This window comes from Pseudomonas sp. PB106 (assembly GCF_009764645.1).
Lineage (GTDB): Bacteria > Pseudomonadota > Gammaproteobacteria > Pseudomonadales > Pseudomonadaceae > Aquipseudomonas.
Window position 1 is genome coordinate 1 of the sequence record NZ_RWIM01000064.1, and the last position, 57,671, is coordinate 57,671.

The 57,671-nt window shown below is 59.3% G+C and carries 52 protein-coding genes (1 of these 52 running past the window's edge); 27 read left to right on the forward strand and 25 right to left on the reverse strand.

The window, feature by feature from the left end; translation table 11 throughout:
• From tssI to EJA71_RS08345, 4 genes are all read left to right on the forward strand, one after another.
• Positions 1-1,760: type VI secretion system tip protein VgrG (gene tssI / locus EJA71_RS08330; RefSeq protein ID WP_158955846.1), on the forward strand; the 1,760-nt coding region annotated here is incomplete at its 5' end.
• The gene (locus EJA71_RS08335) at positions 1,761-2,633 is read left to right on the forward strand and encodes a DUF4123 domain-containing protein (RefSeq protein ID WP_158955849.1); all 873 of its coding nucleotides are present in this window, start codon (positions 1,761-1,763) and stop codon (positions 2,631-2,633) included. It begins immediately after the preceding gene.
• The gene (locus EJA71_RS08340) at positions 2,630-6,049 is read left to right on the forward strand and encodes a toxin VasX (RefSeq protein ID WP_158955851.1); all 3,420 of its coding nucleotides are present in this window, start codon (positions 2,630-2,632) and stop codon (positions 6,047-6,049) included. The genes EJA71_RS08335 and EJA71_RS08340 overlap by 4 nt, the downstream gene beginning before the upstream one ends.
• Positions 6,042-7,232, forward strand: coding sequence for a DUF6708 domain-containing protein (locus tag EJA71_RS08345; protein ID WP_256671557.1), 1,191 nt, complete (start codon positions 6,042-6,044; stop codon positions 7,230-7,232). The genes EJA71_RS08340 and EJA71_RS08345 overlap by 8 nt, the downstream gene beginning before the upstream one ends.
• A gap of 39 nt (positions 7,233-7,271) precedes the next feature.
• On the opposite strand, the gene EJA71_RS08350 is transcribed toward EJA71_RS08345, so the two are convergent.
• Positions 7,272-7,994 carry a tellurite resistance TerB family protein gene (locus EJA71_RS08350; protein ID WP_158955864.1) on the reverse strand — a complete coding sequence of 241 codons (723 nt, stop codon included), beginning with the start codon at positions 7,992-7,994 and terminating at the stop codon, positions 7,272-7,274.
• Positions 7,995-8,171: 177 nt separating this feature from the next.
• On the opposite strand from EJA71_RS08350, the gene EJA71_RS08355 reads away from it, so the two are divergent.
• The 8 genes from EJA71_RS08355 (at position 8,172) to EJA71_RS08390 (ending at position 18,201) form a co-directional block, all read left to right on the forward strand.
• Positions 8,172-9,086, forward strand: a complete 915-nt coding sequence (locus EJA71_RS08355) for a LysR family transcriptional regulator (protein WP_007949637.1) — start codon at positions 8,172-8,174, stop codon at positions 9,084-9,086.
• 131 nt (positions 9,087-9,217) lie between these two features.
• Complete coding sequence (locus EJA71_RS08360; protein ID WP_158955941.1) at positions 9,218-10,675, forward strand: gamma-aminobutyraldehyde dehydrogenase; 1,458 nt, start codon at positions 9,218-9,220, stop codon at positions 10,673-10,675.
• An 83-nt stretch (positions 10,676-10,758) separates the two neighbouring features.
• A complete protein-coding gene (gene ydcS, locus EJA71_RS08365; protein ID WP_158829609.1) occupies positions 10,759-11,910 on the forward strand; it encodes a putative ABC transporter substrate-binding protein YdcS in 1,152 nt (383 codons plus the stop codon).
• 223 nt (positions 11,911-12,133) lie between these two features.
• A complete protein-coding gene (locus EJA71_RS08370) occupies positions 12,134-13,171 on the forward strand; it encodes an ABC transporter ATP-binding protein (protein ID WP_158955866.1) in 1,038 nt (345 codons plus the stop codon).
• Positions 13,172-13,187: 16 nt separating this feature from the next.
• The gene (locus EJA71_RS08375; RefSeq protein WP_371925650.1) at positions 13,188-14,108 is read left to right on the forward strand and encodes an ABC transporter permease; all 921 of its coding nucleotides are present in this window, start codon (positions 13,188-13,190) and stop codon (positions 14,106-14,108) included.
• Entirely contained in the window at positions 14,098-14,907 is an 810-nt protein-coding gene (locus EJA71_RS08380; RefSeq protein WP_158955870.1) for an ABC transporter permease, read from the forward strand. The genes EJA71_RS08375 and EJA71_RS08380 overlap by 11 nt, the downstream gene beginning before the upstream one ends.
• Positions 14,908-15,066: 159 nt before the next feature.
• Positions 15,067-16,491, forward strand: coding sequence for a gamma-aminobutyraldehyde dehydrogenase (locus EJA71_RS08385; RefSeq protein WP_110721207.1), 1,425 nt, complete (start codon positions 15,067-15,069; stop codon positions 16,489-16,491).
• 225 nt (positions 16,492-16,716) lie between these two features.
• Complete coding sequence (locus EJA71_RS08390; protein WP_158955872.1) at positions 16,717-18,201, forward strand: APC family permease; 1,485 nt, start codon at positions 16,717-16,719, stop codon at positions 18,199-18,201.
• Here the strand turns inward: EJA71_RS08390 and EJA71_RS08395 are convergent.
• On the reverse strand, positions 18,198-18,362 hold the full coding sequence (locus EJA71_RS08395) for a hypothetical protein (RefSeq protein WP_158242603.1): 165 nt from the start codon (positions 18,360-18,362) through the stop codon (positions 18,198-18,200). The two genes, EJA71_RS08390 and EJA71_RS08395, sit on opposite strands and share 4 nt — an antisense overlap.
• Positions 18,363-18,798: 436 nt before the next feature.
• Between EJA71_RS08395 and EJA71_RS08400 the strand changes: the two genes are divergently transcribed.
• Positions 18,799-19,299, forward strand: coding sequence for a Bro-N domain-containing protein (locus tag EJA71_RS08400; protein ID WP_158955874.1), 501 nt, complete (start codon positions 18,799-18,801; stop codon positions 19,297-19,299).
• 55 nt (positions 19,300-19,354) lie between these two features.
• Here EJA71_RS08400 and EJA71_RS08405 read toward each other — a convergent pair whose 3' ends face one another.
• Positions 19,355-19,540: a hypothetical protein gene (locus tag EJA71_RS08405; RefSeq protein ID WP_053117475.1), complete on the reverse strand. Its 186-nt coding sequence runs from the start codon at positions 19,538-19,540 to the stop codon at positions 19,355-19,357.
• A 403-nt stretch (positions 19,541-19,943) separates the two neighbouring features.
• On the opposite strand from EJA71_RS08405, the gene EJA71_RS08410 reads away from it, so the two are divergent.
• The gene (locus EJA71_RS08410) at positions 19,944-21,572 is read left to right on the forward strand and encodes a glucan biosynthesis protein D (protein ID WP_158955876.1); all 1,629 of its coding nucleotides are present in this window, start codon (positions 19,944-19,946) and stop codon (positions 21,570-21,572) included.
• Between the two features lie 201 nt (positions 21,573-21,773).
• On the opposite strand, the gene EJA71_RS08415 is transcribed toward EJA71_RS08410, so the two are convergent.
• The 3 genes from EJA71_RS08415 to EJA71_RS08425 all read right to left on the reverse strand — a co-directional run bounded on the left by EJA71_RS08415 (position 21,774) and on the right by EJA71_RS08425 (position 25,454).
• Positions 21,774-22,880 carry an NADH:flavin oxidoreductase/NADH oxidase gene (locus EJA71_RS08415; RefSeq protein WP_158955878.1) on the reverse strand — a complete coding sequence of 369 codons (1,107 nt, stop codon included), beginning with the start codon at positions 22,878-22,880 and terminating at the stop codon, positions 21,774-21,776.
• A 266-nt stretch (positions 22,881-23,146) separates the two neighbouring features.
• Complete coding sequence (gene recJ, locus EJA71_RS08420; RefSeq protein ID WP_158955879.1) at positions 23,147-24,856, reverse strand: single-stranded-DNA-specific exonuclease RecJ; 1,710 nt, start codon at positions 24,854-24,856, stop codon at positions 23,147-23,149.
• 55 nt (positions 24,857-24,911) lie between these two features.
• Entirely contained in the window at positions 24,912-25,454 is a 543-nt protein-coding gene (locus EJA71_RS08425) for a YaeQ family protein (RefSeq protein WP_007908961.1), read from the reverse strand.
• 146 nt (positions 25,455-25,600) lie between these two features.
• On the opposite strand from EJA71_RS08425, the gene EJA71_RS08430 reads away from it, so the two are divergent.
• Complete coding sequence (locus tag EJA71_RS08430) at positions 25,601-26,800, forward strand: CaiB/BaiF CoA-transferase family protein (protein ID WP_158955881.1); 1,200 nt, start codon at positions 25,601-25,603, stop codon at positions 26,798-26,800.
• Positions 26,757-27,707 (forward strand): TIGR02285 family protein, encoded by a 951-nt coding sequence (locus tag EJA71_RS08435; RefSeq protein WP_178113671.1) that lies wholly within the window; start codon positions 26,757-26,759, stop codon positions 27,705-27,707. The genes EJA71_RS08430 and EJA71_RS08435 overlap by 44 nt, the downstream gene beginning before the upstream one ends.
• Positions 27,708-27,884: 177 nt before the next feature.
• Here EJA71_RS08435 and EJA71_RS08440 read toward each other — a convergent pair whose 3' ends face one another.
• The 7 genes from EJA71_RS08440 to xerD form a co-directional block, all read right to left on the reverse strand.
• On the reverse strand, positions 27,885-28,166 hold the full coding sequence (locus EJA71_RS08440; RefSeq protein WP_158955883.1) for a DUF3509 domain-containing protein: 282 nt from the start codon (positions 28,164-28,166) through the stop codon (positions 27,885-27,887).
• A 163-nt stretch (positions 28,167-28,329) separates the two neighbouring features.
• Positions 28,330-28,737, reverse strand: coding sequence for a response regulator (locus tag EJA71_RS08445; protein ID WP_158955885.1), 408 nt, complete (start codon positions 28,735-28,737; stop codon positions 28,330-28,332).
• Between the two features lie 116 nt (positions 28,738-28,853).
• Positions 28,854-30,227, reverse strand: coding sequence for a transporter substrate-binding domain-containing protein (locus EJA71_RS08450; RefSeq protein WP_158955887.1), 1,374 nt, complete (start codon positions 30,225-30,227; stop codon positions 28,854-28,856).
• A 119-nt stretch (positions 30,228-30,346) separates the two neighbouring features.
• The gene (gene thrC / locus EJA71_RS08455) at positions 30,347-31,756 is read right to left on the reverse strand and encodes a threonine synthase (protein ID WP_158955889.1); all 1,410 of its coding nucleotides are present in this window, start codon (positions 31,754-31,756) and stop codon (positions 30,347-30,349) included.
• Between the two features lie 109 nt (positions 31,757-31,865).
• Positions 31,866-33,170 (reverse strand): homoserine dehydrogenase, encoded by a 1,305-nt coding sequence (locus EJA71_RS08460; protein WP_158955891.1) that lies wholly within the window; start codon positions 33,168-33,170, stop codon positions 31,866-31,868.
• Positions 33,171-33,301: 131 nt separating this feature from the next.
• On the reverse strand, positions 33,302-34,033 hold the full coding sequence (gene dsbC / locus EJA71_RS08465; protein ID WP_158955893.1) for a bifunctional protein-disulfide isomerase/oxidoreductase DsbC: 732 nt from the start codon (positions 34,031-34,033) through the stop codon (positions 33,302-33,304).
• A 243-nt stretch (positions 34,034-34,276) separates the two neighbouring features.
• Positions 34,277-35,173, reverse strand: coding sequence for a site-specific tyrosine recombinase XerD (gene xerD, locus EJA71_RS08470; RefSeq protein WP_158955895.1), 897 nt, complete (start codon positions 35,171-35,173; stop codon positions 34,277-34,279).
• Positions 35,174-35,281: 108 nt separating this feature from the next.
• On the opposite strand from xerD, the gene EJA71_RS08475 reads away from it, so the two are divergent.
• Complete coding sequence (locus EJA71_RS08475) at positions 35,282-37,090, forward strand: sodium:proton antiporter (RefSeq protein WP_158955897.1); 1,809 nt, start codon at positions 35,282-35,284, stop codon at positions 37,088-37,090.
• 93 nt (positions 37,091-37,183) lie between these two features.
• On the opposite strand, the gene EJA71_RS08480 is transcribed toward EJA71_RS08475, so the two are convergent.
• The 6 genes from EJA71_RS08480 to ffh all read right to left on the reverse strand — a co-directional run bounded on the left by EJA71_RS08480 (position 37,184) and on the right by ffh (position 41,318).
• Positions 37,184-37,597, reverse strand: coding sequence for an acyl-CoA thioesterase (locus tag EJA71_RS08480; RefSeq protein WP_158955899.1), 414 nt, complete (start codon positions 37,595-37,597; stop codon positions 37,184-37,186).
• A gap of 150 nt (positions 37,598-37,747) precedes the next feature.
• On the reverse strand, positions 37,748-38,098 hold the full coding sequence (rplS, locus tag EJA71_RS08485) for a 50S ribosomal protein L19 (protein ID WP_003175895.1): 351 nt from the start codon (positions 38,096-38,098) through the stop codon (positions 37,748-37,750).
• 45 nt (positions 38,099-38,143) lie between these two features.
• Positions 38,144-38,896, reverse strand: a complete 753-nt coding sequence (gene trmD / locus EJA71_RS08490; protein WP_158955901.1) for a tRNA (guanosine(37)-N1)-methyltransferase TrmD — start codon at positions 38,894-38,896, stop codon at positions 38,144-38,146.
• A gap of 2 nt (positions 38,897-38,898) precedes the next feature.
• On the reverse strand, positions 38,899-39,435 hold the full coding sequence (gene rimM / locus EJA71_RS08495; RefSeq protein ID WP_158955903.1) for a ribosome maturation factor RimM: 537 nt from the start codon (positions 39,433-39,435) through the stop codon (positions 38,899-38,901).
• A 5-nt stretch (positions 39,436-39,440) separates the two neighbouring features.
• Complete coding sequence (gene rpsP, locus EJA71_RS08500; protein ID WP_003185073.1) at positions 39,441-39,692, reverse strand: 30S ribosomal protein S16; 252 nt, start codon at positions 39,690-39,692, stop codon at positions 39,441-39,443.
• Positions 39,693-39,941: 249 nt separating this feature from the next.
• Positions 39,942-41,318: a signal recognition particle protein gene (ffh, locus tag EJA71_RS08505; protein ID WP_008081630.1), complete on the reverse strand. Its 1,377-nt coding sequence runs from the start codon at positions 41,316-41,318 to the stop codon at positions 39,942-39,944.
• Between the two features lie 210 nt (positions 41,319-41,528).
• Here ffh and EJA71_RS08510 point away from each other — a divergent pair, with 210 nt between their 5' ends.
• The 3 genes from EJA71_RS08510 (at position 41,529) to EJA71_RS08520 (ending at position 45,128) form a co-directional block, all read left to right on the forward strand.
• Entirely contained in the window at positions 41,529-42,341 is an 813-nt protein-coding gene (locus tag EJA71_RS08510) for an inner membrane protein YpjD (RefSeq protein ID WP_038357737.1), read from the forward strand.
• 12 nt (positions 42,342-42,353) lie between these two features.
• Positions 42,354-43,595 (forward strand): transporter associated domain-containing protein, encoded by a 1,242-nt coding sequence (locus EJA71_RS08515; RefSeq protein ID WP_158955905.1) that lies wholly within the window; start codon positions 42,354-42,356, stop codon positions 43,593-43,595.
• Positions 43,596-43,811: 216 nt separating this feature from the next.
• A complete protein-coding gene (locus EJA71_RS08520) occupies positions 43,812-45,128 on the forward strand; it encodes an MFS transporter (protein WP_158955907.1) in 1,317 nt (438 codons plus the stop codon).
• Between the two features lie 113 nt (positions 45,129-45,241).
• On the opposite strand, the gene purT is transcribed toward EJA71_RS08520, so the two are convergent.
• The 5 genes from purT to EJA71_RS08545 all read right to left on the reverse strand — a co-directional run bounded on the left by purT (position 45,242) and on the right by EJA71_RS08545 (position 48,509).
• Positions 45,242-46,423, reverse strand: coding sequence for a formate-dependent phosphoribosylglycinamide formyltransferase (gene purT / locus EJA71_RS08525; RefSeq protein WP_158955909.1), 1,182 nt, complete (start codon positions 46,421-46,423; stop codon positions 45,242-45,244).
• Between the two features lie 100 nt (positions 46,424-46,523).
• Positions 46,524-46,991: a VUT family protein gene (locus tag EJA71_RS08530; protein WP_158955911.1), complete on the reverse strand. Its 468-nt coding sequence runs from the start codon at positions 46,989-46,991 to the stop codon at positions 46,524-46,526.
• 136 nt (positions 46,992-47,127) lie between these two features.
• Positions 47,128-47,343, reverse strand: coding sequence for a DUF1289 domain-containing protein (locus EJA71_RS08535; protein ID WP_158955913.1), 216 nt, complete (start codon positions 47,341-47,343; stop codon positions 47,128-47,130).
• Complete coding sequence (locus EJA71_RS08540; protein ID WP_137219470.1) at positions 47,340-47,864, reverse strand: gamma carbonic anhydrase family protein; 525 nt, start codon at positions 47,862-47,864, stop codon at positions 47,340-47,342. Before EJA71_RS08540 ends, EJA71_RS08535 begins: the two co-directional genes overlap by 4 nt.
• A 45-nt stretch (positions 47,865-47,909) precedes the next feature.
• Positions 47,910-48,509, reverse strand: coding sequence for a CoA pyrophosphatase (locus tag EJA71_RS08545; protein WP_158955915.1), 600 nt, complete (start codon positions 48,507-48,509; stop codon positions 47,910-47,912).
• A 146-nt stretch (positions 48,510-48,655) separates the two neighbouring features.
• Here EJA71_RS08545 and EJA71_RS08550 point away from each other — a divergent pair, with 146 nt between their 5' ends.
• From EJA71_RS08550 to nagE, 7 genes are all read left to right on the forward strand, one after another.
• Complete coding sequence (locus tag EJA71_RS08550; RefSeq protein WP_158955917.1) at positions 48,656-49,210, forward strand: NUDIX hydrolase; 555 nt, start codon at positions 48,656-48,658, stop codon at positions 49,208-49,210.
• A 74-nt stretch (positions 49,211-49,284) separates the two neighbouring features.
• The gene (locus EJA71_RS08555) at positions 49,285-49,800 is read left to right on the forward strand and encodes a murein L,D-transpeptidase family protein (protein ID WP_158955919.1); all 516 of its coding nucleotides are present in this window, start codon (positions 49,285-49,287) and stop codon (positions 49,798-49,800) included.
• A 283-nt stretch (positions 49,801-50,083) separates the two neighbouring features.
• Positions 50,084-50,815 (forward strand): GntR family transcriptional regulator, encoded by a 732-nt coding sequence (locus EJA71_RS08560; RefSeq protein ID WP_158955921.1) that lies wholly within the window; start codon positions 50,084-50,086, stop codon positions 50,813-50,815.
• A 24-nt stretch (positions 50,816-50,839) separates the two neighbouring features.
• Positions 50,840-51,946: an N-acetylglucosamine-6-phosphate deacetylase gene (nagA, locus tag EJA71_RS08565; protein ID WP_158955923.1), complete on the forward strand. Its 1,107-nt coding sequence runs from the start codon at positions 50,840-50,842 to the stop codon at positions 51,944-51,946.
• Complete coding sequence (locus EJA71_RS08570; protein WP_158955925.1) at positions 51,927-52,949, forward strand: SIS domain-containing protein; 1,023 nt, start codon at positions 51,927-51,929, stop codon at positions 52,947-52,949. The genes nagA and EJA71_RS08570 overlap by 20 nt, the downstream gene beginning before the upstream one ends.
• 150 nt (positions 52,950-53,099) lie before the next feature.
• Positions 53,100-55,613 carry a phosphoenolpyruvate--protein phosphotransferase gene (gene ptsP / locus EJA71_RS08575; protein WP_158955927.1) on the forward strand — a complete coding sequence of 838 codons (2,514 nt, stop codon included), beginning with the start codon at positions 53,100-53,102 and terminating at the stop codon, positions 55,611-55,613.
• 23 nt (positions 55,614-55,636) lie between these two features.
• On the forward strand, positions 55,637-57,349 hold the full coding sequence (nagE, locus tag EJA71_RS08580; protein WP_158955929.1) for an N-acetylglucosamine-specific PTS transporter subunit IIBC: 1,713 nt from the start codon (positions 55,637-55,639) through the stop codon (positions 57,347-57,349).
• 250 nt (positions 57,350-57,599) lie between these two features.
• Here the strand turns inward: nagE and EJA71_RS08585 are convergent, their stop codons facing one another.
• Positions 57,600-57,671, reverse strand: the end of a protein-coding gene (locus EJA71_RS08585) for a DUF6124 family protein (RefSeq protein ID WP_158955931.1). It continues 291 nt past the right edge of the window; 72 of the gene's 363 nt are visible here — the last part of the coding sequence; its start codon lies beyond the right edge, outside the window; the stop codon is at positions 57,600-57,602.

The window sequence follows — 57,671 nt, forward strand, 5'->3', positions numbered from 1 at the left end:
TGTCCTACCTGGCGCACCGCGTCAATCAACGCATCTTCCAGAACCTCACCGTGCCGAAAATCATCGGCCAGGTCCTCGAAGAGCACGGCATCCAAAGCAACGCCTACGAATTCAAGACCGGTTCGATTTATCCCGAGCGCATCTACTGCGTGCAATACGATGAGTCGGACCTGCACTTCATCCAGCGCCTGTGCGAGGAAGAAGGTATTCACTATCACTTCCAGCACAGCGCCACCGCGCACAAACTGGTGTTCGGCGATGACCAGACGGTGTTCCCGAAACTGGCGCCAGTGGCCTACCAGCAAGACTCCGGCATGGTCGCCAGCGACCCGGTGATCAAGCGCTTCGACCTGCGCCTGGAAACCCGCACCAGCCGCACCACCCGCCGCGATTACGATTTCGAAAAACCACGCATCACCCTCGAAAGCGAAAACCGTGGCGACGCCCTGCCCGACCTCGAAGACTACGACTACCCGGGGCGTTTCATCGACCGCGAACGCGGCAAACACTTGGCCAAACGCGCCCTCGAACGTCATCGCAGCGACTTCCAGTTGGCTGAAGGCAAAAGCGATCAGCCGTTGCTGGTCAGCGGCCATTTCCTCGCCCTCACCGCGCACCCGAAAGCCAAGTGGAACGACCTCTGGTTGCTGACCGAAGTCCACCACGAAGGCAAGCAGCCGCAAGTCCTCGAAGAGTCGGTGACCAGCGACACCACCGCGCTGAAAGACGATTTCCACCAGGGCTACCGCAACCGTTTCCAGGCCACGCCGTGGGACGTGCCAAACCGCCCGCCCCTGCGCCATCCGAAACCGCGCATCCTCGGCAGCCAGAGCGCCGTGGTCACCGGCCCGAAAGGCGAAGAGATCCATTGCGACGAATACGGCCGCGTCAAAGTCCAGTTCCACTGGGACCGCGAAGGCCAGGCCGACGACAAAACCAGTTGCTGGTTGCGCGTCTCCAGCGCCTGGGCCGGCGCCCAATACGGCGGCATCGCCATCCCGCGCATCGGCATGGAAGTGCTGGTGACCTTCCTTGAGGGCGACCCCGATCAACCGCTGATCAGCGGCTGCCTGTACCACAAGGAAAACACCGTCCCGTATGCACTGCCGGCGAACAAGACCCGCAGCACCTTCAAAACCCTGAGCTCAATGGGCGGTGGCGGCTACAACGAACTGCGCATCGAAGACAAAAAAGGTCAGGAGCAGATCTACCTGCACGCCCAGCGCGACTGGGACGAAAACATCGAGCACGACCAGAAAATCCGCGTCGGCAACGAACGCCACGACACCGTCGAGCAGAACAGCTACAGCGAATTCAAAGCCGAAGAACACCACACCGTCTACGAAGACCGCAAAGTCGAAGCCCGCGCCAACGACCACCTCACCGTCGGCGTTAACCAGCACATCAAGATCGGCACCGGCCAGTTCATCGACGCGGGCCAGGAAATCCACCTCAGCAGCGGCATGAAAGTGGTGATGGAAGCCGGCGCAGAGCTGACCCTGATCGGCGGTGGCAGCTTTATCAAGATCGATGCCGGTGGCGTGACCATGAGCGGGCCGGTGATCAATATGAATTCCGGTGGCAGTCCGGGGAGCGGCACCGGCGCCGCGCCGTTGTTGCCGGGGGTGTTGAAACAGGCAGATGCGGATAAGGCCGGGCAGTTGCTGGTGCCGGCGCAGCGGCAGGCGTTGATGCAGAAGAAGCCGATTTGTGCGGTGTGCGAAGCCGCCAAACTGGCCGCGCAAACGGAGGCAAAGTAAATGATCGAGCTACCGCCACTCCCGAATGACCTGCCATGGGAAACCCCAGCCTATCTGCTGCTGGACGGCGTCAGCGTGCCCAATCTTGCGCGGCAATTATTTCAGTGGGACAACCAGGCCTACAGCCTGTACCAGTCCACTCGCTGGCAGGACCTGGCAGATATTTCGCCCTATTTGATCGCGCTGAAGGGCGCCGGCGATCCGCTCCTGGCGTACTTCACAGAGCGTGCATCCGAGGAGTGGGGGTACCTGCTTTTCAGCGACGTCGATGCGCATGCGTTATGGGGGCATTGGCGCCACTTGCTAAGCGTGGAACACCCGAGCGGCGTGGAAGTCATGCCGCGCATTGCGGATCCGGCGGTCATGCATCAGCTATTTGGGCTGGCTGAAAAAAACAGCAGCGCGCGCTGGTTCGGCCCGGTCAGCCATGTCTGCCTGCCCGACGGCGTTGAAATCAACTGGCAGCAACATGCCCGCCCTGAGCCCGCCATGGCTGAACCGGAAACCTATCGCTTGACGGATCAGGAACTCACCGCGTTGGGTGAAGTCGAGTTTCGTAACTTCGTCTCAGGTCTGAATGAACACTTGCATACTTACTTCGCGAACTTCATGGCGACATTTGCACCTGAAGTTCGACGCCCGTATGCGCAAGCACTCGCGGATGATGCCTATCAAAAGAGTTTTGCGTCCGAACAGGAAATCACCCTTTACGCGAACGTTTTCGGTTATCTCGCTGGTGAACCGGTCACTGATCATCCCGACATCGTTCAGCTACTGACGCAATCGTCACCTGAATCACCATTGAAACGCGTGACACGCGCTGCAGAACTGGCCGAACGCCGTGCTGCTGATCGACAAGGAAGCCAATCGTGACTGCTCAACAACCACCAAAACCCAGTGCCAATACTGCCGCGTTGGCCAAGCCGTCCAAGGACACTCGTGTGCCGATGGGCGTATGCCCGCTGATGAACAAGAAAGTGCAACTGCTGCCACTGCGCTACGGTCTGGTTCAGCACCTTGACCCGGCTTCCGAGCTGTCGATGCCGTATAAAACCAAGAGCCAGCCGCTGGGCATTCGCTTGCTGCGCGACGGTTATCTGTACATCGTCAATGGCACCACCGATTATCTGCACGAATACCGCATCGAGAAAGGCCAGATCACCAAACTGCTGTGGAACAGTCAGGAAGTGTCGGGCGACACCCGAACCAGTTCGGTCGGTGAGCCGCATCTGGTGTTCACGCGCCAACACACCTTGTACGCCAGCTACTCCGAGATTCAGTGGACGGCCTTCAAATGCTCGCAAGTGCTCAACTCCAAGGATGAACGCAAGCGCTTGATGCAGCAGCTCGAACTGGCAAGCGCCTGCCCGGAAAAGGGTGGCGAGCATTTGTTGAGCAAGCAGCAGGCGCAGAGTTGGCTGGCGGAGGTCAAGGAAGATCAGTCTCGATCCGATGCCAAACCAGAGGGTTCAAATCAGCAGGAAGGCGTGGCTTATCATTGGGAGGATCAGCCGCTCTTCAAGCAAACCACGATTGAAAGTCTGACCAGTAATGTGCAAGGCCCGTACAAGGATGATTACTTGTTTCTCGTACTGCGCGACGACATCGGCGTCATGCGTGATCTCGCCAATGCGCAGTTGAAAGTGGCGGACTGGATTGAGCAATGGAGCTCAGATGACCAGTGCCAGGCACAGTACCTCACCGGTTCCTATATCCAGTCCTTGTATGACGTCAACAGTTCGCGCCTTGAAGCGCTAAGTCAAACCGACCCAGCGATCAAGGCCTTGAAGGATGAAACCAACGAAGAACAACAATCGAAGATCTACGAGTTTCTGAAAGTACGTCGCGATCACAAGTATCCGGGCCCGTTTGGTACAGAAGAACACTGGCGAAGAGCGGCGAAAGTCAACGTCTACGCCCGTGCCTACGTGGATATGACGGACTCTCTTGGGCAAGAGCTTCATCGCAAGCATTACGACACGATCAACAAACTGAGCTTGCAGAGTTGGCAGACACTGCACGGTAAAGAACTTGGCCAGCGTGGCATTGACGACCTGATCAACAGGCCTGAAATGGAAGCTTTTGTCATAAAGCAGCAGATGCTGCTCAGTCACTGGCACACCCGCCTGCAGAATATCCGTGACGACCGCCTCACGATGTTTACCGGTGGCTACTTCCACGGCGCCGCCTGGTACTACGATTTCAAACTCGATGCGCAAATCAAGCATCGTCTGGAAACCGAATTCGTCTGTGTCGCCGCAATGTGTGCAGATCCTGCCGCAGTCGCAAAACTTGCGGCCTACATGGAAGCCAATCTGCTGACCGTCGTGCCCGGGCTCGACACCCTGACCCTGGCCGCACAAGTCGACGTAGCCAAAAAACTTGCGGACTTGAGCAGTTTCTCAATCAACGTGATTTCCGCCAAGGAGAACTTGGCCAACGTCAACGTGCTGACCAATCAGTTCCACAGCCTGATGACCAAGCGCCTGCCCAACTACGCCAAATTGAACACTCAGTTCATGGGCATGCAAAGCATGCTGGACGAAGCCTATAACCCGGCTCGGCAGATGAGAATTGCCGACCAGCTGGACAAAGCTCACGACGCCTTCGCGCGCGCGCAGACCATCGACCCCAACAGCTACATCCGCAAGATCGGCGCGCCGGCACGATTGCAGTTGTTGCGCGAATTCTCCCGCCAGGGACTGACGCTGCGAGGGGCATCCGCCGCTGAAATCAAAGCGTTCAACGTCGCCCGCGATCAGGCGCTGGAACTGCGCAGTCAGTTGAAGGAAAAATACAAGCTGCGCAATCGCGAACTGTCTCTGCAATCCAGCGGCTCGGGCAATCCGGACAGACTAGTGCACTACAACCAACAAATTACCCAGATCAAAAGCTCGCTTCTGCCATTGGAAGAAAGGCTCAGCGACGCCTTGACGGTAGGCGCCGACGGTCCGGCGAAAATCGGTACGGTGATCGACGGACTGGACCCGCAGTTGCGCGCGGAGATGGGCAGGACGGTACGAGACTTCCGCGCTACGGGGACTTTTAACAAGCCGCTCGCGGGGGCCATGAAGTCGAAGGGGGATGGGATTGCGTTTGCGTTGTTTGTGATTCAGGGGCAGAAATTCATAGAGGCGATGAGTTCTCTTGCAACAAAGACAACCACTACCGCATCTGAGAAATTTACGGCCTTTGAATCATTCATAGGGATGTCGTCTGCAGGTTTTGCGTCAGTCCAAGGATTATCCGTCACCATTTTCCAAGCGCATATCGAGCAAATGGAGAGTGCCGCAGGAAAATTGAACACGATGAGTCGCTTAGGCCGCTGGAGCGGCATCGCGGGATTGGGGGCGTTCGGATTTGGAATGGCAGCTGCAGCAATTGATCTCGGCAAACATTCTCTTCAGTGGGGTAAAGCTCTGGCACAAGGAGACTATAAGAGTTTGGGCGCCACAACGATGCAAATCGCAGGTGATGGAATATTGGTTGGTACAAATACCTGGGCGGCCAAGCATACGGGGACCATCGCCACAAACATTATGAAGGCACCGACCGAGTTGCGAGCTCTTGCATGGGCAGAGGCCAGCCCTCGCCTTTTAGCCATCGGAGCTCGCGCCAACCTGATAGGCTTGATCGCTACAGCCCTGCAACTGGTTGGAGAAGGTCTTTACAACTACTTCAATTTAGACGATCTGCAGAAATGGATGAAAAGCAGTGTATGGGGATCTGAGACCGAGAACCGAAGCTTTCAAGATGAGTGGAATGAACTGGCGAAAGTGGTACAAAAACCAACATGCGAAATGATTCGAAATGAAAAAAAGCAAACCTATCTGAAGCTGGTAATGCCGGGAGTCAGCACAGAGGAAATGGACAGTCGAAAATTGCAACTACAGTTGTACGAGAGATATCTCGATACCACACACCAAAAAATCGGTGCGGGACCTTTTCCTCTACGCTGGAAAAACTGTACTGAAACTTGGGTTACACGGCTCGTAATCGCTAGCAAGGGAAAGGAAGCATTAACACTCCACTTACCAATCAGCGACTTATTGCAGAACAAGAATTTTGCCATGGCTTTCAACATTGCATATCAATTGGAGGCCGAACGAGACGTCATGCACCAGACCTGTTTTGAAGTAAAGGATTGGCACATCACTGGTGCCCCCTATGCGCCTATGCCCACAAAAGGTGTGTTTAAAGTTGAGTCCATTGACAATTTCCCAGTAAAAACGAGCAAGTCTCAATTCATACTATTCAGAAAAGAAGACTTGGCGACTATCGATGTTTAAGAATCTCTTCAAACGTAAAGACAAACCTCTGACTGCCGAATCCCAGCTGGATATTCGAAACCAGCGACCTCACGCTGGGGAAATACGCGTAAAAGCATTGAGCGAGACTTTGTTTCTGTCGCCCTTGCCGGTTTATACAGGCCAGCCCCAATCATCTCGCCGTAATTTCTCTGAAATGAACGATAGCTTTCTAGAGCTAGGGGGTAACAATTGGGGAATGGTCGAGCAAGGAAAAATCTTGGCGGCTGGAATATGGATGATGATAAGTACGGCGTTCATAGCACCTGTACTTATATCCATCTGGCTCTGTACCTTTCAGCCGCCCGGTATTGATCGAGATTTTCTCGACACGGTTACAGGCTTTCTGCAAGTGTTTGCCACAGGATCACTCCTCCTGCTGATTCCACTGGGTGCTTACGCTTACGGAATGTTCTCCGGCGTATTCAAAGCAGCAAAAACCTACCCCGTCCGTTTCAACCGTCAACGCCGCGAAGTCTGCTACGTCGACAGCAAAACCCATCGTGTCCTGATCGTGCCTTGGGAAAGCGTCGTAGCTTGGGTTTCCAACACCCAAGGCGTCACCAGTTACGGCGCTACTCGTCAATACACGTTCGGCATGGGTCTGGAGGATGAAGAGCAGGACAAAGTGCAGTTCATCCTGCTGCCACAGCCCAGTGACGCACACGCTCTGGGAATGTGGACGTCGATTCGTAATTATATGGAAGACGGTCAATTGGTCGATGTTCCAAACCCGATGCTCAAGGCTTTAGGTCTAATTCCCACCGGAGATCGGCTTAAACCGTACGAAGGGCTGCACACTTTTGAAATCGAACGCGAAGACGCGCGCGCAATGGGTTCGCTGGACGAGGGCGGCGATGAACTGACGCCCGAGCAACGCGAGCACTACGGTTACTCGAAAAAATCCTACTGGCCACTGCGTCGTTGGTACATGTGGCGCGTGCTGAGCTTCTGGAAAATGCCTTACATGCTCGCCGAATGGGCGCATCGCAAAGGTCGGCCGACCCTTCCGGAACAAGTGCAAACATGGTCTCAGCCGTTGCCACCCGAGCAATGGGCCAAGCCCAGCGCTGCATTGGTGAAAGCCAATCAACTGGTCAAGACCGCCATGGACAAGAAAGGCGCAACGTTCGTCGAAGCCTGCAAGGCCACTGGATTGCTCTGAGGCATCCGCGCCAGCAGCACTCGCAGGCGACGACCGATATCAGACAGTCGCCAATCTTACCTGCTTCTCCAACTCCACCTTCAACCCCGGCTCCAGCTTCAGTTGCCGAGCCAGTTCATCCAGATAGCTTTTCTCCATGAAGTTCTCCTCGTCCACCAGCATCACACTGGCGATGTACATCTCCGCCGCCATCTCTGGCGTACTCGCGGCGCGGGCGACGTCGGTGGGGTCGAGGGGTTTGTTGAGTTCGGCGTGTAGCCATTGTTGCAGTTCCTGATCGTTGTCGAGTTTGGTGAATTCGCCTTCGATCAGTTGGCGTTCGCGGTCGTCGATGTGGCCGTCGGCCTTGGCGGCTGCGACCAGTGCTTTGAGAATGGCCTGGCTGTGTTGCTCTGCTTGTGCCGGTGGCAAGCGGTCGAGGGTTTGCGGTTCGCGTTGTGGGGCTGTGCCTTTCTGTGCGTTGTAATTGCCGTAGGCTTTGTAAGCCAGCACGCCCAGTGCTGCGAGCCCGCCATAGATCGCGACTTTGCCGCCAACCTTGCGCACTTTCTTGTTGCCGAGCAGCAGGCCCATTGCGCCAGCCGCCAATGCACCGCCACCTGCACCTGACAGCAGACTGCCGAGGCCACCGGAACCAGAAGCGCCGCCTAGCAATCCGCCCAAGCCACCGGCAGCCGATTTGTTCTGCGTTCCGCCAGCCTTGTTCTGCAGCAGATCCTGGCCGGATTTGAGCAGTTGATCGAGCAATCCACGGGTGTTCATGTTCCGCCTCCAAAACAGGGGTTATCCGGATCTATAAGGCCTCCAGCCTAGTTCGAAAGTGCCCGTGACCGGCCTGCGAGTGTGCTTCCAGATGTTGCTCAGCCCACACAGGCCCTTCGCGAAAATAGATATACACTCAGGCCAATCTATAAAAACCGCCCACTGGGTACCCTTGTCATGATGACCCTGCGTCAGATTCGTCACTTTATCGCCGTGGCCGAGACCGGCTCGATCTCCGCCGCCGCGCAAACCGCGTTCATTTCCCAATCGACCCTGACCTTGGCGATCCAGCAACTGGAAGAAGAAATCGGCGTCAGCCTGTTCAGCCGCCACGCCAAGGGCATGACCCTTACGCATCAGGGTCATCAATTCCTACGTCAGGCGCACCTGATTCTGGCGACCGTGGACAACGCCAAACGCAGCCTTCAGCAGAGCACCGATCAGGTCGCCGGGCAGTTGATCGTCGGTGTGACCAGCCTGGTCGCCGGTTATTACCTCGCGGATCTGCTCACGCGATTTCAACGCGCCTATCCCAATGTCGAAATCCGCGTGATGGAAGATGAGCGCCCCTACATCGAACATCTGCTGGTCAGCGGCGAGATCGATGTCGGCGTGTTGATCCTCTCCAACCTCGAAGACCGCCACGCCTTGCAGACTGAAGTGCTGACCCACTCGCCGCATCGGCTGTGGCTTCCAGCCCAGCATCCTTTGCTGGAGCACGACAGCATCAACCTCGCCGACGTCGCCCGCGAGCCGTTGATTCAACTGAACGTTGATGAAATGGATCGCAACGCCCAGCGTTTCTGGCGCGGTTCCGGGCTGCAACCGAAGATCACTTTGAGAACCGCGTCCACCGAAGCCGTGCGAAGTCTGGTCGCCGCCGGTTTGGGCGTGTCGATACAGCCCGACATGACTTATCGCCCTTGGTCACTGGAGGGCGACATCATCGAAGCGCGGCCCATCGCCGACCTCAACCAGACCCTCGACGTCGGCTTGGCCTGGCGCCGGGGGACCGCACGCCCGGCACTGGTCGATCCATTTCTGACCGTGGCCCGCGAGCAACCTCACGGCGGGCGCAAGCCATCTATTTAATCGAACGCAGCCTTCAGTATTTAGAATTTGTCGACCTCGGAGCCGCGCACTAGTCTTGCTGCATCTATAAGACGGTCGGCTCCCGGATCAAGGGAGCAACAATGGCCACACAAGAAAAGAGATCGCGGAAAATGGCTGGCGCGCAAACCCCGATGTGTACCGCGTTGTTGATCGATGGCGAATTGGTCGCCGGGGAAGGTTTCGTCGAGCCGATTATCAACCCGGCTACCGGTGAAATTCTCACGCACATCGCCGAGGCCAGCACCGAGCAAGTCGAAGCCGCCATCCTCGCCGCCCACCGCGCCTTCGCCGAATGGTCGCGCACCACGCCGCAGCAACGTTCAAACCTGCTGCTGGTCATCGCCAACGCCGTCGAAAAACACGCCGACCACCTCGCCCGCCTTGAATCGCTGAACTGCGGCAAGCCGCTGCACTTGGCGCGTCAGGACGATCTGACCGCGACCGTTGATGTGTTTCGTTTCTTCGCTGGGGCCGTGCGTTGCCAGACTGGTCAGTTGAGCGGCGAATACCTGCCGGGCTACACCAGCATGGTGCGCCGCGATCCGATTGGCGTGGTCGCTTCGATTGCGCCGTGGAATTACCCGATCATGATGGCAGCGTGGAAAATCGCCCCGGCCCTCGCCGCCGGCAACACGCTGGTGTTCAAACCTTCAGAACACACGCCGCTGTCGATCCTCGCCTTGGCGCCAGCGCTGGCTGAAATCCTCCCGCGCGGGGTCATCAACATCATCTGCGGTGGCGGCGAAGGCGTCGGCAGCCATTTGGTCGGCCACGCCAAAGTGCGCATGGTCTCGCTGACCGGCGATATCGTCACCGGGCAGAAAATCCTCCAGGCCGCGGCGAAAACCCTGAAACGCACGCACCTCGAACTCGGCGGTAAAGCCCCGGTAATCGTCTGCAACGACGCCGATATTCAAGCCGTGGTCGACGGCGTGCGCACCTATGGTTACTACAACGCCGGGCAGGACTGCACCGCCGCCTGCCGGATCTACGCGCAGGCCGGAATTCACGACAAATTGGTCGCCGAACTCGGCGCCGCCGTCAGCAGCCTGCGCTTTGCGGGCAAACGTGACGCCGACAACGAGATTGGCCCGCTGATCAGCACCCGTCAGCGCGACCGTGTCGCCAGTTTCGTCGAGCGCGCCCTCGGTCAGCCGCACATTGAGCGGGTCACCGGTGCGGCGGTGCACTCCGGCGCCGGTTTCTACTATCAACCAACACTGCTCGCGGGTTGTAAACAGAGCGATGAAATCGTTCAACGCGAAGTGTTCGGCCCGGTGGTCACCGTGACCCGTTTCGACGAGCTTGCGCAGGCCGTCGACTGGGCCAACGATTCCGAATACGGCCTCGCCTCGTCGGTGTGGACACAGAATCTGGACAAGGCGATGCAGGTCGCCGCGCGCTTGCAGTACGGCTGCACGTGGATCAACAGCCATTTCATGCTCGTCAGCGAAATGCCCCACGGCGGGCTGAAACGCTCCGGTTACGGCAAAGACTTATCCAGTGATTCGCTGCAGGACTACAGCGTGGTGCGGCACATCATGGCCCGCCACGGCCAGCATCTCTGACTACGCTAATAACAAGCCGCCAACGGCAAGCTTCACCGCGTTCACAGCTGCCCCGACCATAATTTAAAGAAGAGGGTTCAACCATGTTCGTGCACAAGACCGCACTGCTCAGTGCAATCACCACGGCCCTGCTGGCCAGTGCCAGCCTGCAAGCTGCCGAGCCGCTGAAGGCTGTCGGCGCTGGCGAGGGTCAGCTGGATATCGTTGCGTGGCCGGGTTACATCGAACGTGGCGAGAGCGATAAAGCCTACGACTGGGTGACTGGTTTCGAGCAGGAAACCGGCTGCAAGGTCAACGTGAAAACAGCGGCCACCTCGGACGAAATGGTCAGCCTGATGGCCAAGGGCGGTTACGACCTGGTCACCGCGTCGGGCGATGCGTCGTTGCGGCTGATCGTCGGCAAGCGTGTGCAACCTATCAACACTGCGTTGATCCCGAACTGGAACACCCTCGACCCACGCCTCAAAGACGCGCCGTGGTATGTGGTCAACAACCAGACTTATGGCACCCCGTACCAGTGGGGCCCGAACGTGTTGATGTACAACACCAACGTGTTCAAGACCGCGCCGACCAGCTGGAACGTGGTGTTCGCCGCGCAGGATCTGCCCGACGGCAAACCGAACAAGGGCCGCGTGCAGGCGTATGACGGGCCGATCTACATCGCCGACGCGGCGCTGTATCTGAAGTCGACCAAACCTGAACTGGGCATCAAGGATCCGTACCAACTCACCGAAGATCAGTACAAAGCCGTGCTCGATCTGTTGCGCGCGCAGCAGCCGCTGATCCACCGCTACTGGCATGACACCACGGTGCAGATGAGCGACTTCAAAAACGAAGGCGTGGTCGCGTCGAGCGCCTGGCCGTATCAGGTCAACGGCTTGATGAACGAGAAACAGCCGATCGCTTCGACCATTCCGAAAGAAGGCGCTACGGGCTGGGCTGATACCACCATGTTGCACGCCGAGGCCAAGCACCCGAACTGCGCGTACAAGTGGATGGACTGGTCGCTGAAACCGAAAGTCCAGGGTGATGTGGCGGCGTGGTTTGGTTCGTTGCCAGCCGTTCCGGCGGCGTGCAAGGAGAGTGAGTTGCTCGGTGCTGAAGGTTGCAAGACCAACGGTTTCGACCAGTTCGACAAGATCGCCTTCTGGAAAACCCCGCAGGCTGAGGGCGGCAAGTTTGTGCCGTATAGCCGCTGGACCCAGGACTACATCGCGATCATGGGCGGCCGCTAGCCTTCACTCGATGCCGCTCATTCCCACGCTCTGCGTGGGAATGCATCACCGGACGCTCCGCGTCCATTCGCACGAGGTGACGCAGAGCGTCACAGGCTGCATTCCCATGCAGAGCGTGGGAACGATCAATGGCACTGTCCTCCTGTAGGAGCTGCCGCAGGCTGCGATCTTTTCGACGCACACACGACTTTTTTGAAAGCCCGCTTTACCGGAGCACCGCACCATGACGCTTGCAGTCCAGTTCACCAACGTTTCCCGGCAGTTCGGCGAGGTGAAGGCCGTTGACCGGGTTTCCATCGATATTCAGGACGGCGAGTTCTTTTCCATGCTTGGCCCTTCGGGCTCGGGCAAAACCACCTGCCTGCGCCTGATCGCCGGGTTCGAACAACCGAACGCCGGCTCGATCCGCATTCACGGCGCTGAAGCGGCCGGTTTGCCGCCGTATCAACGTGACGTCAACACGGTGTTTCAGGATTACGCGCTGTTCCCGCACATGAACGTGCTCGACAACGTCGCTTACGGTTTGAAGGTCAAAGGCGTCGGCAAAACCGAGCGCCATAAACGCGCCGAAGAAGCCTTGGACATGGTCGCCCTCGGCGGTTACGGCGCGCGTAAACCGGTGCAATTGTCCGGTGGTCAACGCCAGCGCGTCGCCCTCGCCCGCGCCTTGGTCAATCGTCCGCGCGTGCTGTTGCTCGATGAGCCTTTGGGCGCACTCGACCTGAAACTGCGCGAGCAAATGCAAAGCGAACTGAAGAAGCTGCAACGCCAACTCGGCATCACCTTCATCTTCGTCACCCACGATCAAACCGAAGCGCTGTCGATGTCCGATCGCGTCGCCGTATTCAACAAGGGCCGCATCGAACAGGTCGACACCCCGCGCAATCTGTACATGAAACCGACCACCACATTTGTCGCCGAATTCGTCGGCACCTCGAACGTGATTCGTGGCGATCTGGCCCGCCAAATCAGTGGCCATCCGCAGCCGTTTTCAATCCGCCCGGAACACGTGCGTTTCGCTGAAGGCCCGCTGGCCAGTCACGAAATCGAAGTCAGCGGTCTGCTCCACGACATCCAGTATCAGGGCAGCGCCACGCGTTATGAATTGAAGCTGGAAAACGGCCAGACCCTGAGCATCAGTCACGCCAACAATCAGTGGATCGACAGCAGCGCGCAGCATCAGACCGGCCAGCGCCTGAGCGCGCGGTGGGCACGGGAAGCGATGATTGCGCTGCACGACACCGTGGCAAGTGGGGTGTGACATGAGCACGCTTGCGATGACTGCATCGCCGCCGTTGCGCAGGTTTTCCAACCTGCTCTACCGCAAACCGAACCTGTATCTGTCGATGCTGTTGGTGCCGCCGCTGCTGTGGTTCGGCGCGATTTATCTCGGCTCGTTGCTGGTGCTGCTGTGGCAAGGTTTCTACACCTTTGACGACTTCACCATGGAGGTCACCCCTGACCTGACCCTGGCCAATTTTGCCGCGCTGTTTCAGCCGTCGAACTTCGACATCATCCTGCGCACGCTGAGCATGGCCATCGTCGTTTCGATCGCCAGCGCCATCGTCGCGTTTCCGATCGCCTACTACATGGCGCGCTACACCACGGGCAAAACCAAAGCGTTTTTCTACATCGCGGTGATGATGCCGATGTGGGCCAGTTACATCGTCAAGGCCTACGCGTGGACGTTGCTGCTGGCCAAGGGCGGCGTGGCGCAGTGGTTCGTGCAGCATCTTGGATTGGAGCCCGTGTTGCAGTTCATTCTGGGGATTCCCGGGGTGGGCGGCAGCACCTTGTCGACCTCGCATTTGGGGCGGTTCATGGTGTTCGTTTATATCTGGCTGCCATTCATGATTCTGCCGATTCAGGCATCGCTGGAGCGTCTGCCGCCGTCGCTGTTGCAGGCTTCCGCTGACCTTGGTGCGAAGCCGCGTCAAACCTTTATGCAGGTGATTTTGCCGCTGTCGATTCCGGGGATTGCTGCCGGTTCGATCTTCACGTTTTCGCTGACCCTGGGCGACTTCATCGTGCCGCAACTGGTCGGCCCGCCGGGCTACTTCGTCGGCAGCATGGTGTACGCGCAGCAAGGTGCGATCGGCAATATGCCGATGGCCGCCGCGTTTACCTTGGTGCCAATTGTGTTGATCGCGGTGTACCTGTCCATCGTCAAACGACTGGGGGCCTTCGATGCGCTCTGAGAAAGCATCATTAGGCTTAAAGATCGCAGCCTGGGGCGGGTTGGTGTTTCTGCACTTTCCGATCCTGATCATCTTCCTTTACGCCTTCAACACCGAGGAAGCCGCGTTCAGTTTTCCGCCGAAGGGCTTCACGTTGCACTGGTTCAGCGTGGCGTTTTCGCGGCCTGACGTTTTGGAGTCGATCAAGCTTTCATTGCAGATCGCGGCCATCGCCACGTTGATTGCGATGGTGCTCGGCACCTTGGCTTCGGCAGCGTTGTACCGCCGCGACTTCTTCGGCAAACAGGGCATTTCGCTGATGCTGATCCTGCCGATTGCGTTGCCGGGGATCATCACCGGGATCGCGCTGCTGGCGACGTTCAAGACGCTGGGGATCGAGCCGGGGATGTTCACCATCATTGTCGGCCACGCGACCTTCTGCGTGGTGATCGTCTACAACAACGTCATCGCCCGCCTGCGCCGTACTTCGCACAGTCTGATCGAGGCCTCGATGGACCTCGGCGCCGATGGCTGGCAGACCTTCCGCTACATCATCCTGCCGAACCTCGGCTCGGCGTTGCTGGCCGGGGGCATGTTGGCATTTGCGCTGTCATTCGACGAAATCATCGTCACCACGTTTACCGCCGGGCATGAGCGCACGTTGCCGTTGTGGCTGCTCAATCAACTGAGCCGGCCACGGGATGTGCCGGTGACCAACGTCGTCGCGATGCTGGTGATGATGGTGACGATGCTGCCGATCCTTGGCGCGTATTACCTGACGCGCGGCGGCGAGAGTGTCGCTGGTAGCGGCGGTAAATAACCGAATAACCGAACTAACCGAATCCCGTGTAGGAGCTGCCGAAGGCTGCGATCTTTTGATCTTGATCTTCAAAGCAACATCAAAAGATCGCAGCCTTCGGCAGCTCCTACAGGGGTTCGGTTTCGGCAGAACAATAAAGTGTTAGTGAGGACAACAGACATGCAAACCAAACTCTTGATCAACGGCCAACTGGTCAACGGCGAAGGCCCGGCGCAACCAGTGCTCAATCCCTCGCTCGGCGAAGTTCTGGTTGAAATCAACGAAGCCAGCGAAGCCCAGGTCGACGCTGCCGTGCGCGCTGCCGACAACGCTTTCGCCGACTGGTCGCAAACCGCGCCGAAAGACCGCTCGCTGCTGCTGCTCAAACTCGCCGACGCCATCGAAGCTCACGGCGAAGAACTGGCCAAACTCGAATCCGACAACTGCGGCAAACCCTACAGCGCCGCGCTCAACGACGAGATTCCGGCGATTGCCGACGTGTTCCGTTTCTTCGCCGGCGCCAGCCGTTGCATGAGCGGTTCGGCCGGTGGCGAATATCTGCCCGGCCACACCTCGATGATCCGCCGCGACCCGGTGGGCGTGATCGCTTCCATCGCGCCATGGAACTACCCGCTGATGATGGTCGCCTGGAAAATCGCCCCGGCGCTGGCGGCCGGTAATACCGTGGTGCTCAAGCCGTCGGAACAAACGCCGCTCACTGCGTTGCGTCTGGCCGAACTGGCGTCGGAAATCTTCCCGGCTGGCGTACTCAATCTGGTGTTTGGTCGCGGTCCTACTGTTGGTAGTCCGTTGGTCACCCATCCGAAGGTGCGCATGGTCTCGCTGACCGGCTCCATCGCTACGGGCGCCAATATCATTTCCAGCACCGCCGACAGCGTCAAACGCATGCACATGGAACTCGGTGGCAAGGCGCCGGTGATCATTTTCGACGACGCGGATATCGATGCGGCGGTGGAAGGTATTCGCACCTTTGGCTTCTACAACGCCGGGCAGGATTGCACCGCCGCGTGCCGGATTTATGCGCAGCAAGGTATCTACGACAAGTTCGTCGAGAAGCTCGGCGCGGCGGTCAGCAGCATCAAGTACGGTTTGCAGGATGATCCGTCGACTGAACTGGGACCGTTGATCACGGCGCAGCATCGCGACCGTGTTGCCGGGTTTGTCGAGCGTGCGGTGGCGCAATCGCACATCCGCTTGATCACTGGCGGCAAGGCTGTCGACGGTAACGGCTTCTTCTTTGAACCGACCGTGTTGGCCGATGCCCAGCAGGACGACGAAATCGTTCGCCGCGAAGTGTTTGGGCCGGTGGTTTCGGTGACCAAGTTCACCGATGAAGCGCAGGCGCTGGAATGGGCCAACGATTCCGACTACGGCCTCGCGTCCTCGGTGTGGACAGCGGATGTCGGCCGCGCGCATCGCATGTCGGCGCGTTTGCAGTACGGCTGCACGTGGGTGAACACGCACTTCATGCTTGTCAGCGAAATGCCCCATGGCGGTCAGAAATTGTCTGGTTACGGGAAAGACATGTCCATGTATGGGCTGGAGGACTACACCACTGTTCGGCATGTGATGTTCAAGCATTAACGGCGAAAAGATCGCAGCCTGCGGCGGCTCCTAAATGATGGACGCCGCTCTTCTGTAGGAGCTGCCGCACGCTGCGATCTTTTCCGCGACACACGGACGATGTCGGCGACTCACCACCAGGCTTCACCGAAACCAAAACAACAACTACCGAACCGGGCGGCGCCTGCATGGCCCCGCCACGGCCTCGGCCATCCGAAATCTGCCGATTTCACGGAGCAAACACACATGAGTTCCTCACCCGATCTCGCCACAGCCGTTGCCGACAGCGATGCCGAACAACTGCGCAAACTGGGCTACACCTCGAACTTCAACCGCAGCATGAGCCTGTGGGAAAACTTCGCTTTAGGCTTCACTTATCTGTCACCGGTTGTAGGGGTTTATACCCTTTTCGGCCTGTGCCTCGCCGCTGGCGGCCCACCGATGTTCTGGGCCTACTTGCTGGTCGGTTGCGGCCAGTTGCTGGTGTGCCTGATCTTCGGCGAGGTGGTTTCACAATTCCCGATTTCCGGCGGCGTTTACCCTTGGGCACGCCGATTGGTCGGTAAAAAATGGGCATGGATGGTCGGCTGGATCTACTCCATCGCCCTCTGCGTCACCATCGCTGCCGTTGCGGTCGGCGCTGGCCCGTACCTGGCCGCCATGCTCGGTTTTGAGCCGAGCAACAACACCAACATCGTCATCGCCCTGGTACTGACCCTGTTCGCCACACTGGTCAACCTCAGCGGCACCAAAGTGCTGGCGCGCATCGCCATGTTCGGCTTCCTCTGCGAACTGATCGGCGCAGTGATCGTCGGCGTTTACCTGCTGGTGTTCGAACGTCATCAACCGCTCAGCGTGCTGTTCAACACCTTCGACATCAGCGTCGACGGCTCGTACCTGCCGGCGTTCCTCACCGCATCGCTGGCGGGGATGTTCCTCTACTACGGCTTCGAGGCCTGCGGCGATGTCGCCGAAGAAACCCCGAACCCGAGCGCAAAAATCCCGGTGGCCATGCGCATGACCATTTACATCGGCGGCATCGCGGCGATGTTCGCCTGCCTGGCGCTGATCCTCGCCGTGCCGGACATGCAAGCGGTGATCAACGGCACCGACAAAGACCCGGTCACCACCATCCTCAACAACGCCTTCGGCCCGGTCGGCTCGAAAGTAGTGATGGGCGTGGTAATGATTTCCTTCATCTCCTGCGTCATCAGCCTACAAGCCGCGGCGAGCCGTCTGCTGTACTCCTACGCTCGCGATGAAATGGTCATCGGCAGCCGACTGCTGAAAAAGATTTCTCCTACCACCCAAGTACCGGTTGCCGCACTGTTCGTGTCCGGCGTCCTGCCGGCGCTGATCATCGCCCTCGGCTTCCTCCTGCAAGACGCCGTGGCCACCATCGTCAGCTTCGCCGCCATCGGCATCTACCTCGCGTTCCAGATGATCGTCCTGGCCGCGCTGTACGCCCGCAGCAAAGGCTGGAAACCGAGCGGCAAATTCACCCTCGGCGCGTGGGGCTGGCCGGTGAACATTGGCGCACTGGTGTACGGCGTCGGCGCAATCATCAACATGGCCTGGCCACGCACGCCGGATGCGGCGTGGTATGTGAACTATGCGATGGTGTTGAGCACGGCGATCGTGATTGGCTTGGGCCTGGTTTATATGTGGATTGGCAAGCCGTATGACCACGGCAAGGCGCCGGCTGGGGATGCTTGGAAGGTGAGTCGCTAAGAAGAATCACCCCGGAATCGAGATTTGATTCCGGGGTCTCCTCGAAGCACTGCCATCAATTCATCAGTACGCCATTTGATATCGGCTTTACCTCTAACAGCTTCGAAGCGATCCAGATCGATCACCTTTCTCTTTTTACCCTTCGCTTCATCTTTGCTCACAGAATTGCTTCTCCCTTTTCCCGATTGCTAACTCATAAAGGAAAATCTTCGGTGCAGGGATGGTTTAGCAGCGGAAGCTAAAAAAACAGGCATTTCCTACAGATATGACCTTCCTGAAAAAGCCCCATTTCCTACGCTGTGCGTCGACAGAGTAGACTTGTCGCCGCAAGCGCCTGACCGATAGGCTTTATCCCGTCGCTGTTAATTCAGCGACCCGGGGTCGAAGCCGGAAACTGTCAACGCGGTGCTTGCATGCCCTCCATTGAACTGTGGCTGTCACAGCTTCAGTTTTGCTTTATGGCGGGCCGTGTGGCGCGGGCCTTCTGGCTTTTCCGTGTTTGACTGGAAGTATCCCGACTTCGAACGCCACACGGTTCGCCACCCAACTTGTCGAAGAGTTGATGGCGACTTTCCTACTCAAATCGGAAGTCACTACATGTCTGCGCAAATCCAAAATTCATCGTCGACCCATTTCACCCCCACCGCCTTCACCCGCCACAACCGCTTCCTCCACGCCTTCATGCAAGGCCACGAAGCCTGGTTCTGCGTGCAAGATCTCGGTCGCTTGATGGGCTATCCGCTGAACGAACGCCTAACCCTGAAACTCGATCCCGACCAGCGTCGCAATGTCCTCATGCGCAAGGACGGCGAAATCATCGATTGCGCGATGGTCAGCGCATCGGGCCTGTTCGCGCTGCTCGTCCATCACGTCGTCCCGGAAAACCGCTACCTGCGCCAATGGCTGAGTCATGAAGTCATCCCGATGCTGCGCGAAACTTATTCAAGCCCAATGGAAAACCACCCGAGCCTGAGTTCGATGCATTGGGCAGGCGTCACCGTGCCGCTGCTGCACTGGCAACAGCAGGCGTGGGTCAAATGGCGGGATGTGCCGGAGTTGATGCACAGCCAGCGGCCGTATCCCGTACTGGGAACGTGAAGCTGATTCCAAAAAAAAGGGGCGGACTTCTCAGTCCGCCCCTTTTTATCTTCTCTTAAAACCGCGAAACACTCCGCATCGCATCCACCAGATACCGCATCGCAATCCGGTCACTTTCCGAAAGTTCCCGATAACGCTCCACCAGCTTCAACTCTTCCGAGTTCAGCCGACGTCTTCTGCGACCGCTGCCCAGGCAAGGAAAGATGCCCAACATGTCGGTAATGCCTTGTATTTTTGCCATGGACGATGTCCTTCTCTAATACGTCAAAGAACTGCTTAAACACCACATCGCCCTGCCCCTTACAGCAGCGCCTTGTGCCCTGCCGGCTAAATGGGTCGCGCCGGTCATGCCCATAGAATAGAAATTTATTCGGCGCTGAAAAGGGGTTTTTAGAGTAATTAGTCGAGAAAAGCAGATATGCCGTATAAATCAGAAGGTCCTGTCAGATTTTTAACCGACATGTCTTGTTTCATTGACACCCTGTCGCACTGAATCAACGAATTTTGCATTGCGAGCGAACGGTTTAAGCTAGCGGGCATCTGTTTATAGTCCGTTGCGTTTGGCCGAAGGCTTGTCCGAACCGTAATTTCTGATCCAGCACGTGCCAGGAACGGCGCGGGATTGCACACGACAGGTTGTATTTATGCACCGCAGGAATTTGCTCAAAGCGTCCATGGCCATTGCGGCTTACACCGGTCTTTCGGCCACCGGCCTGCTGGCGACCCGCGCGTGGGCGGCCAGTGGCGGCGCCGCTGATGGCGAGGCGCAGGCCTTCGACTTCGAGGCACTGAAGCGCCAGGCCAAGCAACTCGCTGGCAGCGCCTATCAGGACACTAAACAGGTGCTGCCGCCGACGTTGGCAACGATGACCCCGCAGAACTTCAATGCGATCCGCTACGACGGCGATCATTCGTTGTGGAAGGAGAACAAGGGCCAGCTCGACGTGCAGTTCTTCCACGTCGGCATGGGCTTCCGCCAGCCGGTGCGCATGTACAGCGTTGACCCGAAAACCCGCACCGCGCGGGAGGTGCATTTCCGTCCGACGCTGTTCAATTACGAGAACACCTCGGTCGACACCCAGCAGCTCAAGGGCGATTTGGGTTTCGCCGGTTTCAAGCTGTTCAAGGCGCCGGAACTGGATCGCCATGACGTGGTGTCGTTCCTCGGCGCCAGTTATTTCCGCGCGGTGGATGCGACTGGCCAATATGGCCTCTCCGCGCGCGGTCTGGCGATCGACACTTACGCCAAGAAGCGCGAAGAATTTCCTGACTTCACCAAGTTCTGGTTCGAGACGCCGGATCAGAACGCCACGCGTTTTGTGGTCTACGCCCTGCTCGACTCACCGAGCGCCACCGGCGCGTACCGCTTCGACATCGATTGCCAGGCCGAGCGCGTGGTGATGGAGATCGACGCACACATCAACGCGCGCACCGCCATCGAGCAACTGGGTATCTCGCCGATGACCAGCATGTTCAGTTGCGGCAACCACGAACGCCGCATGTGCGACACCATTCACCCGCAAATCCACGACTCGGATCGCCTGGCCATGTGGCGTGGCAACGGTGAGTGGATCTGCCGTCCGCTGAACAACCCGGCGACGCTGCAATTCAACGCGTTTGCCGACACCAATCCGAAAGGTTTCGGTCTGGTGCAGACCGACCATGAGTTCGCCAACTATCAGGACACTGTGGACTGGTACAGCAAGCGCCCGAGCCTGTGGGTAGAACCGACCACTGCGTGGGGCGAAGGCTCTATCGATCTGCTGGAAATCCCGACCACCGGCGAGACCCTCGACAACATCGTGGCGTTCTGGACGCCGAAAAAACCGGTGGCTGCCGGTGATTCGCTGAACTACGGCTACAAGCTTTACTGGAGCGCGCTGCCGCCAGTGAGCACGCCACTGGCGCGGGTGCAGGCGACTCGTTCCGGCATGGGCGGTTTCGTCGAAGGCTGGGCACCTGGCGAGCATTACCCGCCGGTGTGGGCACGTCGTTTTGCCGTGGACTTCACGGGTGGCGGTCTGGATCGATTGCCGCAGGGCACCGGGATTGAACCGGTGGTGACGTGCTCTCACGGCAAGGTGCAGGATTTCAGCGTATTGGTGCTGGATGACATCAAGGGTTACCGGATTCTGTTTGACTGGTACCCGACCAGCGACAGCGTCGAGCCGGTGGAGCTGCGGTTGTTTATCCGCACCAACGATCGCACGTTGAGCGAGACCTGGTTGTACCAGTACTTCCCGCCGGCGCCGGACAAACGCAAATATCCTTGAGGGATTGAGGCGCCTGGACGGGCCTCATCGCTGGCAAGCCAGCTCCCACAGGTTCGGTGCGATACACAAAACCCGTATTCAACGCCAACCATTGTGGGAGCTGGCTTGCCAGCGATGAAGGCAGCATTTCAACAAAAAACCATCAGACAAAACAAAGCCCCGCCATCACTGGCCGGGGCTTTTTGCTTTCTCGCGACTCACTCAATCGCGCAGATCAGACTCATGAATCGGCTGATCCCGATGCGTCGCGCGCTGATACTGCGCCGGCCATACCGCTTGGCGCCCGCCCAGATCATCGTCGGCATGCAGCGGCCAATACGGATCACGCAGCAGCTCGCGGGCGAGGAAAATGATGTCGGCCTGACAGGTGCGCAAAATGTGCTCGGCCTGCGCCGGCTCGGTAATCATTCCCACAGTGCCGGTGGCGATGCCTGACTCCTTGCGCACGCGTTCGGCGAAGCGCGTCTGATAACCCGGCCCCACCGGAATCTCGGCATTGGCGGCGGTTCCGCCCGACGATACGTCGATCAGATCGGCGCCAAGGGTATGCAGACGGCGCGCCAGCTCCACGGTTTCATCCGGGTTCCAGCCGTCTTCAACCCAGTCAGTGGCCGACACGCGAACAAACACCGGCAGTTCCTCCGGCCACACCGCCCGCACCGCTTCAGTCACTTGCAGCACCAGGCGAATACGGTTTTCAAACGAACCGCCGTACTGATCCCGGCGCTGATTGCTCAGCGGCGAGAGAAATTGATGCAGCAGATAACCATGCGCAGCGTGCACCTCCACCACACTGAAACCGGCCTTCAGCGCACGTTTGGCGGCATCGACAAAGGCCTGAATGACGTCGGCAATCTGCCCTTCATCGAGCTGTTTGGGTTGCGTGTGTTGCGGGTCAAAGGCAATCGGCGACGGTCCGACCGGGGTCCAGCCGCCGTCATCGGGTTTGACGCTGCCATGCTTGCCGATCCACGGCCGATGAGTACTGGCCTTGCGCCCGGCGTGGGCCAGTTGAATGCCAGCGACCGCGCCTTGGGCGGTGATGAAGCGGGTGATGCGTTGCAGCGGTTCGATCTGTTCGTCGTTCCACAGGCCCAAGTCTTCGGCGGTGATCCGCCCGTCGGCTGTGACCGCCGTGGCTTCGGTGAATACCAGACCCGCGCCACCCACCGCGCGGCTGCCGAGGTGCACCAGGTGCCAGTCGTTGGCGAGGCCGTCGACGCTCGAGTATTGGCACATCGGTGAGACGGCGATGCGATTGGGCAGGGTCAGTTGGCGAAGGGTGAAGGGTTCAAGCAGCAGACTCATGGGGCACCTCTCAAATCAGTGGGCAGGCTCCAGGGTTCTGTTTGAATAGTCGACGAGTGACAGGAAAAGGGTGCAGCACCCGCCCCCGCGGGCAAAAAATTCGACAAGACGTCACAAGGCCAATCAAGCAGTGCTTAGAGCCTAGTCGACAACGGGGGATCGGGGGAAATTCAAGAAAGATCGTCCGATCGCGGCCCGAACCTGCGGCTGCTCCTACAGAGCGCACTTCTATGTAGGAGCTGCCGAAGGCTGCGATCTTTTGATCTTCAGCGCGGTTCGATATGAGCAATCATCAGTTGAACGGTCTCATTCCCCCGAAACTCGTTAACGTCGAGCTTATAGGCGAGCTCAACCCACTTGATCGTCGGATTCGGCCAGATATCCCGGTCAATACCAAACGCGATGCCGTCCAGTTTCACCGAGCCACATTCGCTCTTCAGCACCACTTTCAGGTGTCGCTCGCCGACCACGCGCTGCTCGACTAACTGAAACACGCCATGGAACAGCGGTTCCGGGAAGTGCTGCCCCCAAGGGCCGGCGTGGCGCAGGGCGCGGGCCAGTTCGAGGTGGAATTCTTCCACCGCCAGCGTGCCGTCCGAGAGCATGCGCCCGGTGAGGTCTTCCTCGCGAAGTTGCCTACGCACTTCCGCGTCGAATGCCTCGGCGAACAGCGGAAAATTCTCTTGCGGCAAGGTCAGACCGGCGGCCATCGCATGGCCACCGTACTTGGCGATCAGGGTCGGATGTTGCGCTGCCACCACGCTCAAGGCATCGCGAATATGAAAGCCTTGAACGGAGCGCCCCGAGCCTTTGAGCAAGCCATCACCGGCATCGGCGAAGGCAATGGTCGGACGGAAGTAACGCTCTTTCATCCGCGAGGCGAGAATCCCGATCACGCCTTGGTGCCACTCCGGATCGAACAGGCACAGACCAAACGGCATCGACTCCACCGGCAAGTCCTTGAGCTGCGCCAGCGCTTCACGCTGCATGCCCTGCTCGATGGATTTGCGATCCTGGTTCATGCCGTCCAGTTGCGCGGCCATTTCCCGGGCCTTGTTGGCGTCGGCGGTGAGCAGGCATTCGATGCCCAGGCTCATGTCGTCCAGACGCCCGGCGGCGTTCAGGCGCGGGCCGACGATAAACCCCAGGTCCGTGGAAGTGATGCGGGTGGCGTCACGCTTGGCCACTTCAAGGATCGCTTTGATCCCCGGCCGAGCGCGACCGGCGCGGATTCGCTCCAGGCCTTGATGCACCAGAATCCGGTTGTTGGCGTCCAGCGGCACCACGTCGGCGACGCTGCCCAGCGCCACCAGATCAAGCAGTTCACCGATGTTCGGCTGCGGCTTGTTCTCGTACCAGCCGAGGCTGCGCAAACGCGCGCGCAATGCCATCAACACGTAGAAAATCACCCCGACGCCGGCCAATGCCTTGCTCGGAAAGTCACAACCAGGCTGGTTCGGATTGACCAGCGCATCGGCCTGCGGCAGTTCATCGCCCGGCAAGTGGTGGTCAGTGATCAACACCTTGAGACCGGCCTTCTTCGCTGCCGCCACGCCTTCGACGCTGGAGATACCGTTGTCGACGGTGACCAGCAAATGCGGTTCACGGGTCAGAGCGACTTCGACGATTTCCGGGGTCAGGCCGTAGCCGTATTCGAAGCGGTTCGGCACCAGATAATCGACGTGCGCCGCACCGAGCAAACGCAAACCGAGCATACCGACCGTACTGGCTGTCGCACCGTCCGCATCGAAGTCGCCGACGATAAGGATGCGCTGACGTTGCTCCAGCGCCATCACCAGCAAGTCCACCGCCGCATCAATGCCTTTGAGCTGCTGGAACGGGATCAACCGCGCCAGGCTCTTGTCCAGTTCTGCCTCGGACTGCACGCCCCGCGCCGCATACAGGCGGGTCAGCAGCGGCGGAATATCACCGAGAAAGGGCAGCGTGGCAGGCAGTTGACGAGGTTCGATGCGCATGGGGTAACGGAGACTTCTCTTTAATACGTGGGAATAATCAGTTGAAGCCGCGGGATCAGCCGCGCTCGCCTTGCAGCCATTGCAACTGGACTTCGTGCTGACCACGGTCGTCGGTGACGAAAATCGTCCCTTCGCTGATCATCACGTCCCACTTGATGACGCGAGGCATGTCCTTGGCCAGCGTCTCCAGCACTTCCTGCGGGACGGCGGCGATGTTGACGTTTTTCAGGTTCTTGATCGCCGGGATCACTTTGGTTTCCCAGACACGCAGGCTGCCGTAGGCCAGCAGGCTGGTGCGCTCGGTGCGACGCGAGCACCAGGTGAGGCGATCGGCATCTGGCTGGCCGACTTCGATCCAGTGCAGAACACGGTCGTCCAGGCTCTTTTCCCACAATGCAGGTTCATCCACGTCTGACAGACCACGGCCGAACGACAACTGCTCGTTGTACCAGAGCGCGTAGGCCAGCAGTCGCACGGTCATGCGTTCTTCGGTTTCCGAAGGGTGACGGGCGATGGTCTGCTTGACGCTCTCGTAGACGCTGCGGTCGAGATCGGTGAGGTTCAGTTCAAACTTGTAGGTAGTGGACGGCTGGGCCATGAACGGGCTTCTTGATACGAGGAAAGTCGGCAAGTCTAACCGATGCGGTAGGCAATCATCGAATTGATGGCGATCAACCTGCGGCGTCTGACAGCCGGCTATGTTAAAACGCTGTATCCGCACAGCCTTGTCCTACAGGATTCAGTATGCCGTTCGCCAACAAACCGCTCTCGGGTGTGAAAGTCATTGAATTGGGTACGTTGATTGCCGGCCCGTTTGCCTCGCGTATTTGCGGCGAGTTCGGCGCTGAAGTGATCAAGATCGAATCACCGGACGGCGGTGATCCCCTGCGCAAGTGGCGCAAATTGTACGAAGGCACCTCCCTGTGGTGGTTCGTGCAGGCGCGCAACAAGAAGTCACTGACCCTGAACCTCAAACACCCCGACGGTTTGGCGATCCTGAAAAAGCTGCTCAGTGAAGCGGACATCCTGATCGAGAATTTTCGTCCCGGCGTGCTGGAAAAACTCGGCCTGAGCTGGGAAACCTTGCACGCGCTCAATCCGAAAATGGTCATGGTGCGCCTGTCCGGCTTCGGCCAGACCGGGCCGATGAAAGATCAACCGGGCTTCGGCGCGGTTGGCGAATCCATGGGCGGGTTGCGTTACATCACTGGCTTTGAAGATCGGCCGCCAGTTCGCACCGGGATTTCCATCGGCGACTCGATTGCCGCGCTGTGGGGTGTGATCGGTGCGCTGATGGCGCTGCGGCATCGTGAGGTCAACGGTGGCCTCGGCCAAGTCGTCGATGTGGCTTTGTACGAGGCGATTTTCGCAATGATGGAAAGCATGGTGCCGGAGTTCGATGTGTTCGGCTTCATCCGCGAGCGCACTGGCAACATCATGCCCGGCATTACGCCCTCCTCCATTCACACCAGCGCCGACGGCAAGCATGTGCAGATCGGCGCCAATGGCGATGCGATCTTCAAGCGCTTCATGCTCATCATCGGTCGCGAAGACCTCGCCAACGACCCGACGCTGGCCAGCAACGACGGGCGCGATAATCGCCGCGACGAGTTGTATGGCGTGATCGATCGCTGGGTCAATTCGCTGCCGTTGCAAACCGTGCTTGAGCTGCTTAATCAGGCCGATGTGCCGGCCAGCCGGATCTTCAGTGCCGAAGACATGTTCAGCGATCCGCAGTATCTGGCCCGGGAAATGTTCCTGCATGCCAAGCTGCCGGACGGCAAGGACTTCAAGATGCCCGGCATTGTGCCGAAACTCTCTGAAACGCCAGGCTCTTCCGAATGGGTCGGACCGCAGCTCGGCGAACATAATGCGCAGGTACTAAACGATCTTGGCTACGATGAGACACAGATCGCCCGACTGCGCGAAGACGGAGCCATTTAAGCTGAAGCGCCAGCCACCACCACCCGACAACCGCGCCCGGCACTGGTGGACATGGCGGCTGTTTGGTCTGTTATGTCTGCTGGCCCTGTCCGCCGCGGCGCAAGCAAAACCGACGTTGATCTGGTTACTGCGTGATCTGCCGCCACTGACCATTTTCGAAGGCCCGAAAAAGGCTCAGGGCGTGATCGATCAACTGATGCCGATGCTGATGGCCGGCATGCCGCAATACGAACACAAGGTGATGCGAGTCAACCGCGCCCGTGGCTTGCAAATGCTTCATGAGAACCCCTTCGCCTGCGACCCCGCCCTGCTGTGGAGCAAAGAGCGCGCGCAGTGGGTGGTGTATTCGATCCCGGCGATTCGCGCAGTGGCCAATGGCTTGGTAGTGCGCCAACAGGATCGCGCTGTGCTTGATCAGTACCTGGTCAACGGTGAAGTGGACCTGTCGGCGTTGCTGGCCGCGACTGACCGAAAAGTCGGCGTCGTCGCCGAGCGCAGCTACGGAGAATTCATCGACACCCGGCTGCATCAGGCACCCAGCGGCGCGCTGACGGCGCACTACGGCAACGATGCGCTGAGCAATCTGCTGTCGATGCAGCGCTTGGGTCGGTTGCAGGTGGTGCTGGGTTATTGGCCGGAGATTCGCTATCAGGCGAGACAGGCGCAGATCAATGAAGATGAGCTCGAGTTTTATCCGATTCAAGGCAACGGCAAATATCTGTCAGGCTACGTCGCCTGTTCCGACACCACGCAGGGACGTCAGGCCATCACCGAGATCAACCATCTGCTGCGCACCCTGCCCCACGATCGTCTGAATGAGCTGTACGCCGCGTGGCTGGACCCCGAAAGACGCGAGGACTATCTGGAGCAAGCCCGCCTGTTTTTCGAGCATCAGGCCGAGCAATAGCTAAACTCCGGGCAAAAGAAACCCCGAGAAGTGGGGAGACGACTCGGGGTTAAACGGGGTCTATATCAAAGACCCGTAGCAGCAAGCGACAAGCACCGGAGCACAATGCTTGATCCTGCTGTTACGAGGTCTGACTGACAGGGATGCAGGAAGGTTCCCACAAAAAATATTTCATCTTCAGATCGCCGGACGTTTATCCAGCGCGGCGTTGCGCAACGCTGCAATGACACAGGGCTCAAGCCGCCCTTCGGCGATCAGGACATCACGGTGCAGACCGTCAACCACATCGGTCAACAAGCGTTTGTCGCTCAACTGAGCCTGATTGAATTCGCGCTCCACCACGATTGCGCCGCTGCTGTTCTTCAACGTCACCAGGCATTCGCCATGGCTGCCGCAAGGGGTCAACGTCACTTGATACGGGCTCAGAGCCTCACCGAGCAATAGACTGATACTTTCCATCTCGATCTCCACTCATTAGTCCGAAAACTGTGTGCCTGGGGCGTGTTCACAATAAATGACCGCCGGCCCGAGAAGAAAGTTCTGCTTGCCGGGCGTCTTCCGTGAACGTCACCGGTCTTTCAGAGCATGCCGAGTGAAGATGACAGAAACATAACGGCTCGCGTCAAACGCTGGCTGCCCGTCGGCTGGACAGCAAATAATCGTCCACCAGACTGCGCATCAGCACCGCTGACACCGGCGTTTGCAGACGCCCCAACAGTCTGAGTTCGTGTTCGAGCAGTATGAAGTCGAGCCCCTTCAGCAGCCTTGGAGAGGCACGCCCCACTAGAATCAGGGCATGCGCCTGTTGTCGCTGAGACAGATGCCGGATAAGTGCCACACCGTCCCCGCCTTCGTGCTGTGGGTCGCAGATCGCGATGTCAACGGCGCCGCGATGACCCAGCGAGCGTAACGCCGAGTCGAGCGTGGGCGCCGTCAACACGTCATAGATGCCCATGGCATTGAGCATCTGATGCAAGGCCATCAACTGAAACGGATTGTGTTCAAGGATCAGGACTTTGAGCGAACGCATGGATGACCTCTGAGCGACATTCGCGGTTTGCCACCGCAGTGGCTGTCCACTCTAGGACAGCCATCCTCAGCCTCCCATCGGAAAAGGCGTCACGTCACATAGGACTTTTCCCAACTTCATTGCAGACATCGACAGCCGTTCTCGGCGCCACGCTGAGTGATGTCTGTCCAGCCGCCGAGCAAGCCACGCAATTTACCGTCGGCGCTGTAGAACGGTACGGTCCATTGATAGATGTCCCGGGGGCCGCTCTTGAACAGCAACTGGCGTTTGCTGAAGCGTGTCTTGCGCGTCTGCAACTGCGCAATGAACTCGTCATGCAGCATCATGGCTGTCGCTTCGGGGAGCGCGTCGATCTCGAACAGCAAACGTCCTTGCACCTGATCCTGACGCACCGAAAGTGCCTCCTCGTAGCTGCGATTGCACATGATCAGCCGCCCTTCGAGGTCACGCACGAACATCGGATCAGGCATCGCATCGATAAACGCATGCTGAAAGGCCAACTGATCACTCAGGGAGCGCTCGGCCTCTCGTCTCTGCTTGATCAAAGCGGTCAAGCGGCGATTCCAGACCATCGACAGCAATCCGAAAAAACCGACGCCGCCCATTGCCCAGCACCCCGGTTCGACGATTCGCTGCCAGAGCGAAGGCTCCGGTGGCGGTGCAACACCGTCCAGCCATTTCAGGCGAATGGCGCGCAAGTCCGCCGGTGAAAAAGCACTCAGCGCTTTGTTGATCACACTCAGTAGCTCTGGCTGCCCCTTGCGCACCGCCAAGTGATCCGCCTCCCATTTGCCCTCGAGCACGTCGCCCACCTTGAGCAGCCTTGAAGGATGCAACTGGGCGCCGATTTCGTTCTCGATCGTGGCGTAGGCTTCACCACTTTCCACCAACGCCCGGGCCTCCGCATAGGTTTTCACCAGCCGAAGTTCGATAGAGGGGTATTCGCGGCGGACAAGCTCTTCCAGCGCGTGCCGGGCGGGTAACACCAGGACGCGCTTGGCCAATTGCTCCAGCGAACTCAGATGCGGCTCTCCCGCTCGACCGACGAATACCCACCCTGCCCCGCCGAAGGCGTGACTGAACTCGAGGAACTCCTTGCGCGCTTCAGTCATTGCCAACGTGGTGCTCAAGTCCGCTGCACCACTCTTCAGACGCTCGAGCATCTGGTCGGTGGAGAATGACTCTTCATGCTCAAAGCGCAGGCCGGTCATGCTGCTGATGCGCTGTAGTACGTCGTTGTTGAGTCCGTTCCAGCGGCCATGCTCATCTTGAAACAGATACAACGGGTATTGCACCGAAGCGACTATGACCTGAGGGTTGTCGCGTATCCACTGACGCTCCCGGGCATCAAGGGCGATCGGTTCGATATTCGACAATTCGCTTGCGTCGTGCAGCATCAATTGTGCGGCGTTGCTGCTGGCCCCCAGTACCAGCCAGCCGAAAAAAAACACCCAGCTCAAGACTGGTCTCAATCCTTGCTCAAACCCCATTGCCACTTCCTTCGTAATCGACTCACCCGTCCTTCGTAGGTGAAAACCCGAGCAGTGTGGCAGCAGAAACAAAAAAGCCCGTCAGGAGACGGGCTTCAAAATGTGACAGCTTTTACGGCTTAGAGCGGCTTGCCGCGGTTGCCATGCTGGCTGACAAAGGCTTGCACGGCTTTCAGCTCGTTTGGCAAAACCGTGCAACGCTCGTTTCGCTCAAACAAATCAGAAAGATGTGCAGGTAGCTCGAGCGCTTTTCCTACACCGGCTTTCTCTACGGCCTCAGGGAATTTCACCGGGTGAGCGGTGCCCAGGATGACCATAGGGATGTCCAGACTGCGACGGCATTCGCGCGCGGCCTTGACGCCAATGGCGGTGTGCGGATCCAGCACTTCGCCGGTCTGCTCGTAGACTTCGGCGATGGTTTCGCAGGTTTGCGCGTCATCCACAGCCAGCGAGTCGAACAGTTTACGGGCTTCGGTCCAGCGCTCTTGCTCGACGCTGAAACCGCCACCCTGCTTGAACGAATCCATCAGACCGGCGATCGCTGCACCGTTGCGACCGTGCAGGTCGAACAGCAGGCGTTCGAAGTTCGACGAGACCATGATGTCCATCGACGGCGACAGCGTGGCGTGCAGGGTTTCCTTGACGTACTGATTGCCGCTCATGAAGCGGTGCAGGATGTCGTTGCGGTTGGTGGCGACGATCAACTGGTTGATCGGCAGGCCCATGTTGCGCGCCAGGTAACCGGCGAAGATGTCGCCAAAGTTGCCGGTCGGCACCGAGAACGACACCGAACGCGCCGGGCCGCCCAACTGCAAAGCTGCGTGGAAGTAGTAAACGATCTGGGCCATGATCCGCGCCCAGTTGATCGAGTTCACCGCGACCAGACGCGTGCCTTTGAGGAAGCTCTGGTCAGCGAAGCTGTTCTTGACCATTTCCTGGCAGTCATCGAAGTTGCCTTCGATGGCGATGTTGTGGATGTTCTCACCGAAAATCGTGGTCATCTGCCGACGCTGCACTTCCGACACGCGCTTGTGCGGATGCAGGATGAAGATGTCGACGTTTTCGCAGTGCTTGCAGCCCTCGATGGCGGCCGAACCGGTATCACCGGAGGTGGCACCGACGATCACCACGCGCTCGCCGCGCTTTTCCAGCACGTAATCGAGCAAGCGACCGAGCAGTTGCAGGGCGAAGTCCTTGAACGCCAGGGTCGGGCCGTGGAACAGCTCCAGTACCCATTCGTTGCCGTTCAGCTGACGCAGCGGTGCCACGGCGCTGTGGGCGAACACGCCGTAGGTTTCTTCAAGAATCTTTTTGAAATCGGCGTCGGGAATGCTGCCGGTGACGAACGGGCGCATGACCCGGAAAGCCAGCTCGTGATACGGCAGGCCGGCCCAGGAAGCAATTTCTTCCTGAGTGAAACGTGGCAGGTTTTCCGGAACGTACAAACCGCCGTCGGTCGCCAGACCAGCCAGCAGGACGTCTTCGAAATTCAGGGCCGGTGCCTGGCCGCGGGTACTGATATAACGCATGATTTCAAACCTTCGGTTTGAGCCTCAAGCTACGAGCTACAAGCTGCAAGTTAAAGCCAGACCGCTTTTCCCTTGTCGCTTGCAGCTCGAAGCTTGCAGCTGCTTCTGTTTAGTTCAGGTGCTCGACGCGGATCCGTACAACCGGACCATTGACGCCGGCCAGCGCTTCGAGGGCGGCGATGGCATCGTTGATGCGCTGCTCGACCACACGGTGGGTCAGCAGAATCATCGGCACCAGACCGTCTTGTTCCTCGACTTCCTTCTGCATGATCGACTCGATGTTGATACCGCGCTCCGAGAGGATGCTCGCCACCTGAGCGAGTACGCCCGGATGGTCCTTGGCCTGAATGCGCAGGTAGTAAGCGCTTTCGCAGGCTTCGATCGGCAGAATCGGATGGGCTGACAACGAGTCCGGCTGGAAGGCCAGGTGCGGCACACGGTTTTCCGGATCGGACGTCATGGCGCGAACCACGTCGACCAGGTCAGCAATGACCGACGAAGCGGTTGGTTCCATGCCAGCGCCAGCGCCGTAGAACAGCGTCGAGCCGGCAGCGTCACCGTTGACCATGACTGCGTTCATCACGCCGTTGACGTTGGCGATCAGACGATCAGCCGGGATCAGCGTCGGGTGTACACGCAACTCGATGCCGGCGTCAGTGCTGCGCGCCACGCCGAGGTGCTTGATGCGATAGCCCAGCGCTTCGGCGTAGTTGACGTCGGCGGTGGTCAGCTTGGTGATGCCTTCGGTGTAAGCCTTGTCGAATTGCAGCGGAATGCCGAACGCGATGGAAGCCAGAATCGTCAGCTTGTGCGCGGCGTCGATGCCTTCAACGTCGAAGGTCGGATCGGCTTCGGCATAACCCAGCGCCTGCGCTTCGGCCAGCACGTCCTCGAAAGTACGCCCCTTCTCACGCATTTCGGTGAGGATGAAGTTGCCAGTGCCGTTGATGATCCCGGCGACCCAGTTGATGCGGTTGGCGGACAGGCCTTCACGGATCGCCTTGATCACCGGAATGCCACCGGCCACGGCCGCTTCGAACGCCACGATCACGCCTTTCTCGCGTGCCTTGGCGAAAATTTCATTACCGTGAACGGCAATCAGAGCCTTGTTCGCGGTGACCACATGCTTGCCATTCTCGATGGCCTTGAGTACCAGCTCGCGGGCAACGGTGTAGCCGCCCATCAGCTCTATGACGATGTCGATCTCAGGGTTCGTGGCCACTTCGAAGACATCGTTGGTAATCGCAATACCGGTCGTCTGGAACTGAGGCTTTGGCGTGCGCATGGCAATTTGTGCCACTTCGATCCCACGCCCGGCACGACGAGCAATTTCCTCGGCGTTGCGCTGAAGTACGTTGAAGGTACCGCCACCGACGGTCCCTAACCCACAGATGCCTACTTTGACCGGATTCACTGTGAACTCCCCATAAAACGGCCGACTCAGGGTCGGCCGGAAAACAACCGCGTGCTCGCGGCTCTCTATTAATGGCCCGGCGATGTCGCTGCCGGACCATGATCGTCAAAGGCTGACCGTGACGATGCGAATTACTTGGCGCCCAGTGCCAGTTTGGCGACTTGTGGCGCAGGCTGGTAGCCCGGAATGACTTGTCCATCGGCCAAAACGATGGCCGGTGTACCGTTCACGCCAATCGACTGACCGAGGGCGAACTGTTTGGAAACCGGGTTCTCGCACTTGGCGGCCTTGATTTCGTTGCCATCGACCATTTTGTCCATGGCCGCTTTCTTGTCTTTCGAGCACCACACGGCTTGCAGTTGCTCGTCACCCGGCGAGCCCAGGCCCTGGCGCGGGAACGCGACGTAGCGCACTTCGATGCCGCGCTTGTTCAGCTCCGGCACTTCGGCGTGCAGCTTGTGGCAATACGGGCAAGTGGTGTCGGTGAACACGGTGATGTGCGATTTGGTTTCGCCCACGGCCGGGTAGACCACGGTCTCGGCAACCGGAATGTCGTTGATCAGTTTGGAGATGCCCAGGCGTTCGGTCTTCTCGGTCAGGTTGACCGGTTTACCGTCCTTGAGCTGGAACAGATAGCCCTGCACCACGTATTGGCCGTCGGCACTGGCGTATAGCACACGGCTACCCTTGAGCTTGACTTCGTACATGCCCGGCAGGGGGCTGGCGGAAATGCTCTCGACCGGGACTTCGAGCTGGAGGTTTTCCAGGCTTTTACGAATGGCTTTGTCGGCCGCATCATCGGCGACGGCAAAGGTGCTGACCAACGCAATGGCTGCGGCGGCGAAAATCTGGGTCAGACGCATGAGAACTCCTGAAGGCGGACAAATGAAACGGTCAGAACGCCCGTGCCGAAACACCGGGTCATAACCGTCCATCGTGCAAACCGGCAAAGCCTAACACATAAGGCCACGGTGGCCGAAATGCGCCTGTCGCCACTCATCACCCCTGCTTTATGTAGGAGCTGCCGCAGGCTGCGATCTTTTGATTTTGTTTTTAAGATCAAAAGATCGCAGCCTTCGGCAGCTCCTACAGGGGGAGGTATCGAGTCAGCCGCGCGGATGGTGTTTGGCGTGCAGCTCTTGCAATCGGGCGCGGGCGACGTGGGTATAGATTTGCGTGGTGGACAGGTCGCTGTGGCCGAGCAACATCTGCACCACGCGCAAGTCCGCGCCATGGTTAAGCAAGTGCGTGGCAAACGCGTGGCGCAAGGTGTGCGGCGACAGCGACTTGCCGATCCCGGCGACTTTGGCCTGATGCTTGATGCGGTGCCAGAACGTTTGGCGGGTCATCTGCTCGCCGCGCTGGCTGGGGAACAGCACATCGCTGGGCCGTCCCCCGAGCAGCTCGCCGCGACCATCGCGCATGTAGCGCTCGACCCAGACAATCGCCTCCTCGCCCATCGGCACCAGCCGTTCCTTGCTGCCCTTGCCCATCACGCGTAATACGCCCTGGCGCAGGTTGACTTGCTCCAGCGTCAGGCTGACCAGTTCGGTCACGCGCAAACCACACGCATACAACACTTCAAGCATGGCGCGATCACGCTGGCCGATGGCTTCACTCAGATCCGGTGCCTTGAGCAGCGCCTCGACGTCGGCTTCCGACAGGGATTTGGGCAATGGCCTACCCAGTTGCGGCATATCGACGCGCAAGGTCGGGTCGATGCTGATCAGCTTTTCCCGCAGCAAATAACGATAAAAGCCACGCACACCGGAGAGAAATCTCGCCGTGGAACGCGGTTTGTAATTTTGCTCCAGACGCCAGGCGAGGTGATCGAGGATCAACTCACGGCCGGCGTTGATCAGCTCCAGGTTTTTCTCCTGCAGCCAGCCGTTGAATAGCGCCAGATCGCTGCGATAGGCGCCACGGGTATTGTCGGACAGGCCCTTCTCCAGCCATAAAGCGTCGAGGAATTGATCAATCAGTGGATGGTCGATGGCAGGCATGGGCGCTCAAGACACACAGCCTCAAGGACTGTGCGCAAATGTAGAGTGAACTGTAGGAATGGGCGCTAGTCTTTCATAGCCCGCAATTTCAAGGAACAGGGAGCATCAATGAACGAGCAGCAAATTCTATTGGCATTTGGCGGGATAGGCGCCGCTGCGCTGGGTTGCCAATGGCTGGCCTGGCGCCTGAAGCTGCCGGCGATTCTGTTTCTGTTGTTGACCGGCATTCTGGTCGGCCCTGTCCTGGGCTGGCTCGACCCGCAGGAAATGTTCGGCCCGCTGTTGATGCCGCTGGTGTCACTGGCGGTGGCACTGATTCTGTTCGAGGGCAGCCTGACCCTGCACCTGTCGGAATGGAAAGAGATCGGCAGCGTCGTCCATCGTCTGGTGACCATTGGGGCGCTCTCGACCTGGGTGGTTATCGCGGTCGCCACCCACTATCTGCTCGGCTTCGACTGGATGCTGGCCATCCTCTTCGGTAGCCTGACGCTAGTCACCGGCCCGACGGTGATCGTGCCGATGTTGCGTGTGGTACGGCCGAAAGCCTCGATCGCCAACATCCTGCGCTGGGAAGGCATCGTCATTGATCCGATCGGCGCCCTGCTCGCCGTTGTGGTGTACAGCTTCATCATCGCCAGCGCCGAGGGCCATGGGCTCAAGCAGAGTCTGTTGACGTTCGGCGGCGTGATTCTCTGCGGCGCGGTGTTCGGCATCGTTGGTGGCTGGGTGCTGGGGACGATTATTCGTCGGCAATGGCTGCCGGAATACCTGCACAACCTCGCGTCGCTGGCGGCGGTGCTGGGAATTTTCATTGCTGCCAACGAAGTGATGCACGAGTCCGGCCTGCTGGCGGTCACGCTGATGGGCATGTGGCTGGCGAACATGAAGGGCGTGGACGTGCGACACATCCTGCACTTCAAGGAAAACCTCAGCGTTCTGCTGATTTCCGGGTTGTTCATTCTGTTGGCAGCACGGTTGGACTTGTACGCCTTGATCGGGCTGGGGCCGCTGGTGTTGATTCTATTGCTGGTGATTCAGCTGATCGCCCGGCCATTGAACGTGCTGCTCAGCACCGCCGGCTCTAGCCTGAGCTGGCGTGAGCGCGCGTTGCTGTGCTGGATTGCGCCACGGGGAATTGTTGCGGCGGCGGTCTCGGCAATTTTTGCGATTCGCCTGCATGAGGCCGGGCATGAAGGCGCGCTGCTGCTGGTGCCACTGACCTTTGCCGTGATCATTGGCACCGTCGTGCTGCAAAGCGCGACGGCTCGACCGCTTGCACGCCTATTGAAGGTCGCCGAGCCGGCGCCGAGTGGATTTCTGATCGTCGGTGCCAACGGGCCGGCGCGGGAGCTGGGCAAATCGCTGCAGCAACTGGGCAGCCGCGTGCTGCTGACCGATTCGAGTTGGGAGAACATTCGTGCCGCGCGCATGGAGGGTTTGCCGACCTACTTCGGCAACCCGGCTTCGCAGCATGCCGATGCGCATCTGGATCTGGTCGGGCTGGGGCATTTGTTGGCGCTGTCGCCGTCAGGGGAACTCAATACCTTGGCGGCGATGCGCTTTCGTCATGATTTCGGCCATCAGCGACTGTTTGGCCTGGCCAGCGGCCATGAGAGCCGACGCAGCGACAAGCATCGTGCGAGCCTTGAGCATCGTGGCAATCAATTAGGCAGCGAGGCGTATACCTACGCGAAACTGGCCAGCCAGATGGGCCAGGGTGCCGAGTTGTACAGCACAACGTTGACGGATGGTTTTGGCTGGGAGGACTACCAGGCGCTGCATGGTAGTCGTGCGACGTTGCTGTTCATGCGTGATGACAGTGGTTGGGTGCATGTGGTGACGCCGGAGACGGCGGTGAAGCCTGGTTCGGGGTGGACGCTGTTGGCGTTGATTCAGCCTGAGAACGGCGGCGCCTGATCTGACGCCTTCGCGAGCAAGCTCGCTCCCACAGGCAACCGCGATCCAATGTGGGAGCGAGCTTGCTCGCGAATGGCGCGACTCGGTATCAGATCAAGCCGCAAAACCCGGCAGCACCGGCACCGGCCGCTTGTCATCATCAATGGCGACAAAGCTGAACTGCCCATGAATCGCTTTCTCGCGACCATCACAGCTCATGCTCTCGACAAATACTTCCACCTCGACCTTGAGGCTGGTGTTGCCGACCTTGATCACCTTCCCCACCAACTCAACGATCGACCCCGCCGGGATCGCGTGGTTGAAGTCGATGCGATCGGTAGACACGGTTACCAGCGGCAAACGGCAGAAGCGCGTGGCGGTGATGAAAGACACTTCGTCCATCCATGCCAGCGCGGTGCCGCCGAACAGCGTGTTGTGGTGGTTAGTGGTCGGCGGGAAGACGGCTTTGGTTACGCGGGTCACCGAGAGTTCGGTGCGGCGTTCGATTTCCTGGTCGCGGTTGGTCATGAAATAGACTCGATATCTGGCTGCCGAATACAAGCAAGATCAAAAGATCGTCTGATCGCAGCCCGAGCCTTCGGCAGCTCCTACAGGGGGGAATTTTGGGCAACAAAAAAGCAGCCCGTAGGCTGCTTTTTTCTGCATCGGAAGCTGGACTTAAGCCAGTTTTTCCTTGATGCGAGCTGCTTTACCCGACAGGTCGCGCAGGTAGTACAGCTTGGCTTTACGTACGTCACCGCGACGTTTAACAGCCATGCTGTCGATCTGCGGGGAGTAGGTCTGGAAAGTACGTTCTACGCCAACACCGTTGGAGATTTTACGAACGGTGAACGCACTGTTCACGCCGCGGTTACGCTTGGCGATTACAACGCCTTCGAACGCTTGCAGACGGGAACGATCGCCTTCCTTCACTTTCACCTGAACGACAATAGTGTCGCCTGGGGCGAAGGTAGGGATTTCTTTGGTCATCTGCTCTGCTTCGAGTGCAAGGATGATTTTGTTGGTCATGCTGTGCTCCTAAGGTAAATCGTTCGATCTACCATCGATACGTTGTTAACTATCGTCCCGCTCGCGGATGTATTCCTCGAGCAGCTTCTTCTCTTCTCCAGAAAGCGAGCGGCTTTCCAGAAGATCGGCGCGTCGTTCAAAGGTCCTACCAAGGGACTGCTGTAAACGCCAACGCCGGATATGCGCGTGGTTGCCACTCAGCAACACGTCGGGTACACGCTGATCCGCATACACCTCAGGTCGGGTGTAGTGCGGGCAATCCAGCAGACCATCCGTAAAGGAATCTTCCTCGGCGGAGTCCGCATGCCCTAAAGCTCCAGGCAGCAGTCGTGTAACCGCATCGATCAGGACCATCGCCGGCAGCTCGCCGCCAGACAGTACATAGTCGCCAATCGACCACTCTTCATCGACATGAGCTTCAATAAAACGCTCGTCAATGCCTTCATAGCGGCCGGCAATCAGGATCAATGCATCCGATTGTGCCAACTCGCGTACCGCCGACTGAGTCAGTTGACGGCCTTGGGGGGACAGGTAAATAACCTTCGCCGCCTCCCCGGCTGCTGCTTTGGCCTGAACCAGAGCATCTTCCAGGGGCTTGATCTTCATCACCATGCCCGGACCACCGCCAAACGGGCGATCGTCCACAGTGTGATGCCGATCCGTCGTGTAATCTCGCGGATTCCAACAGGTCAGCTGCAAGAGCCCCTGTTTGACCGCACGACTGGTGATGCCGTAGTCGGCGATGGCGGAAAACATCTCGGGAAACAAACTGATCACTTCTACGCGCAAGTTAGCCACGCTTAGAAGTCCGCGTCCCAATCCACCTTCATCTCGCCCGCTTCCAGGTCGATGGCCAACACGCATTGCTCCGTATAGGGCAACAGGCGTTCGCGATCATCCAGGCTGCCAGCGCAAGGCTTGACTACCATTACATCATTGGCGCCGGTTTCCAGAAGATGATCGATCTTCCCGAGCAATTGCCCCAGTTGATCAATAACCTTCAGACCTTCCAGCTGGTACCAGTAGTACTCACCGTCGGTCAATTCAGCGAACAGATTGCGCGGCACGCAGATCTCGTAACCGGCCAGAAGACGAGCTTCTTCACGATCATCAAGACCCTTGAGCTTTGCGACCAGGAACTTATCGCTCCCGCGTCCACTGACCAGCTCGACCTGTTTGACATTGCCTTCGCGCTTGAGCGTCCAGGTTTTGTACTGCAACAGGTTTTCAGTCGGATCAGTAAAGGAATAAACCTTCACTTCGCCGCGAACGCCATGAACAGAATAAATTTTGCCAATAACGATCAAATCATCGGCAACAGCAGGCGTCGCGCTCATATTGCTCAGGCCGCAGCCTTTGCAGATTCCTTCAGCAACTGAGCAACACGCTCAGAAGGCTGTGCACCAACGCTCAGCCAGTAGGCTACGCGCTCTTGGTTCACGGACAGACGGATTTCCTGACCACGGGCAACAGGGTTGAAGAAACCAACCTGTTCTTTGTGGGAGCCGTCACGCGGGTTACGCGAGTCGGTTACGGTCAGGTGGTAAAACGGGCGCTTTTTGGAGCCGCCAAGGGCAAGACGGATTGTTAGCATGTGAACATCGTTCCTGTAGTCGGTGCTGCAAATCTAAATGCACAGCGGGCATGGGTGCCCGAAAGGCCGCATATTCTAAGGAATATCCGGACTTTTGCAAATGACTTTTTCCGGCGCCTATGGCATGCCGTGCAGATCTGCATATAGAGCCGTCGATGAAAACGGCCAGTCAGCTCCCGCCGAGTGCGGGTTTGCTGTTGATCCTGCGTCCTTGCAGGGTCTGCGCCGGTGCGACGACCGGCGAAGTCTTTACATCTTTGGCATGCCGCCGCCGGGCAACATTCCGCCCATGCCGCGCATCATTTTCGCCATTCCGCCTTTGGCGGTGAATTTCTTCATCATCTTCTGCATCTGCTTGTGCTGCTTGATCAAGCGACCGATGTCCTGCACCTGAGTGCCGGAACCCATGGCGATCCGGCGTTTGCGCGAACCGCTGATCAGCTCAGGGTCGCGGCGCTCGGCCGGGGTCATGGAATTGATGATGGCTTCCATCTGCTTGAACTGCTTCTCTGCGGCGTTCTGGGCATTGCCCATTTGCGACAGGTTGACGCCGCCGATGCTCGGCAGTTTGTCCATGAGCCCGCCGAGGCCGCCCATGTTCTTCATCTGTTGCAGCTGATCGCGGAAGTCTTCGAGGTCGAAGCCCTTGCCCTTCTTCAGCTTCTTGGCCAGTTTGTCGGCCTTGTCTTTGTCGAGGGTCGCTTCAGCCTGTTCGATCAGGCTGAGCACGTCGCCCATGCCGAGGATGCGCGAGGCGATACGCTCAGGGTGGAACGGATCGAGCGCTTCGCTCTTCTCGCCCATACCGATGAACTTGATCGGCTTGCCGGTGATGGCGCGTACCGACAATGCGGCACCGCCACGGGCGTCGCCGTCGACCTTGGTCAGGATCACACCGGTCAGCGGCAGCGCATCACCGAAGGCCTTGGCCGTGTTGGCGGCGTCCTGACCGGTCATGGCGTCGACCACGAACAGGGTTTCGACCGGGTTGATCGCGGCGTGCAGCGCCTTGATCTCGCCCATCATCTCTTCGTCGATGTGCAAACGACCGGCGGTGTCGACGATAACCACGTCGATGAATTTCAGTTTCGCTTCTTTAATAGCCGCGGTGGCGATGTCGACCGGCTTCTGGCTCAGGTCGGACGGGAAGAACGTCACGCCGATATCGTTGGCCAGGGTTTCCAGCTGCTTAATAGCCGCAGGACGGTAGACGTCCGCCGAAACCACCATGACCGACTTCTTCTTGCGCTCTTTAAGGAAGCGCGCCAGTTTGCCGGCGGTGGTGGTTTTACCGGCGCCCTGCAGACCGGCCATCAGAATGACGGCAGGCGGCACGGCGCTCAGGTTCAAATCTTCGTTGGCCGCGCCCATCAGGCTTTCGAGTTCGGCCTGGACGATCTTCACGAACGCCTGGCCCGGCGTCAGGCTGCGCGACACCTCGGTGCCGACAGCGCGCTCCTTGACCGAATTGACGAAGTCCTTGACCACCGGCAGGGCGACGTCGGCTTCGAGCAACGCCATGCGCACTTCACGCAGGGTGTCTTTGATGTTGTCCTCGGTCAGCTTCGCCTTGCCGGTGACATGGCGCAGCGTCTGCGAGAGACGGTCGGTTAAGTTTTCAAACATTGCGCGATCCTTTCAGGCCCTGTGTAGACCGGGATAATGGCGGCCCAGACCGGAATCAACATGTGCTCGGCGAGCTTGCGGCGTGGGCAGGTCGCGGATTATAGCGAAGACTGCGGCTGGCGGACACCTCGCTGTCAGCTTCCTGAGTCTTTCGTGCCATGGCGGTTCTATGCCAAACTCAGCCCCTTTCGGGCTTGCCTAACAGGATTTATGCTCCCCTTGTCACCCAGCTTATTGACCACCCTCGCCGCCGCCCTTCTATATGCCGCTGCGACCCTTTATCAGAGCACCCGCTTGGCCACTGGCGCCAAGGCGAACAAGCGCCTGCTGGTCAGCCTTGGCGCGCTCGCCGTGGTGGCCCACGCCGCCAGCCTGCTCACTCACTTGTTGACGCCGATCGGTCTGGGCCTGGACTTCTTCAGCGCCTCCAGCCTGATCGCGGCGGCGGTGATTGCCCTGACGCTGATCGCCTGTTCACGAATCCCGGTGGAAAATCTGCTGGTGCTGCTGTTCCCGCTCGGCGCGGTCACGGTGTTGCTGGCGCAGTTCGCGCCGACCGGCACGGTGCAGATCATCGACGAAGAACCGGGCATCCTCGCGCACATTCTGCTGTCGATCCTCGCTTACGGCATGTTCACCATCGCGGTGTTCCAGGCCTTGCTGCTGCTGGTGCAAGACCATCAACTCAAGCACAAGCACCCGTCCGGGCTGATCAAGAACTTCCCGCCACTGCAAACCATGGAAAGCCTGCTGTTCGGTTTCCTCTGGGCCGGCTGGACGCTGCTGTCGCTGTCGCTGATTTCTGGTTGGCTGTTCGTCGAGAACCTGTTCGCCCAGCACCTGGTGCACAAGACCCTGCTGGCGTGCCTGGCGTGGATCGTGTTCAGCGTGCTGCTGTGGGGCCGCAACCGTCTCGGCTGGCGCGGTCACAAGGCGATCCGCTGGACTCTCGCCGGTTTCTGCCTGCTGATGTTGGCGTATTTCGGCAGCAAACTGGTTCGCGAATACATCCTGCACATCTGACGGGCGGCATAAATGGACGGTTTGCCCATAGGGCCGATGCTCGCGGTATTTGTCCTGCTGATTTTATGGTCGGGGCTGTTTACCGCCGTCGAAATCGCGCAGCAGCACCTGCTCGCGCAACGCACCGCCTCACGCGCCAGCGATAAACCGCTGGCGAGGCTGAGCTTCCCGCTCGACAGCCTGATCCTTTGCAACACCCTGTGCCGCGCCCTCGCGGTCGTCATCGCGACGTTGCTGGCAATTTTCCTCTGCGAAGAAAACGGCCCATGGGCAGCATGCCTTGGCGCCGGGGCAATTCTGCTGGTGTTTGCCGATTACTTCCCGCGCACCGTCGCTCAGCGTTACCCCGATGCCGTGCTGGCATTCGGCAATACCTTGCTGGCGGTGCCGCTGAAGATTGTTTACCCGTTTGCCTGGCTGTTCAGTCGTATTAGCGGCCTGCTGATGAGTCCGTTTGTGCGCAAGGTCAAAGTCGTCCAGCAGAGCGAAGATGACGTACCCGCCGACCGCTACGACGATCCGGAGCACCCGGTTCACGCGCACCCGGTTTCGGGCATTCATGCGCTGGACAACATCACCGTCAACGACATCCTCGTGCCACGCAGTGACGTCGACGGTATCAACCTCGACGATTCGATCGAAGAGATCATTGAGCAACTGCGCCACAACAAACGTACGCGCCTGCCAATGTTCCACAGTGACATCAACCAGGTTGAAGCGGTACTCAATACCCGGCAGATCCGTCACCTGCTGAACAACGGTGATCTGACGCTCGAAGCCTTGATGGCCGCCAGTTACGAACCGTATTTCGTCCCGGAAAGCACGCCGCTGCAACTGCAACTGCTGAACTTCCACAAGCAACAACGGCGTCTGGGCATGGTGGTCGACGAGTACGGCGAAGTGCTCGGTATCGTTACCCTGGAAGACATCCTCGAAGAGATCGTCGGCGAATTCGAAAGCGAGCACAGCCTCGATAATCCGCACATTCACCCTCAGGCCGATGGCCGCATGGTGGTTGATGGCGCTGCGTCGATCCGCGAATTGAACAAATGTTTGGGCTGGCATTTGCCGAGCGACGGACCGAAGACCCTCAATGGCCTGGTCACTGAAGCGCTGGAAACCATTCCGGAAAGCGCGGTTTGCCTGAAAATCGGCCGTTATCGTTTAGAGATTCTCGAGACCGAGGAGAACCGGGTGAGCAAAGTGCTGATCTGGCACACCTCGGCTGTGCCTGCTCTGGCGGCTGCTCGATAGACGATCTTTTTGCGCTTGTTTGATTGTTAGCCCCCTTCCTATAATCGAGGCGCTTACCCAAGCGCCGCCGAACCGCGTGCTTACCCCGCACCTGACAGGATTCGGCCATTTCTGCATTACACCGGCGATTGTTCCTACCTGAAACAGCGACCGCGCCTCATCCCACATCCCTGGGTGCTCGACCATAATAATTTCATGACTGTCAGGGATCACCGCATGACGACCAGTACCGCTTACAGCGACACCGCGCCTGCCCAACCGACCAACTCCGCCACCCGCGTGGCGACGGCGAGTTTTATCGGCACCGCGATTGAGTTCTACGATTTCTATGTTTACGCCACGGCGGCTGCGCTGGTGATCGGGCCGGTGTTCTTTCCGCAGACCTCAGGCACCGCGCAGATGCTGTCGGCATTTCTGACCTTCGGCATCGCCTTCCTCGCCCGTCCGCTGGGGTCGGCGCTGTTCGGGCATTTCGGTGACCGCATCGGGCGCAAGTCGACGCTGGTTGCCTCGCTGCTATTGATGGGCGTGTGTACGACGCTGATCGGCGTGCTGCCGGGTTACGCGACCATTGGCGCCTGGGCGCCGATTCTGTTGTGTGTGCTGCGCTTCGGCCAGGGGCTGGGATTGGGCGGCGAATGGGGCGGTGCCGCCCTCCTCGCCACGGAAAACGCGCCGAAAGGCAAACGCGCGTGGTTCGGCATGTTCCCCCAGCTCGGCCCTTCGATTGGCTTTCTCGCCGCCAACGGATTGTTCCTGACCCTGGCCATGACCCTCACCGACGAACAGTTCCGCAGCTGGGGCTGGCGAATTCCGTTTCTGCTCAGCGCGGCGCTGGTGATGGTTGGCCTTTACGTGCGCCTGAAGCTCCACGAAACCCCAGTGTTCGCCAACGCCATCGCCCGTCAGGAACGGGTGAAAGTGCCCCTGGTCGAGCTGTTCAGCCAGTACTGGGCGCCGACCTTGCTGGGCGCAGCGGCAATGGTGGTGTGCTATGCGCTGTTCTATATCTCGACGGTGTTTTCCCTGAGCTACGGGGTGTCCACCCTCGGTTATAGCCGTGAGACGTTCCTCGGATTGCTGTGCTTTGCCGTGCTATTCATGGCTGCCGCCACACCGTTGTCCGCTTGGGCCAGCGACCGTTACGGGCGCAAACCGGTGCTGATCATCGGCGGCGTGCTGGCAATACTTTCCGGGTTCTTGATGGAACCGCTGCTGACTCAGGGTTCGACCTGGGGCGTGGCGCTGTTTCTGTGCATCGAGTTGTTTTTGATGGGCGTGACATTCGCGCCAATGGGCGCACTGCTGCCGGAGTTGTTTCCGACCCACGTGCGTTATACCGGTGCTTCGGCGGCGTATAACCTGGGCGGGATTGTCGGGGCCTCGGCGGCGCCGTTCTTTGCGCAGAAACTGGTGGCGATGGGTGGTTTGAGTTATGTCGGCGGGTATGTATCGGCGGCGGCAGTGCTGAGTTTGATTGCGGTGCTGTGCTTGAAGGAAACGCGCGATAACGATCTGAATCGGGTTGCCTGACAGATCGCTATCGCGGGCAAGCCCGCTCCCACAGGGATTTCTGTTGATCACAAATTTTGTGTACGGCAAAAAACCTGTGGGAGCGGGCTTGCCCGCGATGGGCGCGACTCGGTTTACAGCTCGACCACAACACCCTGAGCAGCGCGAGTTGCTTTCGCACGAGCAGCCTCGATCGACTCATGCCGCGCCAGCGCCACGCCCATGCGGCGCTGGCCATTCACTTCCGGCTTGCCGAACAGACGCAACGCCGTATCCGGCTCGCTCAACGCAGCACCCAGATTGGCGAATGCCGTCTGCGTCGACTGCCCTTCCACCAGAATCACCGCCGAAGCGGATGGCCCGAACTGACGGATCAGCGGCACCGGCAGGCCCAGAATGGCGCGAGCGTGCAGGGCGAACTGCGACAGATCCTGGGAAATCAGCGTCACCAGACCGGTGTCATGCGGGCGCGGCGAGACTTCGCTGAACCACACCTGATCACCTTTGATGAACAGCTCGACGCCGAACAGACCCCGGCCACCCAGCGCCTCGGTCACCGCTTTGGCAACGCGCTCGGATTCAGCCAGAGCAATCGGGCTCATGGCTTGTGGCTGCCACGATTCCTGATAGTCGCCCTTCTCCTGACGGTGGCCAACTGGCGCGCAGAAGGTGGTGCCGCCGATGTGGCGCACGGTCAGCAGGGTGATTTCATAGTCGAAATCGATAAAGCCTTCGATGATCACCCGACCTTTGCCGGCGCGACCGCCTTCTTGCGCGTAATCCCAGGCTTTCTGCACGTCATCGACACTGCGCAGCAGGCTCTGACCCTTGCCCGACGAACTCATCACCGGTTTGACGACGCATGGGAAACCCAGGTCCTCAACGGCTTTGCTGTAGTCCTCGAAGGTGTCGGCGAAGTGGTACGGCGAGGTCGGCAGGTCCAGCTCTTCGGCGGCCAGGCGACGGATGCCTTCACGGTTCATGGTCAGTTGCGCGGCACGCGCGGTCGGGATCACGGTGAAGCCTTCGGCTTCCAGTTCAACCAGAGTGGCGGTGGCGATGGCTTCGATTTCCGGCACGATGAAGTGCGGCTTCTCGGCTTCGATCACGGCACGCAGGGCAGCGCCGTCGAGCATGTTGATCACGTGGCTGCGATGGGCGACTTGCATGGCCGGCGCGTTGGCGTAACGGTCAACGGCGATCACTTCAACGCCCAGGCGTTGCAGCTCGATCACCACTTCCTTGCCCAACTCACCACAGCCACACAGCAATACGCGGGTCGCGGTTGGCGACAATGGAGTTCCGATACGGGTCATCTCAGGTCCTCAAAGAAGCGGATCATCGAGGAAAGCAACGCCAGACGTGCTTTCCATGGGGAGAAAGCGCGGCATTTTACATGAACCTGAGGCTTTGGCTTCAGCCGGCGACGGCCTGTTTGCGATCGCGCCAGGCCATGATCAGCCAGACGGCGGTGACGCCGGCGAATTTCGACAGCAGCGCCGTGATGATCACGGGCGGCGTCATCAGGTCGATCATGCCGAAGAAGATGAAGGTATCGAGGGGGATGCTCAGCGCCGAACTGATCCACAAGCGGTCGCGCAACGGCCGTTTGGTGACGCTGAACACCAGCCAGTCGATGATTTCCGACACCGCGAAGGCCGTGGCGCTGGCCAAAGCGATGGACGGATCGGAAGTGACATAAGACAGCACCAAAGCCGCCAGCATCGCCACCAGCGCGCCGTGGCCAAAACGGGTTTGCACCATGTCGCGCAGTATGAACACCAGACCGCCCCAGGCCGACCAGATAATGTCCAGGTGTGGTGCGGTGGAAAAGGCGAAGTTGATCAGCACAACGCTGCTGATGTAGGCGATGAGGAAAATCATGCGGGCGACCTGTCAGATTGGCGCACAGGTTACTTCAGCCAAAGCAGAATCAAAAGATCGCAGCCTTCGGCAGCTCTTACATTTGAAATGCGTTCTTGTGCAGGAGCTGCCGAAGGCTGCGATCTTTTGATCTTGGCTACTTGTTCGGGGTTGACCCAATCATCCACACCAACCCACTGGCTTTCGCCCGCTCATGACACAACCCCAGCACCACGCGGCGCTCGTCATTGGTCATGCGGCCCCAGCGGGTAATTTCTGCAACCGTACGCTGGCAGCCGGTGCAGACGTCATCCTCATCCAGCGCACAAATATTCACGCACGGCGAGGCGACGGGTCTTTCGGCGGTCGTCATTGTTCTTGCTCAACCAGATCGCGCGCATAACGTTGGGAGTTATGCACATAGTGGGCGGCGCTGGCCTCGAGCATCTTCTTCTGCGGCTCGGTCAGCTCGCGCACAACCTTGCCCGGCGACCCCATTACCAATGAACCGTCAGGTATTTCCTTGCCCTCGCCGATCAGCGAATTGGCGCCGATGATGCAGTTCTTGCCGATCTTCGCACCATTGAGAATGACGGCGTTGATGCCGATCAGGCTGTAATCGCCGACGGTACAACCATGCAGCATGGCGTTGTGGCCGATGGTCACGCCGGTGCCGATGGTCAGCGGAAAGCCCATGTCGGTGTGCATCACCGTGCCGTCCTGCACATTGCTGTTCTTGCCGATCAGGATCAGTTCGTTGTCGCCGCGCAACACGGCGTTGAACCAGACGTTGGCGCCCTCTTCCAGTTTGACCTTGCCCACCAGCACGGCATTGGGGGCGACCCAGCTCTGTGGATGGGTCTCGACACGGGCGTCGCCCAAGCGGTATTTCATCTTGTTTTCCTCAGGGCTCACGGTAACGGCCATTCGAACGATGGCTTAGGTGTTGATAAAGCTTTTAGGCGGTTGGTGCAGGCTGATCTTGGCGTCATAGAGCAGATTGATCAACTCGACGATCATGATCGCCGTCAGCCCCCAGATCTTGTACTCGCCAAAGCGGTAGCTCGGCACGTACCAGCTGCGACCTTGATAGTCGATGCGATGGGTGTGTTCGCGGGGGTCTTTGCGGAAGAATTCCAGCGGAACGCTGAATACGGCGGCGATCTCGGCATCATTGGCCTGATACTCGACGAAGTCGGGGATCACGCCGACATAAGGCGTGACCTTGATGCCGTGCAGGGAGATCAACGGACTGAGCGGGCCGATGACTTCGACCAGTCCCGGCGGCAGACCGATCTCCTCTTCTGCTTCGCGCAGCGCGGTGAAGATCAGATCCGGATCCTCGGGATCGCGGCGGCCTCCGGGGAAAGCGACTTCGCCGCCGTGGGTCGATAGACCGCTGGCACGCAGGGTCAATACCAGTTCCGGCTCGTCACTACGGGTGATTGGCACCAGAACGGCGGCCTCGGGGAAACGCTTGTCGGTCTCCAGCGTGCGCGGTGTGTGGTTGCTTACCCGATGCAGTAGCTCGTCCAGCATGAGTGTTCTCGATCAGTGCCTTACCCTGCATCATGCACCAATCATTGCAGGCGCCCAAGCCCCGAAACTCGCCATGTCGCGAAACGACAACTTGCCGACCGACACCGCTGCACGCCAAGATAGGCGCAGCATTCAGGAAGCCCAGCATGAAATTTTGCAGCCACTGCGGTAACCCGGTCACCCAGCGCATTCCCGAAGGCGATTCGCGGCTGCGATTTGTCTGTGACAGCTGTCAGACCATTCACTATCAGAACCCCAATATCGTCGCCGGCTGCGTGCCGACCTGGGGCACGAAAGTGCTGTTGTGCCGTCGCGCCATCGAACCGCGCCTCGGCTACTGGACATTGCCCGCGGGTTTCATGGAGAACGGCGAGACCATCGAGCAAGCCGCGATTCGTGAAACGGCTGAAGAAGCCTGCGCCCGCGTGCGTAACCTGAGCATCTACACGCTGATCGACGTGCCGCACATCAGTCAGGTGCATGTGTTCTTTCGCGCCGAACTGGTCGACCTGGACTTCGCCGCCGGCCCCGAGAGCCTCGAAGTGCAACTATTCGACGAAGCCGACATTCCTTGGGACGAGCTGGCTTTCCGCACGGTGGGGCGTACCTTAGAATGCTTCTTCGCTGATCGGCGTGTTGAGACGTATCCGGTTCGTTCGGAATCGATTCCTCCGCTGGTGCAGCCGGTGATTGTCGGTTAGAAGATCAAAAGATCGCAGCCTGCGGCAGCTCCTACACAAAACCTGTTTGCTTCACTCCCTGGGGAATCGTTTCAATGCGCTGGTTGCTTGCCCTGTTCTGCCTGTCGTTCGTTACCGTCTCCCAAGCGTCATTCGTGACTACCGTGACGCCTGCGAATACCCCGCTCATCGAAAAAGTCCTGGTACTTAAATCGGCCCATCAACTGCAATTGATCGCCGACGGCAAGCCACTCAAGACCTATCGCATCTCCTTGGGCAAGGGCGCGAAAAAAGGCCCGAAGCTGATTGAAGGCGACAAACGCACGCCGGAAGGTTTCTATTGGATCGACTGGCGCAAGACCAGCGACAAATTCAACCTGTCGATGCACATCTCTTACCCGAACATCACCGACTCGGCCCGCGCCCGCCGCGAAGGCGTCGAGCCTGGCGGGATGATCATGATCCACGGCACGCCGGACTCGGCAGACAACCCGGAAAACCTGTTCCATACCCTGGACTGGACCGACGGCTGCATCGCCATGCGTAACGTCGACATGCGCGAAGTCTGGAACATGGTGCCGGACGGCACGATGATCGAAATCCGCCCGTAAACTCCGACCGCTGGTCACCCGCAAAAAAATAAATCAAAAGATCGCAGCCTGCGGCAGCTCCTACAGAGGTGATACCACTTCAACCTGTAGGAGCTGCCGAAGGCTGCGATCTTTTGCTTTTCAGCACCCGCCTGTAATACCACTTAAAACCACCACCCCTCAAAGCCCCGATATACGCAGGCTACAGGCGATTTCACTGAATTGACATGGTATGCAAGTGGTATTAGTTTTCGCCCGACAACCGACTTAAAAAAATCCTACATCGGTGCCGGAAACGACTGACATGAATGATCTCCAGGCCTTACGCCCCGACGACACTCAACCGACACCGTTGTACCTGCAACTGGCGCGCAACCTTGAAGCCGCCATCCATGCCGGGCAGTGGAAGTCCGAACAGGCGATGCCGTCCGAGCGCAACCTCAGTGAAATGCTCGGCATCTCTCGTGTCACAGCACGCAAGGCATTGGAAGTCCTCCTCGATCAAGGCCTGATCCGCCGCCTGCAAGGTTCCGGCACGTTCATCACGCCACGTCTTGAACAACCGTTGTCGCGCCTTTCCGGGTTCAGCGAGATGCTGCGCTTGAAAGGCTTTGTGCCCAGCTCACAATGGCTGGAGCGCGAAATCACCCTGCCGACCCACGAAGAATTGATCCGCCTCGGCCTGTCGCCGAACGACAAGGTCGCGCGCATGAAACGTCTGCGCAAAGCCGATGACACGGTCATGGCCATCGAAATGAGCACCCTGCCCGCCGCGATCATGCCCAAGCCGCAACAGGTCGGCGATTCGCTTTACGAATACCTCGACGGCATCGGCAAACCGATCGTGCGCGCCTTGCAGCACATCCAGGCGATCAACGCCTCGGACGAGTTCGCCGCGCTGGTTGGCATCGCCCCCGGCACCGCCATGTTGCTGATGACCCGGGTCGGCTACCTCGAAGACAACACACCCATCGAAGTCACCGACACCTATTGCCGCAACGACTACTACGACTTTGTTGCAGAGCTGCGTCGATAAGAGCAGCCAAAAACGAGAATCAAAATGTCCGAAGACAACATCCTCACCGCTGACGGCTGGATTCGCGGCCGGCTGATCCACGAGCACGGCAAAGTCGTATCGATCGAAGGCGTGCCCTGCGATCCGGCGAGCAATGACTTGCCGTATCTGCTGCCCGGCTTCATCGATCTGCACGTGCATGGCGGTGGCGGCAAAGACATCATGGAAGGCGCCAGCGCCTTCGAAACCATCACCAAGACCCATGTGCGTTTCGGCACCACGTCGCTGCTGGCCACCACCATGACCGCGCCGAGTGCCGAGATCTCCAGCGTCCTGAAGGAAGTCGGAGAATTCTGTGAACAGCGTCCGAAAGGTGCCGCGCGCGTACTCGGCGTACACCTCGAAGGCCCGTACATCAACCCCGGCAAACTCGGCGCGCAACCGAACTTCGCCCACACCGCGTTGATGGCTGAAGTCGAAGAATATCTGGCACTGGCGCCAATCCGGGTGATCACCATCGCCCCGGAAATCGCCGGCCACGACGCGTTGATTCGCGAGCTGAGCAGCCGTGGCGTGCGCATGCAGATCGGCCACACCCTCGGCAGTTACGAGGAAGGCGTTGCCGCACTGGATGCCGGCGCGACCAGTTTCACTCACCTTTATAACGCCATGAGCCCGTTGCATCACCGCGAGCCGGGCATCGTCGGCGCGGCACTGGCCCACGCCAAATTCGCCGAGTTGATTCCCGATTTACTCCACGTGCATCCCGGCGCGATCCGCGTGGCCCTGCGCTCGATCCCGTGCCTGTATTGCGTCACCGATTCGACCGCGGCCGCCGGCATGCCCGACGGTGAATACAAGCTCGGTAGCCACACCGTGACCAAATGCCTGGGCGGCGTGCGCCTGCCCGACGGCACCTTGGCCGGCAGCACGCTGACCATGGATCAGGCCCTGCGCAATCTGGTGAAGATCGGTTTGCCGATTGCCGAGGCCTCGCAACGTCTTTCGCAATTCCCCGCCGACTACCTCGGCATCAACGAACGCGGGCGCCTTGCACCTGGGGCCTGGGCCGACTGCGTGCGGCTGGATCGCTCGCTCACACTGACCGCCGTCATGGTCGAAGGAGAAGACATTGACTTCAAAAATGCTTGAGGAGGCGCTGTCCTCGTTCGAGGCCGTGCAAGCCCAACTGCAACAGCTCGACCCGCAAATGATCGAGATCGCCGGGCGCCTGCGCCGTCAGCCGCCGCAAGTGGCGATGACCGTCGCACGCGGCAGCTCCGACCACGCGGCGAGCTATTTCGCCTACCTGACCATGCAGCAACTGGGCGTGCCGGTAGCGTCGTTGCCGATGTCGGTGGTGACCATGCAGCAGGCGCCGTTGAAGGTCAGCGGTCAGGTCGCCTTCGCCTTTTCGCAATCGGGGCAGAGCCCGGATCTGGTCAACAGCCTGCGTCTGCTGCGCAAGCGTGGCGCGCTCAGTGTGTCGATGGTCAACGCCGCCGATTCGCCGCTGGAAGCTGCATGTGAATTCAGCCTGCCGCTGCTCGCCGGGACGGAAAGCAGCGTCGCCGCGACCAAGAGTTTTATCGCCACCCTCAGCGCCAGCGCCCGTTTGATCGCGCACTGGAAAGAGGACAGCGAATTGCTCGAGGCCGGCAACGCCCTGCCCGAAGGCCTGCGCGAAGCCGCCCAACAAGACTGGAGCGTCGCCATCGAAGCGCTGCGCGATTGCGAGCGTTTGATGGTCATCGGCCGTGGTGCCGGTTTCGCCATCGCCCAAGAGGCCGCTCTGAAATTCAAGGAAACCTCGGCGATTCAGGCCGAAGCGTTCAGCAGCGCCGAAGTCCGTCACGGCCCGATGGCGTTGATCGACGAACACTATCCATTGTTGGTGTTCGCTCCGCGCGGCGCCGAGCAGGCTGGCCTGCTGAGCCTGGCAGCGGAAATGCATCAGCGCGGTGCCCGCGTGTTGCTGGCTGCGCCGGACGATGTCAGCGAACGCGACCTGACCCTGAGCCGCGCCGAGCATCCGGCCCTCGATCCGATTCTGGCGATCCAGAGTTTCTACGTGATGGCTGCCGGCCTGGCCGTGGCCCGTGGCATGGACCCGGATCAGCCGCGTCACCTGAGCAAAGTTACTCGCACGCACTAACAACTGCTGATTGATGCACAACCCTGTAGGAGCTGCCGAAGGCTGCGATCTTTTGATTTTGATTCACAGAAACACAAGATCAAAAGATCGCAGCCTGCGGCAGCTCCTACAGGGGACATCGAACCGAGATCTAACCGATGAGACCGAGCCATGCACAACAACAATAAAGAGCTGACCCTCAGCGCCCCGCTCAGCGGCCCGGTGCTCACGCTCGCCAAAGTCCCGGACGCGGTGTTCGCCAGCGGCGCGATGGGTGACGGCATTGCCATCGACCCGCTCAACGACACGCTGTACTCGCCGTGCGCCGGGGTGATCATCCACGTCGCGCGCACCGGCCACGCACTCACCGTGCGTGCCGACAACGGCGCGGAAATCCTCCTGCATCTGGGCCTCGACACCGTTGAGTTGAACGGCGAGGGTTTCTCGATGCTGGTCAAGGAAGGTGACCGCGTGACTCAGGGCCAGCCGTTGTTGCGCTACGACCTCGACAAGGTCGGCCAACAATGCAAAAGCCTGGTCAGCCTGTTGATCCTGACCAACAGCCAGGATTTTCAGGTGCGGCCGATCACGCTGAAATCGGTGAAAGTCGGCGACCCGCTGCTGCACATTGTGGCGCGCAACGGTTTGACGGCGAATGTTGCAGAGGTTGGCGGGCCAGAGGTTCACGGGCATGTGTTAGTGGCACATCGCGGTGGTTTGCATGCGCGCCCGGCGGCGCTGATTCGCCAGACTGCACAGGGTTTCAACAGCCAGTCGCAACTGCACTTCGCCGGCAAATCGGCGCCGTGCAACAGCCTCATCGGTTTGATGGGCCTGGCAGTGGGCGAGCAGGATGAAGTGCAGGTCAGCTGTCAGGGCCCGGATGCGGAAGCGGCGCTGCAAGCATTGCTCACGGCATTGGCCACAGCATTGCCGGAGGATCATCACGCGGCGGCACCAGTCAGTGCTGCGCCGGTTAAGCGCCCAGCCGAAGCGGGTGTGTTGCACGGCGTGTGCGCTGCGCCAGGACTGGTCGGCGGGCCGCTGTTTCGCTTGAACGCGATCAGTCTGCCGGTGGATGCGGGCAATCACGATCCGCTGCAACAACAGCAGGTGCTCGATGCGGCGCTGATTCAGGTGCGCAACGAAATCGACGGCACCCTCGCCCAAGCGAGACAGCACAAGAACGCCGACGAAGAAGCAATCTTTGCCGCGCACTTGGCGCTGCTGGAGGACCCGGCACTGCTCGACGCGGCACAGCAATCCATCGAACAAGGCACTGCGGCGACTCACGCCTGGAGCCAGTCGATTGATGTGCAGTGCGAAGTGCTGCAACACACCGGCAGCGCACTGTTGGCCGAGCGCGCCAATGATCTGCGCGACCTCAAACAACGTGTTCTGCGCGCATTGCTCGGCGAAGCCTGGCACTACGACGTGCCGGCCGGCGCCATCGTTGCCGCGCATGAACTGACGCCGTCGGATCTGCTGCAACTCAGCGCCCAAGGTGTCGCTGGGTTGTGCATGGCCGAGGGTGGCGCGACGTCGCACGTCGCAATTCTCGCTCGCGGCAAAGGTCTGCCGTGCCTGGTGGCGCTGGGTTCGGCGCTGCTTGATCAGTCGCAGGGGCAAGCGGTGGTGCTCGATGCCGACGGTGGTCGTCTCGAACTGATGCCAAATGCTGAGCGGCTGGCTGAAGTGCAACAGGCGCAAATCGACCTTCAGCAGCGTCGCGATGCGCAACAAGCCAAGGCTCACTTGCCCGCCGAAACGCGAAATGGCGTGCACATCGAAGTCGTCGCCAATGTCGCCTCCAGCGCTGAAGCAGCCGATGCCTTTGCCAACGGTGCCGATGGCGTCGGCCTGTTGCGCACCGAGTTTCTGTTCGTCGATCGCCAGACCGCGCCGGATGTCGAAGAACAGCGATACGCCTATCAAGCCGTGATCGATGCGATGGGCGACAAGTCGGTGATCATCCGCACCATCGACGTCGGCGGCGACAAGCAACTCGACTATCTGCCACTGCCCATCGAGGCCAACCCGGTACTCGGTCTGCGCGGTATTCGTCTGGCTCAGGCCCGCCCGGAAATCCTCGATCAGCAATTGCGCGCGCTGCTGCAAGTCAGCCCGCTGCACCGTTGCCGGATCCTGTTGCCGATGGTCACCGAAGTCGACGAGCTGCTGCACATTCGCCAACGCGTCGATGCGTTGTGCATCGAGCTCGGCGTGAGCCAGCGCCCGGAAATCGGCGTGATGATCGAAGTCCCCGCCGCCGCGCTGCAAGCCGAACAACTGGCCGAGCACGCCGACTTCCTCTCCATCGGCACCAACGACCTGTCGCAATACACCTTGGCCATGGATCGCGATCACGCCGGTCTGGCCGCCCGCGTCGACGCCTTGCACCCGGCGCTACTGCGTCTGATCGCCATGACCTGCGAAGGCGCGGCGGTGCATAAGCGTTGGGTGGGTGTCTGCGGCGCCCTCGCCTCCGATCCGCTGGCCACGCCGGTGTTGATCGGCCTGGGGGTCACCGAACTGTCGGTCAGCCCGGTGCAGATCGGTGAGATCAAGGATCGCGTGCGCCAGGTGCACGAAGCCGAATGCCAGCGCCTCAGCCGCGACCTGCTCAAATTGAGCAGCGCCGCCGCCGTGCGCCACGCCTGTCATCAACATTGGCCACTGCGCTAACAAAAACAACAAGGACAAACGCCATGTACCAACTCTTTATCGAAGGCCTGCAACGCCTCGGCCGCGCGCTGATGCTGCCGATCGCGATCCTGCCGATTGCCGGCCTGCTCCTGCGTCTGGGTGACACCGACCTGCTGAACATCGCGATCATTCACGATGCCGGCCAGGTGATCTTCGCCAACCTGGCAATGATCTTCGCCATCGGCATCGCCGTCGGTTTCGCCAAGGACAACAATGGCACCGCTGGCCTGGCCGGGGTAATCGGTTATCTGGTGATGATCTCGACGCTCAAGGTGCTCGATTCGACCATCAACATGGGCATGCTCGCCGGTATTGTCAGCGGCCTGATGGCGGGCGCGCTGTACAACCGTTTCAAGGACATCAAGTTGCCGGAGTACCTGGCATTCTTCGGCGGCCGGCGATTTGTGCCGATTGTCACCGGGTTCGCGGCGGTCGGTCTGGGCGTGGTGTTCGGCTACATCTGGCCGCCGATCCAGCACGGCATCAACGCCTTCGGCGCGCTCATGATGGAGAGCGGCAGCCTCGGCGCGTTCGTGTTTGGCGTGTTCAATCGTCTGCTGATCGTCACTGGCCTGCACCACATCCTCAACAACATGGCGTGGTTCGTATTTGGCAACTTCACCGATCCAACCACCGGTGCGCTGGTGACCGGCGACCTGTCGCGCTACTTCGCTGGCGATCCGAAGGGCGGCCAGTTCATGACCGGCATGTTCCCGATGATGATCTTCGGCCTGCCGGCCGCGTGCCTGGCGATGTACCGCAACGCCCTGCCGGAACGCCGCAAAGTCATGGGCGGGATTTTCCTGTCGATGGCACTGACGTCGTTTTTGACCGGGGTGACTGAGCCGATTGAATTCGCCTTCATGTTTTTGGCACCGCTGTTGTATCTGCTGCATGCGTTGCTGACCGGGTTGTCGATGGCAATTACCAATGGATTGAACATCCATTTGGGCTTCACCTTCTCCGGTGGTTTTATCGACATGATTCTCGGCTGGGGCAAGTCCACCAATGGTTGGCTGGTATTCCCGGTTGGGTTGGCTTACGCGGTGATCTACTACGTCGTTTTCGACTTCTGCATTCGCCGCTTCAACCTGAAAACGCCGGGGCGTGAGGATGTGGCTACTGCTGAAAAAGCGGTGCTCACTGAAAACGAACGGGCCAGTGCTTATATCAAGGCACTGGGTGGTGCCGAGAACTTGGTCACCGTCGGCGCTTGCACCACGCGCTTGCGACTGGAGATGGTCGATCGCAACAAGGCTTCGGATGCTGACCTGAAAGCGCTGGGTGCGATGGCGGTGGTGCGACCGGGTAAAGGTGGGAGTTTGCAGGTGGTTGTCGGGCCGATGGCGGACAGCATTGCCGATGAGATTCGCTTGGCGATGCCAGCGTTGGGGCGGGCGGTTTTGGTGGAAACCGCTGTTGCTAATGAGCCGAAAATTGTGGCCGTTGCCGGTTCCGAGGCGCAGCAATGGCTGAATGCTTTGGGCGGTGGCGACAATGTGCTGCAACTGGATTGCATTGCGATGACGCGGATTCGCCTGCAACTGGCGAATGGCAAGGCGTTGTCTGAGGCGCAGTTGAAAGAGCTGGGGTGTCAGGGTGTTAGCCAGTTGGAGGGTGGGGTTTGGCATTTGCTGGTGGGTGATAAGGCGGCGAGTTTGAGTGGGGCACTTGAAGCGCTGGTCAACCGCAGCGAAGTCAGCGCCAAAGTCTGACCCAAACATCACCCATGTAGGAGCTGCCGCAGGCTGCGATCTTTTGACTTTGATTTTTACCCTTCAAACGCAAGATCAAAAGATCGCAGCCTGCGGCAGCTCCTACAGGGGATGCGATCAATCTGAAGTCAGGTCGGCTGTCAGGCCGTCATCGCTGGCAAGCCAGGCTCCCACAGGTTCTTCACTGTTCTCAAAATCGTGCACGACCTTGTGGGAGCCAGCCTGCTGGCGATGAACGATGACGCGGTCGTCAGGTTTGTGGATCGACTCGATCCAGTGCGCGGTTTACTGCGAGTTCGGCGAGCATAATGATTTGCTGGAT

Coding starts and splice junctions, on each gene's coding strand:
- rimM (WP_158955903.1), bottom strand. CDS start 39,435: ATGAGCGCGACGCCTGCTGTTGCCGATGATTTGATCGTTATTGGCAAA.
- EJA71_RS08370 (WP_158955866.1), top strand. CDS start 12,134: ATGACGCTTGCAGTCCAGTTCACCAACGTTTCCCGGCAGTTCGGCGAG.
- EJA71_RS08535 (WP_158955913.1), bottom strand. CDS start 47,343: ATGACGACCGCCGAAAGACCCGTCGCCTCGCCGTGCGTGAATATTTGT.
- ydcS (WP_158829609.1), top strand. CDS start 10,759: ATGTTCGTGCACAAGACCGCACTGCTCAGTGCAATCACCACGGCCCTG.
- EJA71_RS08520 (WP_158955907.1), top strand. CDS start 43,812: ATGACGACCAGTACCGCTTACAGCGACACCGCGCCTGCCCAACCGACC.
- EJA71_RS08345 (WP_256671557.1), top strand. CDS start 6,042: ATGTTTAAGAATCTCTTCAAACGTAAAGACAAACCTCTGACTGCCGAA.
- EJA71_RS08545 (WP_158955915.1), bottom strand. CDS start 48,509: ATGCTGGACGAGCTACTGCATCGGGTAAGCAACCACACACCGCGCACG.
- ptsP (WP_158955927.1), top strand. CDS start 53,100: ATGCACAACAACAATAAAGAGCTGACCCTCAGCGCCCCGCTCAGCGGC.
- EJA71_RS08410 (WP_158955876.1), top strand. CDS start 19,944: ATGCACCGCAGGAATTTGCTCAAAGCGTCCATGGCCATTGCGGCTTAC.
- EJA71_RS08350 (WP_158955864.1), bottom strand. CDS start 7,994: ATGAACACCCGTGGATTGCTCGATCAACTGCTCAAATCCGGCCAGGAT.
- EJA71_RS08475 (WP_158955897.1), top strand. CDS start 35,282: ATGAACGAGCAGCAAATTCTATTGGCATTTGGCGGGATAGGCGCCGCT.
- EJA71_RS08405 (WP_053117475.1), bottom strand. CDS start 19,540: ATGGCAAAAATACAAGGCATTACCGACATGTTGGGCATCTTTCCTTGC.
- EJA71_RS08450 (WP_158955887.1), bottom strand. CDS start 30,227: ATGGGGTTTGAGCAAGGATTGAGACCAGTCTTGAGCTGGGTGTTTTTT.
- EJA71_RS08360 (WP_158955941.1), top strand. CDS start 9,218: ATGGCTGGCGCGCAAACCCCGATGTGTACCGCGTTGTTGATCGATGGC.
- EJA71_RS08430 (WP_158955881.1), top strand. CDS start 25,601: ATGCCGTTCGCCAACAAACCGCTCTCGGGTGTGAAAGTCATTGAATTG.
- EJA71_RS08425 (WP_007908961.1), bottom strand. CDS start 25,454: ATGGCCCAGCCGTCCACTACCTACAAGTTTGAACTGAACCTCACCGAT.
- recJ (WP_158955879.1), bottom strand. CDS start 24,856: ATGCGCATCGAACCTCGTCAACTGCCTGCCACGCTGCCCTTTCTCGGT.
- nagA (WP_158955923.1), top strand. CDS start 50,840: ATGTCCGAAGACAACATCCTCACCGCTGACGGCTGGATTCGCGGCCGG.
- EJA71_RS08335 (WP_158955849.1), top strand. CDS start 1,761: ATGATCGAGCTACCGCCACTCCCGAATGACCTGCCATGGGAAACCCCA.
- EJA71_RS08510 (WP_038357737.1), top strand. CDS start 41,529: ATGCTCCCCTTGTCACCCAGCTTATTGACCACCCTCGCCGCCGCCCTT.
- EJA71_RS08375 (WP_371925650.1), top strand. CDS start 13,188: ATGACTGCATCGCCGCCGTTGCGCAGGTTTTCCAACCTGCTCTACCGC.
- EJA71_RS08560 (WP_158955921.1), top strand. CDS start 50,084: ATGAATGATCTCCAGGCCTTACGCCCCGACGACACTCAACCGACACCG.
- EJA71_RS08555 (WP_158955919.1), top strand. CDS start 49,285: ATGCGCTGGTTGCTTGCCCTGTTCTGCCTGTCGTTCGTTACCGTCTCC.
- EJA71_RS08385 (WP_110721207.1), top strand. CDS start 15,067: ATGCAAACCAAACTCTTGATCAACGGCCAACTGGTCAACGGCGAAGGC.
- EJA71_RS08380 (WP_158955870.1), top strand. CDS start 14,098: ATGCGCTCTGAGAAAGCATCATTAGGCTTAAAGATCGCAGCCTGGGGC.
- dsbC (WP_158955893.1), bottom strand. CDS start 34,033: ATGCGTCTGACCCAGATTTTCGCCGCCGCAGCCATTGCGTTGGTCAGC.
- purT (WP_158955909.1), bottom strand. CDS start 46,423: ATGACCCGTATCGGAACTCCATTGTCGCCAACCGCGACCCGCGTATTG.
- EJA71_RS08390 (WP_158955872.1), top strand. CDS start 16,717: ATGAGTTCCTCACCCGATCTCGCCACAGCCGTTGCCGACAGCGATGCC.
- ffh (WP_008081630.1), bottom strand. CDS start 41,318: ATGTTTGAAAACTTAACCGACCGTCTCTCGCAGACGCTGCGCCATGTC.
- EJA71_RS08445 (WP_158955885.1), bottom strand. CDS start 28,737: ATGCGTTCGCTCAAAGTCCTGATCCTTGAACACAATCCGTTTCAGTTG.
- EJA71_RS08415 (WP_158955878.1), bottom strand. CDS start 22,880: ATGAGTCTGCTGCTTGAACCCTTCACCCTTCGCCAACTGACCCTGCCC.
- EJA71_RS08440 (WP_158955883.1), bottom strand. CDS start 28,166: ATGGAAAGTATCAGTCTATTGCTCGGTGAGGCTCTGAGCCCGTATCAA.
- thrC (WP_158955889.1), bottom strand. CDS start 31,756: ATGCGTTATATCAGTACCCGCGGCCAGGCACCGGCCCTGAATTTCGAA.
- EJA71_RS08550 (WP_158955917.1), top strand. CDS start 48,656: ATGAAATTTTGCAGCCACTGCGGTAACCCGGTCACCCAGCGCATTCCC.
- EJA71_RS08515 (WP_158955905.1), top strand. CDS start 42,354: ATGGACGGTTTGCCCATAGGGCCGATGCTCGCGGTATTTGTCCTGCTG.
- EJA71_RS08355 (WP_007949637.1), top strand. CDS start 8,172: ATGATGACCCTGCGTCAGATTCGTCACTTTATCGCCGTGGCCGAGACC.
- EJA71_RS08540 (WP_137219470.1), bottom strand. CDS start 47,864: ATGAAATACCGCTTGGGCGACGCCCGTGTCGAGACCCATCCACAGAGC.
- EJA71_RS08530 (WP_158955911.1), bottom strand. CDS start 46,991: ATGATTTTCCTCATCGCCTACATCAGCAGCGTTGTGCTGATCAACTTC.
- EJA71_RS08480 (WP_158955899.1), bottom strand. CDS start 37,597: ATGACCAACCGCGACCAGGAAATCGAACGCCGCACCGAACTCTCGGTG.
- nagE (WP_158955929.1), top strand. CDS start 55,637: ATGTACCAACTCTTTATCGAAGGCCTGCAACGCCTCGGCCGCGCGCTG.
- EJA71_RS08400 (WP_158955874.1), top strand. CDS start 18,799: ATGTCTGCGCAAATCCAAAATTCATCGTCGACCCATTTCACCCCCACC.
- rplS (WP_003175895.1), bottom strand. CDS start 38,098: ATGACCAACAAAATCATCCTTGCACTCGAAGCAGAGCAGATGACCAAA.
- EJA71_RS08435 (WP_178113671.1), top strand. CDS start 26,757: ATGAGACACAGATCGCCCGACTGCGCGAAGACGGAGCCATTTAAGCTG.
- rpsP (WP_003185073.1), bottom strand. CDS start 39,692: ATGCTAACAATCCGTCTTGCCCTTGGCGGCTCCAAAAAGCGCCCGTTT.
- xerD (WP_158955895.1), bottom strand. CDS start 35,173: ATGCCTGCCATCGACCATCCACTGATTGATCAATTCCTCGACGCTTTA.